The 44,758-nt window shown below is 64.5% G+C and carries 43 protein-coding genes; 25 read left to right on the top strand and 18 right to left on the bottom strand.

What is annotated here, in order from left to right; translation table 11 throughout:
* The 5 genes from J4F42_09790 to J4F42_09770 form a co-directional block, all read right to left on the bottom strand.
* A partial coding sequence (locus tag J4F42_09790; protein MCE2485790.1) for a VWA domain-containing protein occupies nt 1-2,338 on the bottom strand: 2,338 nt, incomplete at its 3' end.
* Complete coding sequence (locus J4F42_09785; GenBank protein MCE2485789.1) at nt 2,335-4,206, bottom strand: BatA and WFA domain-containing protein; 1,872 nt, start codon at nt 4,204-4,206, stop codon at nt 2,335-2,337. The genes J4F42_09785 and J4F42_09790, both read right to left, overlap by 4 nt.
* Before the next feature lie 12 nt (nt 4,207-4,218).
* Nucleotides 4,219-5,127, bottom strand: a complete 909-nt coding sequence (locus tag J4F42_09780; protein MCE2485788.1) for a DUF58 domain-containing protein — start codon at nt 5,125-5,127, stop codon at nt 4,219-4,221.
* A 12-nt stretch (nt 5,128-5,139) separates the two neighbouring features.
* A complete protein-coding gene (locus J4F42_09775; protein MCE2485787.1) occupies nt 5,140-6,222 on the bottom strand; it encodes a MoxR family ATPase in 1,083 nt (360 codons plus the stop codon).
* The gene (locus tag J4F42_09770; protein MCE2485786.1) at nt 6,219-7,643 is read right to left on the bottom strand and encodes a hypothetical protein; all 1,425 of its coding nucleotides are present in this window, start codon (nt 7,641-7,643) and stop codon (nt 6,219-6,221) included. Before J4F42_09770 ends, J4F42_09775 begins: the two co-directional genes overlap by 4 nt.
* 278 nt (nt 7,644-7,921) lie before the next feature.
* Here J4F42_09770 and J4F42_09765 point away from each other — a divergent pair, with 278 nt between their 5' ends.
* The 4 genes from J4F42_09765 to J4F42_09750 are packed head-to-tail and all read left to right on the top strand — an operon-like array spanning nt 7,922 to nt 10,624.
* Nucleotides 7,922-8,890, top strand: coding sequence for an MBL fold metallo-hydrolase (locus J4F42_09765; protein MCE2485785.1), 969 nt, complete (start codon nt 7,922-7,924; stop codon nt 8,888-8,890).
* A 47-nt stretch (nt 8,891-8,937) separates the two neighbouring features.
* On the top strand, nt 8,938-9,819 hold the full coding sequence (locus tag J4F42_09760) for a hypothetical protein (protein ID MCE2485784.1): 882 nt from the start codon (nt 8,938-8,940) through the stop codon (nt 9,817-9,819).
* 17 nt (nt 9,820-9,836) lie between these two features.
* A complete protein-coding gene (locus J4F42_09755; protein ID MCE2485783.1) occupies nt 9,837-10,349 on the top strand; it encodes a 6-carboxytetrahydropterin synthase in 513 nt (170 codons plus the stop codon).
* On the top strand, nt 10,346-10,624 hold the full coding sequence (locus tag J4F42_09750) for a hypothetical protein (protein MCE2485782.1): 279 nt from the start codon (nt 10,346-10,348) through the stop codon (nt 10,622-10,624). Before J4F42_09755 ends, J4F42_09750 begins: the two co-directional genes overlap by 4 nt.
* Before the next feature lie 63 nt (nt 10,625-10,687).
* On the opposite strand, the gene J4F42_09745 is transcribed toward J4F42_09750, so the two are convergent.
* Nucleotides 10,688-11,137: a hypothetical protein gene (locus tag J4F42_09745; protein ID MCE2485781.1), complete on the bottom strand. Its 450-nt coding sequence runs from the start codon at nt 11,135-11,137 to the stop codon at nt 10,688-10,690.
* 75 nt (nt 11,138-11,212) lie between these two features.
* Here J4F42_09745 and J4F42_09740 point away from each other — a divergent pair, with 75 nt between their 5' ends.
* On the top strand, nt 11,213-11,566 hold the full coding sequence (locus J4F42_09740; protein MCE2485780.1) for a hypothetical protein: 354 nt from the start codon (nt 11,213-11,215) through the stop codon (nt 11,564-11,566).
* Nucleotide 11,567: 1 nt separating this feature from the next.
* Here J4F42_09740 and hslU read toward each other — a convergent pair whose 3' ends face one another.
* The 3 genes from hslU to J4F42_09725 all read right to left on the bottom strand — a co-directional run bounded on the left by hslU (nt 11,568) and on the right by J4F42_09725 (nt 14,606).
* Nucleotides 11,568-12,920: an ATP-dependent protease ATPase subunit HslU gene (gene hslU / locus J4F42_09735; GenBank protein MCE2485779.1), complete on the bottom strand. Its 1,353-nt coding sequence runs from the start codon at nt 12,918-12,920 to the stop codon at nt 11,568-11,570.
* 49 nt (nt 12,921-12,969) lie between these two features.
* A complete protein-coding gene (gene hslV / locus J4F42_09730; protein MCE2485778.1) occupies nt 12,970-13,527 on the bottom strand; it encodes an ATP-dependent protease subunit HslV in 558 nt (185 codons plus the stop codon).
* A gap of 137 nt (nt 13,528-13,664) precedes the next feature.
* On the bottom strand, nt 13,665-14,606 hold the full coding sequence (locus J4F42_09725; protein MCE2485777.1) for a tyrosine recombinase XerC: 942 nt from the start codon (nt 14,604-14,606) through the stop codon (nt 13,665-13,667).
* 79 nt (nt 14,607-14,685) lie between these two features.
* Here J4F42_09725 and J4F42_09720 point away from each other — a divergent pair, with 79 nt between their 5' ends.
* Genes J4F42_09720 through J4F42_09710 form a run of 3 tightly spaced genes read left to right on the top strand, consistent with a single transcriptional unit; the run spans nt 14,686 to nt 16,184 of the window.
* Nucleotides 14,686-14,994: a hypothetical protein gene (locus tag J4F42_09720; protein ID MCE2485776.1), complete on the top strand. Its 309-nt coding sequence runs from the start codon at nt 14,686-14,688 to the stop codon at nt 14,992-14,994.
* 15 nt (nt 14,995-15,009) lie between these two features.
* Nucleotides 15,010-15,417 carry a hypothetical protein gene (locus J4F42_09715; protein ID MCE2485775.1) on the top strand — a complete coding sequence of 136 codons (408 nt, stop codon included), beginning with the start codon at nt 15,010-15,012 and terminating at the stop codon, nt 15,415-15,417.
* Nucleotides 15,418-15,428: 11 nt separating this feature from the next.
* Entirely contained in the window at nt 15,429-16,184 is a 756-nt protein-coding gene (locus tag J4F42_09710) for a DUF1990 domain-containing protein (GenBank protein ID MCE2485774.1), read from the top strand.
* 117 nt (nt 16,185-16,301) lie between these two features.
* Here the strand turns inward: J4F42_09710 and J4F42_09705 are convergent, their stop codons facing one another.
* The 6 genes from J4F42_09705 to J4F42_09680 form a co-directional block, all read right to left on the bottom strand.
* Complete coding sequence (locus J4F42_09705) at nt 16,302-16,958, bottom strand: peroxiredoxin (GenBank protein ID MCE2485773.1); 657 nt, start codon at nt 16,956-16,958, stop codon at nt 16,302-16,304.
* 129 nt (nt 16,959-17,087) lie between these two features.
* The gene (locus J4F42_09700; GenBank protein ID MCE2485772.1) at nt 17,088-18,221 is read right to left on the bottom strand and encodes an acyl-CoA/acyl-ACP dehydrogenase; all 1,134 of its coding nucleotides are present in this window, start codon (nt 18,219-18,221) and stop codon (nt 17,088-17,090) included.
* A gap of 20 nt (nt 18,222-18,241) precedes the next feature.
* Nucleotides 18,242-19,432 (bottom strand): acyl-CoA dehydrogenase family protein, encoded by a 1,191-nt coding sequence (locus tag J4F42_09695; protein MCE2485771.1) that lies wholly within the window; start codon nt 19,430-19,432, stop codon nt 18,242-18,244.
* Between the two features lie 17 nt (nt 19,433-19,449).
* Nucleotides 19,450-20,562, bottom strand: coding sequence for an amidohydrolase (locus J4F42_09690; GenBank protein MCE2485770.1), 1,113 nt, complete (start codon nt 20,560-20,562; stop codon nt 19,450-19,452).
* 70 nt (nt 20,563-20,632) lie between these two features.
* Nucleotides 20,633-21,103 carry a hypothetical protein gene (locus J4F42_09685; protein MCE2485769.1) on the bottom strand — a complete coding sequence of 157 codons (471 nt, stop codon included), beginning with the start codon at nt 21,101-21,103 and terminating at the stop codon, nt 20,633-20,635.
* Nucleotides 21,104-21,164: 61 nt separating this feature from the next.
* The gene (locus tag J4F42_09680; protein ID MCE2485768.1) at nt 21,165-22,052 is read right to left on the bottom strand and encodes a TIGR03619 family F420-dependent LLM class oxidoreductase; all 888 of its coding nucleotides are present in this window, start codon (nt 22,050-22,052) and stop codon (nt 21,165-21,167) included.
* A gap of 222 nt (nt 22,053-22,274) precedes the next feature.
* Between J4F42_09680 and J4F42_09675 the strand changes: the two genes are divergently transcribed.
* The 3 genes from J4F42_09675 (at nt 22,275) to J4F42_09665 (ending at nt 24,463) form a co-directional block, all read left to right on the top strand.
* The gene (locus J4F42_09675; GenBank protein MCE2485767.1) at nt 22,275-22,928 is read left to right on the top strand and encodes a histidine phosphatase family protein; all 654 of its coding nucleotides are present in this window, start codon (nt 22,275-22,277) and stop codon (nt 22,926-22,928) included.
* Between the two features lie 58 nt (nt 22,929-22,986).
* Nucleotides 22,987-23,406 (top strand): aspartyl protease family protein, encoded by a 420-nt coding sequence (locus tag J4F42_09670; GenBank protein ID MCE2485766.1) that lies wholly within the window; start codon nt 22,987-22,989, stop codon nt 23,404-23,406.
* A gap of 151 nt (nt 23,407-23,557) precedes the next feature.
* Nucleotides 23,558-24,463, top strand: a complete 906-nt coding sequence (locus J4F42_09665; protein MCE2485765.1) for a flippase-like domain-containing protein — start codon at nt 23,558-23,560, stop codon at nt 24,461-24,463.
* Here J4F42_09665 and J4F42_09660 read toward each other — a convergent pair.
* Genes J4F42_09660 through J4F42_09650 form a run of 3 tightly spaced genes read right to left on the bottom strand, consistent with a single transcriptional unit; the run spans nt 24,460 to nt 28,557 of the window.
* Nucleotides 24,460-25,752 carry an adenylosuccinate synthase gene (locus J4F42_09660; GenBank protein MCE2485764.1) on the bottom strand — a complete coding sequence of 431 codons (1,293 nt, stop codon included), beginning with the start codon at nt 25,750-25,752 and terminating at the stop codon, nt 24,460-24,462. The two genes, J4F42_09665 and J4F42_09660, sit on opposite strands and share 4 nt — an antisense overlap.
* A gap of 10 nt (nt 25,753-25,762) precedes the next feature.
* Nucleotides 25,763-27,352 (bottom strand): phosphoglycerate dehydrogenase, encoded by a 1,590-nt coding sequence (gene serA, locus J4F42_09655; GenBank protein ID MCE2485763.1) that lies wholly within the window; start codon nt 27,350-27,352, stop codon nt 25,763-25,765.
* A 14-nt stretch (nt 27,353-27,366) separates the two neighbouring features.
* Nucleotides 27,367-28,557 carry an alanine--glyoxylate aminotransferase family protein gene (locus J4F42_09650; protein ID MCE2485762.1) on the bottom strand — a complete coding sequence of 397 codons (1,191 nt, stop codon included), beginning with the start codon at nt 28,555-28,557 and terminating at the stop codon, nt 27,367-27,369.
* Nucleotides 28,558-29,048: 491 nt separating this feature from the next.
* On the opposite strand from J4F42_09650, the gene rsmH reads away from it, so the two are divergent.
* The 14 genes from rsmH to J4F42_09580 all read left to right on the top strand — a co-directional run.
* Complete coding sequence (gene rsmH / locus J4F42_09645; GenBank protein MCE2485761.1) at nt 29,049-29,879, top strand: 16S rRNA (cytosine(1402)-N(4))-methyltransferase RsmH; 831 nt, start codon at nt 29,049-29,051, stop codon at nt 29,877-29,879.
* A 30-nt stretch (nt 29,880-29,909) separates the two neighbouring features.
* Nucleotides 29,910-30,218, top strand: a complete 309-nt coding sequence (locus J4F42_09640) for a cell division protein FtsL (protein MCE2485760.1) — start codon at nt 29,910-29,912, stop codon at nt 30,216-30,218.
* A 9-nt stretch (nt 30,219-30,227) separates the two neighbouring features.
* On the top strand, nt 30,228-32,156 hold the full coding sequence (locus J4F42_09635; GenBank protein MCE2485759.1) for a hypothetical protein: 1,929 nt from the start codon (nt 30,228-30,230) through the stop codon (nt 32,154-32,156).
* Entirely contained in the window at nt 32,153-33,703 is a 1,551-nt protein-coding gene (locus tag J4F42_09630; GenBank protein ID MCE2485758.1) for a UDP-N-acetylmuramoyl-L-alanyl-D-glutamate--2,6-diaminopimelate ligase, read from the top strand. The genes J4F42_09635 and J4F42_09630 overlap by 4 nt, the downstream gene beginning before the upstream one ends.
* Nucleotides 33,703-34,779, top strand: a complete 1,077-nt coding sequence (mraY, locus tag J4F42_09625; protein MCE2485757.1) for a phospho-N-acetylmuramoyl-pentapeptide-transferase — start codon at nt 33,703-33,705, stop codon at nt 34,777-34,779. Before J4F42_09630 ends, mraY begins: the two co-directional genes overlap by 1 nt.
* Nucleotides 34,780-34,819: 40 nt before the next feature.
* Nucleotides 34,820-35,974 (top strand): putative lipid II flippase FtsW, encoded by a 1,155-nt coding sequence (ftsW, locus tag J4F42_09620; GenBank protein MCE2485756.1) that lies wholly within the window; start codon nt 34,820-34,822, stop codon nt 35,972-35,974.
* Complete coding sequence (gene murG, locus J4F42_09615; protein MCE2485755.1) at nt 35,967-37,118, top strand: undecaprenyldiphospho-muramoylpentapeptide beta-N-acetylglucosaminyltransferase; 1,152 nt, start codon at nt 35,967-35,969, stop codon at nt 37,116-37,118. The genes ftsW and murG overlap by 8 nt, the downstream gene beginning before the upstream one ends.
* Complete coding sequence (locus tag J4F42_09610; protein ID MCE2485754.1) at nt 37,118-38,605, top strand: UDP-N-acetylmuramate--L-alanine ligase; 1,488 nt, start codon at nt 37,118-37,120, stop codon at nt 38,603-38,605. Before murG ends, J4F42_09610 begins: the two co-directional genes overlap by 1 nt.
* The gene (gene murB, locus J4F42_09605) at nt 38,595-39,584 is read left to right on the top strand and encodes a UDP-N-acetylmuramate dehydrogenase (GenBank protein MCE2485753.1); all 990 of its coding nucleotides are present in this window, start codon (nt 38,595-38,597) and stop codon (nt 39,582-39,584) included. The genes J4F42_09610 and murB overlap by 11 nt, the downstream gene beginning before the upstream one ends.
* Nucleotides 39,581-40,525 (top strand): D-alanine--D-alanine ligase, encoded by a 945-nt coding sequence (locus J4F42_09600; GenBank protein ID MCE2485752.1) that lies wholly within the window; start codon nt 39,581-39,583, stop codon nt 40,523-40,525. Before murB ends, J4F42_09600 begins: the two co-directional genes overlap by 4 nt.
* Nucleotides 40,522-41,343: an FtsQ-type POTRA domain-containing protein gene (locus J4F42_09595; GenBank protein ID MCE2485751.1), complete on the top strand. Its 822-nt coding sequence runs from the start codon at nt 40,522-40,524 to the stop codon at nt 41,341-41,343. The genes J4F42_09600 and J4F42_09595 overlap by 4 nt, the downstream gene beginning before the upstream one ends.
* Nucleotides 41,336-42,565 (top strand): cell division protein FtsA, encoded by a 1,230-nt coding sequence (gene ftsA / locus J4F42_09590; GenBank protein ID MCE2485750.1) that lies wholly within the window; start codon nt 41,336-41,338, stop codon nt 42,563-42,565. Before J4F42_09595 ends, ftsA begins: the two co-directional genes overlap by 8 nt.
* Before the next feature lie 46 nt (nt 42,566-42,611).
* Nucleotides 42,612-43,814, top strand: a complete 1,203-nt coding sequence (gene ftsZ, locus J4F42_09585; protein MCE2485749.1) for a cell division protein FtsZ — start codon at nt 42,612-42,614, stop codon at nt 43,812-43,814.
* 55 nt (nt 43,815-43,869) lie between these two features.
* On the top strand, nt 43,870-44,758 hold an 889-nt coding region (locus tag J4F42_09580), incomplete at its 3' end, for a hypothetical protein (GenBank protein ID MCE2485748.1).

The raw sequence follows: 44,758 nt of genomic DNA, 5'->3' as shown, positions 1-44,758 counted from the left end.
GGGCCATGACCGCCTCGTACACCCGTGGGGCGACCGGCATCAGGGTGATCAGGTCGCTCGTTGCGCCGCGGGGCAGGCGGGCCTGCAAAATGCCGTCCTGGTCGCTGTCGTACGACTCCACCCGCAGCACGGTCCGGTTGCGCCGCTGGGGCATGCTGATCCGGTATTCCCAGGCCGTCTCGTCGCGCATTGACCAGCGCACGGCCTGCGACCAGAACTTGCCGAAACCCGGCCAGCGGATCCAGTTGCCCGACCCGCTACCGCTGGGATCGAAGGTCACGGCCACGACCTTGCCCAGCCCGTACTGCCAGGTGGCCAGAATCGGGTCGCGTTCCTCCTTGGCGTCGGTGTACAGCTGGACTTTGGCGCCCTTCTTGGGGTTGGTCAACATGTATTCGTCGAGGTCGGGGAAGTCGTGCAGGCCGCTCAGGATCTGGCCGCGCACCCCGACCAGGGGCTGGATCTGTTTGGGCTCCTGATCCTCCTCGTCCTCGTCTTCCTCGTCGTCCTCACCCAGGGTCTGCCGGGTGTCTTTGACCAGCAGCTGGGGCAGCCGTGCCGCGTCAGAGACGTGGTAAAACCGGCCCTTGGTTTTTTCGGACATGTAGGACAGCAGCCGCAGGTTGACGGTGTCGGCCCCGATCCGGATCGTGGTAATCGAAATCTGGCGCTGGCTAACCAAATGGACCAGGGGGTAGTGGTCGGCCGGGCTGCGGTTGGTGTCGCCGTCGGTCAGCAGGATGATGTGGCGGATGGCCCGACGGGTCTGTCCCAGCTGGTCGGCCGCGGTTTCCAGGGCCCTGAAAAAATCGGTGCCGCCGCCGTACTGCAGACGTTCTATTTTATCGCGCAACTCGTCCCGGTTCTGGGACAGGGGTCTCAGCGCAGACAGCACATAGGCTTCCGAGTCAAAGGCGACCGCCCCGGCCATGTCGGTGTCCCTGAGCTGGCCTAGCACGGCCAGGGCCGCCTGCTGGGCGTAGTGCATTTTCTGGCCGTCGTGCAGCCCCCGGACCTTGCTGTTGTAGCCCATGCTGTTGGAGCGGTCGATGATCAGAAACAGGGCGATCGGGATACGTTTCTTTTTGAGCGTTTTGGGCGCGGGCGGGGGTTGCTCCTGAAAGGTGATGGGTAAGACCCGCTCGACCGGCGTCTCTCGAAAGGCCAGATCGCCGAAAGACCGGGTGCCCCCGGCCATCAGAAAGCCGCCGCCAAAATCGCGTACATAGCGCTCGATGACCCGCATCTGGCGGTCGGTGATGCCGCCCCGGCCGATATCGTCAAACACTAGACAGTGATAATCGAGCAGATCCGACAGCCTGGTCGGGATCCCCTCGGGACTGCGAAACTCGATATCGACTTCCTTGAGCTGAAGCGCACGGGCCAGGTGGGTGCGCGGGTTGTCGGTAATGACCAGCGAGCGGACCTTGCCCGAGACGGCCAGGGTGGCGTGTTGGCGGTTATTACCGGCCACGGTATCCGGCTCGGCCCTGATTTCGGCCCGCAGCAGATAGTTGCCGGGCTGCATGATCTGGGCCGGCACCTCGAAAACCGACAGACCGGGCCCGAGTTGAACCGACTGGTTGGTCAGCCGATCCCGGTTAGCGTGGATGGTCACCCGGCCCTCGACCGCCTGCTCATTCCCGTTGCGGACCACCAGACGCAGGGTAAAGACGCTGCCCTCCCGCACCAGGGGCGGGATGACGAATTTCTCCAGGGAGATCTCGGGCTGTTGGCCCGAGGGTGGAATGACCGGAAAAATACTGATGCCCATCTGCCGCGCCAGGGCCAGATGCTGGCGCGCCGAGCCGCTCGTCTCGTTGCCGTCAGTCATGAGCAGCAGGCGCTTCTGGGCCTGTTCGGGGTAGAGGGCAAACACCCGCTCCAGGGCTTCGGCGATATTGGTTCCGCCGCCGGTGTGAGCCTCGTCCGGATCAACCGCCACGCTGACCGAAGTCGGCGGGCCGGGCGGGACAAGCAGGCTGGTATCGGTGGCAAACGACAGGGCGGAAAACTCCTCTTCGGCGCTCAGATGGCCGCGCAGCTGGGCCAGATAGTCGTTCATCCACTGGCGGCCCTCACGCGAGATGCTGTCCGAGGTATCCAGCGCCGCAACCAGGGCCAGCTTATGCTCCGACAGGGTGGTTTGCAGGTTGAGGCCGGCCAGGGCGGCGACCAGGGCGACTGCGGCCAGGCTGCGCAGCACGACGGCGCTGAACAACACCCCCCGTCCGCGCTGCCACACCAGCGGCAGCCACAACAGCGGGACCAGGGCCAGCAGCCAGAACCAGTCCGGCTCAAGAAAAACATAGCTGCGTCCGAAAATGTCGTAGCTCATTCCGCCCTCGCTCGGGTATACCGCCACAGCGCGTACAGCCATTCCAGAAACAGCAGGCCTGCGGCGCCGTAGTACAACAGCTGGCCAAACTCGACCGGCACGGTGCGGCTGACCTGGTGGGGAGCCTGGGAGGTGTCCAGAACGACCGGCGTCGTCTCTGGAGCGGGCTCGGCCTGAGGCCGGCGTCCGATGTCCGACTCGAGTTCATCAAACAAATTCGCGTACCACATGGTCCGGTAGTCGCCGTTTTGCAGCCGATAGGCGCCCACGTGTGGAACATCCACCGCTGCGGCTTCGAGTGAGCGCGTTTCGCCGCTGGGCAGGGTCAGCTCGAGCGTCTCAAGCGCAACCGAGGTTGGCACAAAGAAGGTTTCGCCGGGCGTGGTCAGGGCCGGTACGTCGGGGTCTGGCGGCAGCAGCCAGCGCACCGCGTTCAGAAACAGCAGCAGCAGGCTCAGATTGTCGGAGTCGGTCAGGTTGCCCCGGCCCAGGTCAAAGGCCAGGCACACCACCCGGTGGCCGTCCTTTTCGCCGGTCAGTGCCAGCGGTACCTCGCCGCCGGCTGTGCGTGACGAAATCAGGACTTGGGCCCACGAGGGCAGGGCCAGCACCCGGGCCTTCTTGAGCGGCAGGGCGTCAACATACTGCAGGTTATGCAGAATCTCGTGGCTCTCACGCCAGTCCAGAATGCTGAGATCTTTCGCTTCGGCCACGACCGGAAAGAGCGGATTGTCCAGGGGCGGGAAGATGTACAAACTGTTGGCGGCGACCGCCGTGTCGGGGACGAACTGGTGGAACAGGACGATGTCCTGGGGCTCAAGGCTGAGCGTGGAAAAGTCGTCCGGACTGACCGCAGTCAGGCTGAGGTTGGGAATCGAACGGCTGACCCGTTGCAGCTCGCTGTGCAGGCTGGTGCTGGCCGAGACCAGGACGAGGCGGCGCTCATGGCCCTGAGCCACCCAGGCCAGGGCCTGGTTGTCGACCGACAGCCCGTCGTCGGGACTGATCCGGGCGACCAGCTGGCCGGCCTCGCTGAAGTTGCCGATCGAAAAGGAGGCGCTCTCGCGGGCCGGCAGGCTGAACGCCCGGCGGAAGATCTGGCGCTCGTTCAGGCGGACCGTCAGGATGCCCCGCTTGGTACGCGCGGCGTAGTTGCGGACCAGAATATAGGCGCGCGCCTGCGAGTAGTGCTGGAACGGGTTCTGGTGCAGGTTGAGGGCGGCCAGGGCGATATTGTCGTCGTTGCGACCAACCCGGTGATAGACCAGCTGCGCCAGCTGATCATGGGCCAGGCTGAGCTGGGTCTGGGGCACGTCGGTGAAAACGTGGACGCTGGCCCGCTGTCCGGCCCGGTCGCGCTCGAGGTCGAGGTTGGTTGGGCTGTCCTCGGGCCGCAGCGATTCGAGCAGGTGCAGAAAGACGCGGTGGTCGGTGGTAAAGCCGCTGACCACCCGGGGGCGGGCCGCCACGCTGATCAGCATCACCTCGTCGAGCGGTCCGAGGGATCGCACGACCTGGACGGCCTGGTCGCGGGCCAGGCTGAAGCGCTGGGTGGTGCCCTCACGGACCTGCATGCTGGCCGACACGTCAAAGACCAGAATGTGGCGGCTGCCCTGAACCTCGGTGACCGTATGGGGGCGGTAGGGGTGCAGCAGCCCGCTCAGCAGCAGGCTCAGCAGCAGGGCTTGCAGCAGGAACAGCAGACTCGGCATGAACCGCCGGACGCGGACGCTGTCCTCCCTGATTTCGTTCCAGAACATCAGGCTGGACACCTCAACCCGTTTCCGCCAGCGCTCCCGCAGGTAGACCAGGATCAGAATGCCCAGCAGGGCAAAGAGCGGCAGGGCGGCGGGATTCAGAATGCCCATGACACGCGTGTCCTAACGCAGGGCCAGCAGCCCGGTTCGGGTTAGTTCGTGGCTGACCACCTGGCTGACCGTCTGACGGGTCGAGACCCGGCTGTACAGAATCTGGTGTTGGTGACAGAAGTCACGCACGGCGTCGAGGTGGGCCTGCAACAGCTCCTGATAGCGGCCCAGGTTGGCCTCGCTGAGAGTGATCCAGCGCTCGGCGCCGTCCTCAACGTCGTGCAGCTTGCCGCGGCGGAAGAGACGCCTGGGGTCCAGCTCGGCGGCGCCCAGGACGTGGACCGCCTTGACCTCATAGCCGCGCGTTTTGAGAAAGGCCAGCGACTCTGTGTACTGTTCGGCCGGGGTCATGAAGTCCGAGATGATGATCGCCACCCCGGGCTCCAGGGTTTGTCCGATATAGGCCCGGACCGATTCTTGCAGCGTGGTCTTGCCGCTCGCCGACAGGCTGTCAAGAAACGGCCGGAGCCGAAAAAATCGGCTGCGGTGGCGCAGAAACGGAGTCGCCCGAAAGGCCGGCGTTCGGGTGTCGGGGGCGGACAGGGCAATCAGCCGCAGGGTGTTGTTGTTGGCCAGCACGACATAGCTAAGGGCCGACATGACATCCAGGGCAAAGCTGAACTTGTCGTCCACGGTCGGCACGCCCATTGAGGCGCTGGTGTCGAGGAAGAGGTGGAACGGAATCTCGCGTTCGGCGGTGAAGGTCCGAACCATGAGCTGACCGAGCCGACCCACGGCGTTCCAGTCCAGATACCGGAAATCGTCGCCGGGCGAGTACTCCTTGAAGGATTCAAACTCGATGCCCGAGGCCTGGCTGGTGCGCGGAATCGGGGTTTCACCCGGACGGTGGCCGCGCGCCGTGCGGACGCGAATATGAAACCGGTTCAGGGTCTTGAAAAAGGCGGAATCAAGGCTGGCCACGGTCGGATCGCCCTATTGGAGTTGACGCGCGCTGGTGAGGATGCGCTCAATCAGGCTGTTGGGATCGACATTGTCCGCCTCGGCCGCAAAATTGAGCACCAGGCGATGGTTGAGGGTCGGCCCGGCCACCCGGTTCACGTCGTCGTAGCTGACGTTGGCCCGGCCGTCGAGCAGGGCCACGACTTTGGCCCCCAGCATCAGGGTCTGGCCGCCGCGCGGGCTTGAGCCAAAAGACACGTAGCGGTTGATCTCGTCGTCTTTAGCCAGCGTCACACTGGCCTTGTCCTCCGGGCTCATATAGCTTGCCTCGGCCGGAATCGTGGCATGAATCAGGGCCGCGATATACTCCTCTATGTGCGGGGCGACGATGACCTCGCGCACCAGATGACGCAGGGCCATGATTTTTCCCGGGGCCGGGGCCTGTTCAAAGACGGGCTGGATCTTGAGCAGTTCGGTCGTCGTGGTCGTGCTGATGATGCGCCGGACCTCCTGATGGGTCGGATAGCGCAGGCGGACCTTGAAGAAGAAGCGATCCAACTGGGCTTCCGGCAGCGGGTAGGTGCCCTCCATCTCGATCGGGTTGAGAGTGGCCAGGACAAAAAAGGGCGGCGCCAGGCGGTGGGTGGTGCCGGCCACCGTCACCTGCAGTTCGGCCATGGCTTCGAGCAGGGCGGCCTGGGTTTTGGGGGTGGAGCGGTTGATCTCGTCGGCTAGCAGCACGTGCGAGAAGATCGGCCCCGGCACGAAGCTGAAATCGCGCCGGCCGTCCTCGCCGTCCATGATCATACGTGTGCCGGTGACATCGGCCGGCATGAGGTCAACCGTAAACTGAATCCGGCTGAAGCTGAGGTTCAGCGCTTCGGCCAGCGAGCGGACGATCAGCGTCTTGCCCGTTCCCGGCACGCCCTCGATCAGCACGTGGCCGCCGGCAAAAAAGGCGATCAGGATGTTCTCGATCAACTCGTCGTGGCCGATCACGACCCGAGCCACTTCTGACTGGATGCGGCGAAACGTTTCCTGGAACTCGGCGACGAGGCTGGCCGCAGGAACGTCGGTCGTGGTTTGGCTCGGCATTTCGCTCGGCATTTCGCTCATCTCGACCCTCCTCGGGAAAACAGACGTTTGACAATAGCCTCGTATTCGGGCGGGATCTTGGCCTTGCGGATGGCGTCGTCCAAAGACTGCTCCTGACTCAACCGGCGGCGCGATTTGCTGGGCGGCAGCTCGCCCTCGTACTTGACCGGCTCGCCGTCCCCGCCCCGGGTGAGTTCATAGGTGCTGTCCAGCGACAGCTGGAAGGTCTGCGGGCTGTCGCCCAGACTGGCCCGGTTGCCGAACAGGTTCGGGTCGGTGCCGCTGCCGGCTCCCATCCCCGCTCCGCCCGCACTGCCGCCGCTGCCCGGCATCTGCGGGGTCTGGGGTTGAAAGCTGCCGCGGGCGTTTTTGCGGCCCAGGCGAGCTTGGCTGAGCTGTTGCAGGCCGCTGCCCTGGGTCGGCATGCCGGCCGGGCCGGCGGCGTCGGTCGCCTCCCGTGTGCGTCCGCCCTGCGGTCTGTCCGTGCCCTGGATCGAATAATCGGCCTGGTCCTTGGGTGTGATGGCAGCTTGCAGGGCGTCGAGATCCAAATGATCGGGCAGGGGTGGGGCGGTGGGCGCCTCGGGCTGGGCTGACGGGTCTGGGGTGGGCGGAATCGACAAGCCGTGCAGGGTATCACGGATCGACTGCTGGAGTTCGTCGGACAGTGAGGCCAGGGTTTGCAGGGCCGGGTTAGTCGTGTCGCCGTCCATGGCCATGGGCTGGTCCTGGCCCTCGGCCGCCGGCGTCTCGTTCTGGGGGAACATGCTGCTCTCGCCCCAGTTTTCCGAGGCCGGAGGGATGAGCGACATTTGTTCGTCAATCAGCTTTTCCATCCGTTCAGGCAGGTTTTGGGCCAGCTGCTGCATATTGACCAGGCTGAACGGGTCGTCCTGCTGCTGGGAGGAGAGGGATGGAATCAGGCTGGTCAGGCTCAACAGGCCGAGCGCGGCCAAAAAGGGCAGGCTGGTCCACGGAATCCGGCGCGGAGCGACCTTGGGGAGGTCCCAGTCGGCCAGCCGGGCGGTGTTATCGGCCAGCAGGTGCGGCCACAGGCGCGAGGGCGGGGCTGTGCCGACCACGCCATCCTGGAGCTGGGCGGCCAGGGTCGAGACGCGCTCTTGCAGGCCGGCGCGCTGATCGGCCCGGCGGGCGGCCCGGACCACATCCGCCCACTCCCGCACGCCGCGCCGCAGGCTGACAAACAGCAGGACGAGCAGACCGAGGCCGAGCGGCCAGCTGACCCAGGCAAAAAGAGGGGAGGCCAGCTCGAGCTTATAGGCGCACACGATCAGAACGCAGCTGACCAGGGCCAGGGCCGTGCCGAAAATATACACGCGGTGCTGGAAGGTGTAGCGATTCAGCCGTCCCCGCAGCCGTCGCAGCCGGTCTTCTATGTCTGCCAGGGCCAGCCGCTCCTGTGTTCCCGGGACACCTACCATTGCTGACTGCTCCCTTTCTGGTGCGCAAGCATGTCCACGTTCCAGTTCCCGCTTCTGCGAGCTGTATACGGACCGCCGTTCGGCTCGTGTTGGGCCTGACTCAGGGTTCTACTCGCCCTAAGTGCTTGATGTTCCTGGCCGTACTAGCATCTCACGCAAAGCGCTCCCAACAATAGTCGAGAGCATGACACAGGTCAACTCGGGAAAACTGCTGCCGGCCGCCCCTCGGCACGGGCGGCTCTTGGCTGTGCCGCGGCTCATCGTCTATACACACATCCATGACCGCCCATGTCCGCTTATCGGTCCTCAGCCTGGTCGGCCTGCTGGCGGTGCTGGCGGGTGCCTGCCACGAACCCCTGCGGCCGCCATATATCGTGCCCGAGCTGCACAACTGGCCCGAGACGTATCGCGGCACCCCAGGTCTGCGGCTGCACGTTTTTCAGACCGGCTGGCTGACCCTGCCGAGCCGGCTGGTGTATGAGGGCGGCAGCGTCTTTGGCCGGACACAGCTCGACGTGCTGGTGTTTGCCATCCAGCACCCCGACCAGGGGCTGGTCCTGGTTGGCGCCGGGCTCAACCGGGCGCTGGCCGACTCCTCGGCCGATGGTCCCCAGACCTACCTGGAAATACCGCTGTCCGTCATCGGACGAGCCCGGTTGGACAGCGGCCAGGACATTGTCGCCCAGCTCGAAGACGCCCGGCTGTCGGCCGACGGGCCGACGCACGTCATTCTGCCCGACCTGCGACCCGACCATGCTGGAGAGTTGGAGCATTTTTCCGAGGCGGTGGCGGTGGTGAGCCGCGCTGAACACGCCGCCGCGCTGGGGCAGACCGGGCTGGGGGCGTACCTGCCCAAAGAGTATGACCAGGTCACCCGGTGGCGGTTCATAGATTTTGGCCAGGCCGAACCGCTCGGCCTGCTGGCTGCGGCCCAGGACGTGTTCGGCGACGGCAGCCTGGTGGTGCTCGACGCCAGCGGCATGACTGCGGGCGGTCTGGCAGTACTCGTCCGGCTTCCCTCGGGACCGGTACTGTTATGCGGCAACCTGGCCTGGACCAGGCAGCAGTATGTGTATACCCGTCTGCCCGGGCTGGCCTTTGATCGGAGCGCCTGGTGGGATAAGATCTGGCGGGTGAAGAAGTGGAGCCAGCTCGCACCCGAACTGACGGTGTTGCCCGACCATGACTGGCGGACGGTTGAGGAGCGGGCAACGGCCGATATGCAGCTCCACGTGTTTGAGGAATGACGACCGATACGCGGGCGGGACGCCGTCCTGACGGCTGGTGATGGACGATGGAGGTCACGATTCTTGGCCACGGCTCGCTGATGAGCGGGCGAGGTTTAGCCTTCTCGGGGACGTTTGCTGTTCGCCGGGCCGGCATTGTGGCGCTGGCCGACTGTCGGCGGGGGTTTGCCAAGCTGTCGATGTACGGCAACCGGTTTGCCACCGATGTCGAGCTGGCGCGGCTGCCCTTGCAGGGCCGGCGGGTTTCACCCCACACCGACCAGGCCGACGGGACCGAGACCCTGGCCCTGAGCGTGTCCCTTGACGACGGCTACCGGCTGATGAAACGGGAGGGCTATCAGCCCGATGCAGCCCGGCAGCTGGCCCGTCTCGGTCAGCGGCAGGACCTGGGGCTGGCCGATTTCCTGTGGCGGGTGCAGACCGAGGCCGGGCACGATGTGGTCGGCTATCGGCGGCGGCTGTTTGAGCTGACGGGCTATACCTCGCCCCACTATATTCCGCATCCGGTGCGGATTGACGGAGACGAGACCGCCCTGATCTTTGTGGCGCCGGGTTTTGACGCTACGGGCTCCGAGGCGGTCATCTCGGTCCGCCAGCAAACCGGTGTGCGGGGGCTGATGTCCGCCGGACAGACCTGGCAGCGCAAACCCAACGACGAGCAGCTGAGCTATATGGTGTCGTGCCTGCTGGGCGGTGTGCACGGACTCAGGATTGACGACCTGCTGCCCCGGCCCGGAGATGACGCGCGCCTGATCACGGCTCTGTGCGAGCGCTTGCGGCCGGAAATCACGGTCGAGCTGAGCCGTTTCAGGGAGACCGTCGGTCTGTCGGCCGAGCAGTATGGCCGCGCTTTTGGCGAGCCCGAGACGTTGCTCAGACGAAGCGGTTTATACGACTTTGTGGCGGGCAATCTCAGCCCGCCTGCCTGACGTGTGGAGATGGCACGATGTCTTTCTTTTCAGTCGCTATCGGAAAAGACCAGTTGCGTTTCACGGCCGCCCACTTTATCGCCTTTCCGGGCTTCCGGGAGCCGCTGCACGGTCATACCTATCAGGCCCAGGTCACGGTCAGCGGACCGGTCGGGCCGGACGGCTATGTGGTCGATTTTCTGGTCCTCAAGAAAATTGCCGAGGAAGAATGCGCCCGGCTCCATTTTCGGACCCTGCTGCCCGAGCGCAGCGACTGCCTGGACATTGCCGAGCGTGACGGGCAGGTCGAGGTGGGCTGCGAGGACGGCAGTTGTTTTGTGTTGCCGCGCCAGGACGTGTGTCTGTTGCCGATTGTCCACTCGTCTTCAGAAGAACTCGCCCAGCACCTGGTCGGGCGGTTGCGGCAGCGGCTGCGTAGCGAGCGCAACAGCATCGAAACCATTGAGGTCAGCATAGAGGACATCCCCGGCCAGCTGGCGGTGTGCCGCGAAGCCTTCGGCGCTGACCCGGCGGCTGAGAAGACCGGATGAGCCGGGTCCGGTGGGCTGGGCTGGGTCTGGTGCTGTCGGCCGGGCTGGGCTGTGGTCCCGAACTGCCCGAGGCGGGATCCGCGGCCGCCCAGGTCTATGTCCGGCGCTGTTCGGGCTGTCACCGCGTGTATCACCCGGGGTTGCTGACGGCTCACATGTGGGACTCTATGTTGACCCGAATGGATGCTGAGCTGCGCCGGCTGGGCCGACCGCCGCTCCAGGGACACGAGCGGCAGACCGTGCGCGCCTATCTCCACAAGCACAGCGGCGGGTAGGGGTCATGGCGCGGGACTGGGCGGGCACGGACCGTGGAGCCGGGCAGGCACGGGGGCCTGCCCCTACGGGTTGCGCTGCAAATTGTACTGATCGTACACCGCCGGCAGCTCCAGGGTGGCCTTGGCCCGATCTTGCAGTTGGCGTAGATGGGCGCTCAGCGCCTTCTGACACGGGCTGTCGGCCAGGCAGTCCTGGAACGGGGCGGGCGCGGCGGTCATGGCCCGCTGGAGGGTTTGCAAGACCCAGGCGGCCTCGGTTTTTGCGACCGGCGGCATAGGCGGGCTGGGTGGTGGAGCCACCGCGACCGAGGGTGGTGGTGGGGTCGGACTCGGTGGACGGGCCGCGCTTGGCTCTGGACTGTCTGAGGAAGCGGAAGAGGAGAACGACGGCAGGCGCGAGGTCGAGCTGCCCGGGATGACCGTGCCAATCGCTCCGAGTACGTCGCGCTGTTGCTGAACCGTACAGCTGGTGAGGAGGAACAGGCTGCCGAGCCACAGGCATATGTATCGCATAGTGGTGCTCCCTCGGGCTGGACCGGACCCGCTGACCTTGACTTGCGTACGCAAACAGCAGACTGTCTAGCACATATGGAACACAAGCACACCTATCCGGAAGCCCTGGAGACCCTGCTGAACCGCCTGCCCGAACTTGAGCTGGTGCTGGGGCCCCAGGCCAAGGGGGGCCTGGAGTCGGTCCAGCGCTCGCTGCACCAGGCGATTGCCCTGCGGGCCGACGGCGACGTGCCACGCGCCGTGTCCCACATTGCGGCGGCCATGGATCGCTTGTCCCAGTTGGCTGACGGGTTGGGACCGCAGGAGGCGATGATGATGCGGATGCTGACCGAGCAGTTTCGTCAGGCCCTGCTCAGTGGACACGATGGCGAGGCGCAGCGGGTGTCCGACCTGATGCGTAACAAGTCGGGCACCACAGTTCGGAAATAATTCACAAAATATACCGCGACAGATCCTCATCTTTGACAATCTCTTCGAGCTTGTCTCTGACGACCTGGGCGTTGATGGTGACTTCCTGGCCGTCGAGCTCGGGGGCGTCGAAGGACAGATCCTCAACCAGACGTTCGACCACGGTATGCAGGCGCCGGGCGCCGATGTTTTCGGTTCGCTCGTTGACGATGGCGGCGATCCGGGCAATCTCTTCGACCGCATCGGCCACAAAGGCGAGCGTCACGTTCTCGGTCGCCAGCAGGGCGCTGTACTGGGTCAGCAGGGCGTTCTTGGGCTCGGTCAGGATGCGGATGAAGTCGTGTTGGTTGAGGGCGTCCAGCTCGACCCGGATCGGAAAGCGGCCCTGGAACTCGGGAATCAGGTCGGACGGCTTGGTGGTGTGGAAGGCGCCTGAGGCGACAAACAACACGTGGTCAGTGTGGACCATGCCGTATTTGGTGTTGACCGTGCAGCCCTCGACCAGGGGCAGGAGGTCGCGCTGCACGCCTTGGCGCGAGACGTCCGGACCCTGGGCGTGGTCGCGGCCGGCAATTTTGTCAATCTCGTCGATGAAAATAATGCCGGTTTGCTCGACCCGGCGGATCGCCTCGCGGACCACCGCGTCCATATCGACCAGCTTGTCGGCCTCTTCCTGGGTCAGCAGCTCGACCGCTTCGGGTACCTTGAGGCGCCGTTTTTTGGTCTTCTGGGGCATGATATTCGAGAACATTTCTTTGAGCTGGTTTTCCATGTCTTCCATGCCCTGGGGAGCCATGACCTCGATAAAGGGTGCGGCGGGCCGCGTCAGCTCGATTTCGACCTCGCGTTCGTCGAGTTTTCTCCGGCGCAGCATGCGACGCATCTTCTCGCGGGTGGCCTGTCCCGGCTGCTGGGTCGGGTCGTTGGTGTCGTGGCCGTCGGTCTGACTGAAGCCGGCCCGCGAGGGCGGAGGGGGCAGCAGCAGATCGAGAATCCGTTCTTCGGCCTGAGCCTGGGCCTTGACCTGAATCCGTTCCTTGGCCTCCTGCTTAACCATATTCACAGACAGTTCGGTCACGTCGCGGACCATGGACTCGACATCGCGGCCGACATAGCCGACCTCGGTGAATTTGGAGGCCTCGACCTTGACGAACGGCGCCTGCGCCAGCCGGGCCAGGCGGCGGGCGATCTCGGTCTTGCCGACCCCGGTCGGGCCGATCATCAGAATATTTTTGGGCGCGATCTCATCCCGCAGCTCCGGCGGAACCTGCTGGCGACGCCAACGGTTGCGGAGAGCAATGGCCATGGCCCGCTTGGCCTTGGCCTGACCGATGATATAGCGGTCGAGTTCAGACACGATCTCGCGTGGAGTCATAACCGGCAGCACGGCTTCTTGGGGATCGGGATCGACAGGGGGGACAGCATTAGCGGCGTTCGCCATAGGACAGCTCCTCGAGCGTGATGTGGCCGTTGGTGTACACGCAGATCTCTGCGGCCGTACGCATGGCTTCTTCGGCAATCGTCCGGGCGTCCAGCTCCGTGTGCTTGCGTAAGGCCCGGGCTGCGGCCAGAGCGTAGTTGCCGCCCGAGCCGATAGCCAGAATGCCGTCGTCGGGTTCGAGCACGTCGCCCAAACCCGAGATCAGCAGCGACGAATCCTGGTCGACGACCGCCATCAGGGCTTCCAGCCGCCGCAGCACCCGGTCTGAACGCCAGTCACGGGCCAGCTCGACCGCAGCCCGGCGCAGGTTGTTATTGTACTCTTCGAGTTTTTTTTCGAACATGTCGCACAGGGTCAGGGCGTCGGCGGTGCTGCCGGCAAAGCCGGCCAGGATTTTGCCCTGGGACAGTTGGCGAATCTTGCGTGCCGTGTGTTTCATGACCGCGTCACCCAGACTGACCTGACCATCCCCGGCCATGACAACCCGACCCTGATGGCGGACCGACACGATGGTCGTGCCGTGCATGCTGTAGCCCTTCATGAGCCGACCACCTCCTGTTGCGGAATGGAGAACGGAGAATGCAGAATGCAGGACGGAAAACACAGTGCGGTCAAGAAGGTCGGTCTTCCCCCCATAGGCTTCCCTCTGTCCTCGTTCGTCATTGGAGCACCGCCGCGCTAGGCGCGCGGGTGCGCCTTATCGTACACTTCCATGAGGCGGTCGAGGTTCACATGGGTGTATTTTTGGGTCGTGGATAGACTGGCGTGACCGAGGAGTTCCTGGATGGCGCGCAGGTCGGCCCCGGCCTCAAGCAGATGGGTAGCAAAGCTGTGGCGCAGCGCGTGGGGGCTGGTTTTCAGGCTGATGCCACAGGTGCGGGTGTAGTCCGCCACGCTGCGGGCCACGCTGCGGGTGGTCAGACGTCCGCCACGACGGTTGAGAAAGACGGCCGGACAGCTGGGCGGCCGGGGGCTGGCGGCGCGTTTCTTGGGTGTCAGCAGGCTTGGAATCTGAGCCCGGTAGCGGGTCAGGCTGTCGAGTGCACGGCGCCCGATCGGCACCACCCGTTCGGTATTGCCCTTGCCCTGCACCCGGATGACCTCCAGGTTGTCATCGACATCGTCCCAGTCGAGGCTGACGAGTTCGCTGACCCGCAGGCCGCACGAGTACAGGACTTCGAGCATGGCGCGCGCCCGCAGGCCGGCGGCCGAGTCGGGCGGCGGGGCGTCCAAGAGACGAAACATCTCATCGACCGGTAGATAGCTCGGCAGTGGATGGTCTTTTTTGGGAGACGCGAGCTGCAGGCTGGGGTCGCGCTGTAGCTCGCTCTCGCGGACCAGAAAACGGAAAAAGCTCTTCAGGGCCGAGAGTTTGCGGCCGATTGAGCTCTTGGTGTGATCGCGGTACAGGCTCGACAGAAAAGCCTGGATCAGGTGGTGATCAATCTGCTGGATACCGAGCGGGCGCGGGTTGGCCCGTGGGGTGGGCCTTTCCACAAAGGCAAAAAATTGACTCACGTCACTCAGGTAGTTCCGCTGGGTGTGGGTGGAAAGGTTTTGCTCCACCCGCAGGAAAACCTCGTAGCGGGCCAACAGGCTGGCAATAGTCGGTGTCTTCATAGTCTGGACAAGAACAGGACAATGGTATCAATAAGTCTGTGCCGAATAAAGAGCGGTGTCGAGAAATGGAGGATGGGCCATGCCACAGTCGCCGACCTGTCACCAGTGCGGGGTCGAAATTCATGTTGTTGAACGGGTCGGCCGTCGGGACAGCTGTCCGGGCTGTGAGGCAGACCTGCGCTGCTGTCTGAATTGTGTGTTCTACGACCCCCACGTCTCAAATGCCTGCCGCGAACCAAACGTCGAGCCGGTTCGGGACAAAGACGTGGCCAATTTCTGCGACTATTTTTCGCTGGGCAATCCGGCCGCCCGGCCTGCGGCCGAGCCGAGCCAAGCGGCTGACGCCCGGGCGCATCTCGAGGCGCTGTTTGCCAAGAAGAAAAACTAGGCGAAGGACAGTCGAATGAACCGCTTGCTGCTCTGCTTGTCCATGCCCGCGCTCATCGTCGCCCTGAGCGCCTGTCAGCCCGACCCGAACAGCCCGCGCGGCGTGGCCGAACGCTTTCTGGACGCGCACTATGTGCGCATGGACCTGCAGGCGGCTAAGGATTACTGCACAGGTCTGGCGCTCAAACGTGTCGAGGACGAGATCCGCCTAACCGAGGGCCAGGCGATTGACGCCAATACCCGGCTGCCGCGGGTGTATTACAGCCTGGTGAAAGAAACGCCGCGCGGCGACACCAGCGTCTCCTTCCAGTATCAGGCCAGGATTACGGTGGCCGGGGGCGGAGAGTTTCAGAAAGAATTGCTGCTCAGCCTGCGCAAGGGGCAGGACGGCTGGCGGGTGATGAATTACAGCGAGTTTGATTGAGCCGTCAGCCCATGGTGTTGTTTCGCCAGCCGGATGCGGCGTGGACGGCCGCCTTTCTGGCCGCCCAGGCCGGTCGTCCCTGCAGCTATGCCGAGACCGGCGCGTCGCGCACTGGCCCGCCTCCGGGCTGTGCGGTCGATCATCATCGGGTCTTGCTGGGATACGGTCGGGCGACCTTTCGAGCCGCCTGTGCGGCGCTGGACGGCTGGCGGATGTTCCGGCTCGGCTGGGTCAGGCTGCAGCCAGCGGTGAATGCCGGCGGCCAATCGAGCGAGCAGATATCAGCCTTTTCGTCCGCTGAGCGGTCTGTAGCCGAAGGGCAGGTGGTCGCCGTCATCGCTCGGCTGGCCGGGGTGTGGTTTCTGAACGCCTGCCGGGTTGTCTACGTGTGGCAGGACGCCGGAGTGATCGACCGCTGTGGCTTTGCCTATGGCACGCTTGAGGCTCATATGGCGCGCGGCGAGGAGCGCTTCAGCGTCGAGTGGCACCACGCCGACGATTCGGTGTGGTATGACCTGCTGGCGTTTTCCCGGCCACGGCACGTGTTGTTTCGTCTCGGCTATCCGCTGGGACGGTGGCTCCAGCACCGTTTTGCCCGTGACTGTGCCGCAGCCATGACCCGCGCCGTGGCCGGGACAGGGCCGGCCGGGGTTGGCGAGGTCCAGATCGTGCGTCGGCACACCCCCCGGGCCGAGCTGACCCGCTGGCTCGGCTATTGGGTGGGGATTGCCGGGCTGCTGGGCGGAGCGCTCGTCTGGCCGGGGTAAAGCTGAATGAGAATACCCTCCTTTTCCAGAAGAGATGCTCATGCATCTCCAAGGCGAATGCGGATGACCTTCTTCAGAAGGACTCCGTGTTCACCTGTGTGGTCGTGGCGGTCGGGCTTATTGCGGCTGGGAGACGAGGCGCAGGTAGGGTTTGAGGGTTTTCCAGCCCTCGGGGTATTTTTCCTTGGCCTCGGCGTCAGACACCGCCGGCACGATGATCACGTCTTCGCCCTGGCGCCAGTTGACCGGGGTCGCGACCTTGTGCTGGGCGGTCAGCTGCATGGAGTCCAGCACCCGCAAGACCTCGTCGAAGTTGCGACCGGTGGTCATCGGGTAGGTCAGCATCAGCTTGATCTTCTTGTCCGGCCCGATCACAAAGACCGAACGAATGGTGGCGTTGTCGGCTGCGGTGCGCGGGGCGCTGCCGCTGGCCTCGGGGTGGATCATGTCGTACAGTTTGGAGACGGCCAGGTCGGCATCGCCGATCAGCGGATAGTTGACCGCATGCCCCTGGGTTTCTGCGATGTCTTTGACCCAGCTGGTATGATCGCTGACCGGGTCGGTGCTGAGGCCGATGACCTTGCAGTTGCGCTTGTCAAACTCGGGTTTGAGGCCGGCCATATAGCCCAGTTCGGTCGTGCACACCGGGGTGAAATCCTTGGGGTGGGAGAACAGGATCGCCCAGCTGTCCCCAATCCAGTCATGAAAGTTGATTGTGCCCTCCGTTGTGTCGGCGGTAAAATTCGGAGCTTCTTCACCAATATGGAGCGCCATGCTTGTCCTCCCCTGAGAATGATGTGAGCTGAGGGTGAGCGAGGCTCGCTTCCCGATGTGGCGGCCGGCCTCGTTCGCCTTTCCTCTTTACTAGCGATTTCCCACCCGAGAGTCTAGCCTGATCTACGCCTAAAACCCTTCGAGTTGGGCCAGCCGCTCGCGGTGGTAGGTGGCATCCCCAAAGGCGAACTCGTTCCACTTGGCGCGCTTGAACCAGAAGTGCATGTCGTGCTCCCAGGTGAAGCCGATGCCGCCGTGCATCTGGACCGCCCGGTTGGTCGTGCGGGCATACACATCCGACAGCCGGGCCTTGGCCAGGGCTGCGGCCCGGGATGCCTCGGCCGGCAGGGCGTCAAAGGCGTAGGCGGCGTACCATACCAGCGACCGGGCGGGCTCGATGTCGCTGGCCATCTCGGCCGCCATATGCTTGAGCGCCTGGAATGAGGCGATGGGGCGGTTGAACTGGGTGCGGGTTTTGGTGTACTCGACGGCCAGATCCAGGGCTTTCTGCGCCCCGCCCAGGCTGTCGGCAGCCAGGGCTACACACGCCGCGTCAAGCAGCCTGGCCACGATTTTCCAGCCCTTGTCCTTTTTGCCGACCAGGGCGGTTTTGGGTACGGCAACCTGCTGGAACTCGGCCCGATACACCCGTCGGGTCTGGTCAACGATATCGAGCGGCGTGAGGCTGAGGCCCGGAGCCTGACGCTCGACCAGGAACAGGCTGACCCCCTGTTCGGCCTTGCCCGAGGTCCGCGCTACTACCAGCAGCACGTCGGCGACCTCCGCAAACGGGACAAACATCTTGGTCCCGGACAGCACATAGCCGTGTTTGGTTTTTTTGGCCTTCAGCCGTACGCCCCGGGCGTCGAGCCGGTCGTCCGCCTCAAGAAAGGCCAGCGTGCCAATCGCCTGGCCCGCAGCCAGACGCGGCAGCCAGGTCTCCCGCTGGGCCGGACTCCCGGCCTGGACCAAGCCCAGCGTGGTCAGCACCGACGAGAACACAAACGGGCCGGGCACGACCGCCCGTCCGATCTCTTCGAGCAGAACCGCCATATCCAGCATGCCGAGTCCCAGGCCGCCGTGGGCTTCGGGGATCAGCAGACCAGTCCAGCCCAGTTCGGCCGTCTTGCGGTGGAGTTCGGGCGAAAACCCCTTGGGATCGTCGTACAGCTCTCGGACCAGGCCGGGCGGGCACTCCTGGCTCAGAAATTCCCGGGCCGTGTTTTGCAGCAGCTCCTGTTCAGCTGACAGGCTAAAATCCATAGCGCTCTCTCGACTGCGGTTCAGCCCGACTTGGGCATGCCCAAGCCTCGCTCGCTGATGATGTTCTTCTGGATCTGTGAGGTGCCGCCGCCGATAATCAGACCCAGGGTAAACATGAACTCATACTGCCACACGCCGTTATCGATGACCCGGTCTGCCCCGCGCTTGAGCGGGGCGTAGGAGTTCATGATCTCGAGCGCCAGGGCGCAGATGTCGTGGTTCAGCTCGGTGCCGACCAGCTTGTTGACCATGGCTCCGAGCCCGGCCCGGCGGCCTTTGATGACATCGGTCAGCTGGCGCAGCGAGTGGTACTTCATAGCCTCGACCCGACCGAGCAGCTCGGCCAGCTTCTGGCGGATGACCGGGTCCTCGGCCGCAGGCTTACCGTAGCGCCGATGGCTGCGGGCCAGCCGCAGCAGGTTGTGCATCATCATCTGGGTGCGGGTGGTCGAGCCCAGCATGTTGCGCTCGTGAAACAGGGTTGCATTGGCCACCATCCAACCCTGGTGCAGGTCGCCGACCAGGTTGTCCCGGGGGACGCGCACGTCCTCGAAAAACACCTCGTTGAAGCCGGCGTCGCCCGTCATCTGGACCAGGGGGCGGACCGTAATCCCGGGCGTTTTCATGTCGATCAGGACGTAGGAGATGCCGCGGTGCTTGGGCGCGTCCGGATCGGTCCGGACCAGACAGAACATCCAGTCCGAAAACTGGGCGCCCGAGGTCCAGACCTTCTGGCCGTTGATGATGAACTCGTCGCCGACCAGTTCAGCCCGCGTCCGCAGGGAGGCCAGATCCGAGCCCGAGCCGGGTTCGGAATAGCCCTGACACCAGATCTCTTCGGCGGTCAGCACCGTGGGCAGATAGCGCTGTTTCTGCTGCTCGGTACCGCACTGCAGCAGGGTCGGGCCGAGCATGGTCAGGCCAGAGGCGCCGATCAGGCCCGGCGCCCGGGCCAGGATGAGTTCTTCGTTGACGATGGTCTGACGCATGACATCGCTGTCGCCCTGGCCGCCGTACTCCTTGGGCCAGCCCCTGGCCACATAGCCGGTCCGATGCAGGCTGCGCTGCCAGGCTTTTGCGCGCTCGATGCGGCGTGGATCGTCAGGCGCCAGCGTGCTGAGCGATTTGTCCTTTTTGGGGACGTTTTTTTTCATCCACGCCCGGACCTGTTTGCGAAAGGCCTTGTCCTGTTTGGAATAGCTGAGATCCATACCACTCTCCGGCGTGCTTACAGGTCGTACAGCCGTCTGGCGTTCTCGCCGATGATCTTGGTCCGGGCTGCTTCCGACAACGGCGCACAGGCTTCCCGGACCTCCTCGACCACGCCCGGAAAGGTGCAGTCGAAGTGCGGATAGTCCGAGCCCCAGATCACGCAGTCTTCCAGGCCCATGGCGACCATGCCCTGCAGGGTGCGTTCGTCGGGGTCGAGGGCGATAAAGCACTGCTGCTTGAAGTGCTCGCTCGGTTTTTGTTTCAGCCACGGTACGTAGTGGCCCATTTTCTCAAAATGACCGTCCATGCGGTCGAGCCAGTAGCCGATCCAGCCCATGCCCGATTCCAGAAAGGCGACCCTTAGCCCGGGAAACTTGCTCAGCACCCCGCCGCAGATGATATCCATGCACGCGCCCTGCTGCTCCCAGGGATGGCAGACCATGTGGAAGAAAAACGGGTCTTTGTAGCGCTCCTGTCCCAGGGTCGGCATTTTGGTGCCAAAGCTGCCGTGAATGGCGACCGGGATGTTCAGTGCTTCGGCCTCGCGCCACAGCACGTCATAGGCCGGATCGTTCAGCCGGCGACCATTAAACGGGTTGGGGCGGATGAACACGGCCCGCATGCCCAGCTCTTTCACGACTCGGCGCATCTCGGTGACCGCTTCGTTGACATCCTGCAGGGGCAGCGGGGCAACGGCAAAGAAGCGCTCGGGGTAGGGCTTGCAGAAGTCGGCAATCCAGTTGTTATAGGCCCGGCACGCCGCGGCGGCCAGCTGCGGGTCTTCCAGGTCGCCGTAGATCAGCCACAGGCTGGGATAGAAAAAGGCTTGCTCAATCCCTTCGAGGTCCATGTCCTTGACCCGGGCGTGGGGGTCATAGCCGCCCACAACGATCTCGTCCCAGCCCATGGTCCGGGCTTTATGCGGGTCGGACAGCCCGCCCGGCGTACACGCTGCGGCAATCGCCATGTTGCGGTCATGGCGGACTTGGCCGTTAATCCTGAGCTTGTCAATGCCGTCGCGGTCACGAAAAATCTGAATCACCCCGTCGCGATAGGCCGGCTCGGTATACTCCTGCCAGACGCTCGGCGGCTCAAGAATATGTCCATCCGCGTCAATAATCTGGGCCATGGCTGCTCTCCTTTGCGGCGCTCCTGGGCGCCCATCTTCACTGTTCACTACGCGCAGGCGGCGCGCCCTGTCAACCTGACACCCCGGGCAGGCCGACGACGACCTGATTGCTGATCCGCTCCACCTCACCGTCGGCCCGCAGGCCCTTGAGGGAAACCGTACAACACGTCTCGGGGTCGCTGAGATCGTCCCAGTCAATGTCGGCCTCGGCCGGGATGGGAAAGCTGACCGAGAGCGCGCCGGCGTAGCGCTTGAAGGGCTTGAGCGTCCCGGCCAGCCTGACCTCGGGTTCGAGCGGAAAGACCAGCACTTCGAGGTAGGGCAGGGGCAGCTCGATGTCCTCGGCCAGGTCATATTCGAGCCGGACGGTCAGCGACTCGGCGTTGAAGCGGTGCAGCTCAACCTGTGAAATGTCGACCAGAGCCTTGCTGGGCTCTGGACCCGAGCAGCCCGAGAGCAGCAATCCGGCCACAAGAAGAACGCCAGGCAGATACCTGAATCCGCTTTTTTGCTGAGAGGTGGGTGCCTGTTGTCCGCTCATGTTCCATCCCTCGCCGTGCGAAGACCGCCTGGCGCCGAAGCGATTTCAGACCTGGACCGGGCTAAATCAGCTTGACGTCCCGCGCGAAGCGCTCCATCATGCCGGCCATTTCTTCATAGCTACGGGCAAAGTTGAAAAAAGCCAGGTACAGATAGCTCGCTCCCAGCTCCTGGTAGCGAGGAATGTCATCGACGATGGCCTCGGGCCGTTTGCCGCGGGGCGACACACACAGGGTAATCGTTGACATGTCCCGCCCGGCCTTGGCCGCCCTGTCCCTGAGTTTGTCCACCCGTTCGGCAAATTCTTCAGGACTGAACACCACGGCCGCCCAGCCGTCGCCGTATTCGACGATCCGGCGCAGGGCCGGTCCGGTATGCCCGCCCAGCCAGATCGGCGGGTGGGGACGTTGGACCGGTCGGGGCTCGCAGCACAGCTCGGGGAACTGGTGAAAGCGGCCTGAGAAGCTGGCGCTGTCCGCGGTCCACAGGGCTTTCATGACCGCCACGCTCTCATCGCTCAGCGGGCCGCGGTCGGCAAACGGAGCGTTGAGGGCACTAAACTCCTCCTCCATCCAGCCCACGCCGACCCCCAGGATGACCCGGCCGGCGGACAAGACATCAAGGGTGGCGACCGTCTTGGCGGTCACCACCGCATTTCGATGGGGCAGGACCAGGACGGCTGTGCCGAGACGGATGGTGGTGGTGCAGGCTGCGGCAAAGCTCAAGACCGTCAGCGGTTCGAGGATAGGCGCGTGCGGGTCGAGCGGAAACGCCCCGGTGGCGGTATACGGGTATGGTGAGGCGATCTCCAGCGGGGTGACGATGTGATCGCCCACCCACACCGAATCGTAGCCCAGGGCTTCGGCCGTTTGGGCGGTGGTCCGAATATTGTTCAGCACGTCGCCTCTGGCCAGCGGACCGATATGGGGTAAAAAGGCACCGTATTGCATGCTGCGTCTCTCCTCTGGGGCTCTCGACTCGCCCGGCTGAACGATGAGGACTGCCTCAGCGAGAAGAGATCATCGTTCCCCTTTGCGGTCAAGACAAGGCCGCCGGACAGGTCGGGCGCGGTTCGCAATCTGGCAATCCGGGGCCGGACGTGCTAACACCACCTGAACCGCAGCGCGCCCGAAACACACGGATTTGACGAATCGAGATTCATGAGGAAAGCCATGCAGGGGGTCCATATACTCTTGGTCCGACACGGAGAGACGGTGTGGAATCAGGAAAACCGCTGGCAGGGCCAGGCCGATGTGCCGCTGAGCGACAATGGGCGGGACCAGTCGTGGCGGCTGGCGCGGCGGCTGGACGCGGAAAAGCAGTCGGTCCAGGCGATCTATACCAGCGACCTGATGCGCGCGGTGGATACGGCGATGATTCTGGGCCAGACCCTGGGGGTCGAGCCGACCATTGAGACCGGCTGGCGGGAGATGAACATCGGCACCTGGAGCGGGCTGCGGACCGGTGAGGTGATTGCCCGTCACCCCGAGGAGTGGGAACGCCTGCGGGCGGGTGAGGATCTGCCCCGGGGCGGCGGCGAGACCTTCGCCCATTTTCAGGGCCGCCTGATTGATGCCGCCCGGTCACTGATCAACCGGCACCCCGGTCAGCAGGTGGCGGTGGTGACTCACGGCGGTGCGGTTCGGGCATTCTTGCTGCACTGTCGCGGTTTGGCCATGAGCGAGTTCCGCAAGATCGACAAAATCGGCAACACCGGCCTGAGCAAGGTGACCCTGAGCGCGGACGGCGGCGCGCTGATCCATTATGTGAACGATACCAGCCATCTGGATGGGGTGGCGCTGTCGGGCGAGACGGTTGACGCCTGAGGACATCTGGCGTCAAGAAAGATAGGCTGTCTTATACGGGCCTCAGCAGGAGGACGACATGGGAGAGATTAGCGTCAATGTCACGCTTGAAAATCCCAACGACCGTGCTGTCTTTGAACGGGGCTATGGCGAGGAGTCTGCTATTCGTCGTTCCAGTCTTGAGGCGATTGTCGATACCGGCGCCGTCATGCTGGTCCTGCCGCAGAACGTGGTTGAGCGGCTGGGCCTGGAGATACGCCGAACTGTGATCGTCTCCTATGCGGATGAGCGGAAGGAAGAGCGCCCGGTGGCGGGTCCGTTGACCATCCGCATTGGCAACCGTTTCATGAGCACCGACTGTGTTGTCGGCCCTCCCTTGAGCGAGCCGCTGATCGGCCAGATCGTTCTCGAAGCCTTGGATCTCATCGCCGATTGCACCAATCGGACCCTGACGCCGCGCCCGGAGTCTCCGGACTATCCGCTGTTGAAACTCAAATGAGCGGTCCTTACTCATCAGCCACGCGGCCGTGGCTCCTTGCCAGCCTGCACGAGGCCCCGTGGAGCTGGCCGGATAGCGAAAATCCAAGCCTCGTTTCTACGAAGGCCCCCCTCTCTTGTCTGTCTTCTCTTCCCGTTGGTTTCAGCTCGGCGTGAGCCTCCTGCTCCTCGGCGTGCTGTTTGTGTCGGCCGATTGGCGGACGTTTGTCAGCCAGCTGCGAACCGCTCAGCCCGGCTATGTGCTGGTGGCCTTTGTCGGCTATGTGCTGGGACAGGTGCTGTGCGCGTATAAGTGGCGCTGGCTGGCCCGGGCTGTGGGCTTTGATCAGCCGCTCCGGGCGTGTATCAGCTATTACTTTGGCGGCATGTACCTCAACCTGTTCGCGCCGAGTACGATCGCCGGGGACGTGGGACGCAGCGTCTTGCTGGCCGGTGGACGTCAGGGGGTCGGTCGCGCCCTGCAGTCGGTGCTGGCCGACCGGGCGAGCGGTGTGGTCATGCTGATATGGGTCAGCGCCCTCAGCTTTCTCGTGCTGGGACCGACCGTCCTGCCGGCCGCGGTGTGTTACGGAACGATTGCGGTGGCGGTCGGCTGCGTGCCGGTGTGGTGGCTGCTGCCGCGTCTGGCGCGGCTGCTGTTCGAGCCCGGTCACCTCATCCGGCGGAGCAGCGAAAAGCTGTTTGCGCCCTACCATAGCCGGCCGAGGCTTGTCCTCGGGGTGTGTGGCTTGGCCTTTGGCTTCCATCTCTTACAGATTGGTCTGCTGCTACTCCTGGCCCATGCGCTCAGTATCAGCGTCCCCTTGTGGTACCTCCTGATGTGCGTGCCGCTGATCACGCTGCTGAGTGGCCTGCCGCTGAGTTTTGGCGGACTGGGGGTCCGCGAGGGCAGCTTTGTCTTCTTTCTGTCGCTCGTCGGGGTCGTCCACAACGAGGCCCTGGCCCTGAGCCTGACCTGGACGGGGCTCATTTTCGGCGCCGGTCTGGTCGGCGGGCTGGTGCTGGCCGTCTCGCCGGACACGCGGGCGCGCTTGCAGGGGCTGAGCCGACCGACCTAGAAAAACGAGGGCCGGATCAGGATCGTCTCTTCCCGGCCGGCGCCGACCGAAATCATTTTGATCGGGATCTCCAGCAGGCTCTCGATGCGCTCAACATAGCGCCGGGCGTTCGTCGGCAGGGCGTCCAGGCTGCGAATATCGGTCAGCGGTTCGGTCCAGCCGGGCAGCTCTTCATAGACTGGGGTGAGGTGTTCGAGCATGTGGGCGCTGGCCGGAACCTCGTCATAGTCCTGGCCCTTGTAGCGGTAGCCGGTGCATACCCGCAGGGTGTCGAGGCCGCTCAAGACATCAATCTTGGTCAGAGCCAGGCTCTCGACCCCGTTCAGCCGGGCTGCGGTGCGGACTACTACGGTATCCAGCCAGCCGCACCGTCGCGGCCGTCCGGTGACTGTCCCGAACTCGCCCCCGGCCTGACGCAGCTGATCCCCCTCGGCGTCAAACAGTTCGGTGGGGAAGGGGCCTCCGCCGACCCGGGTAGCGTAGGCTTTGGAGATGCCGATGACGCTGTGGATGTGCTGCGGCGCAATACCGGCCCCGGTGCACACGGCTCCGGAAACGGTATTCGAAGAGGTGACGTACGGGTAGGTGCCGTGGTCCACGTCGAGTTGGGTGCCCTGGGCGCCCTCAAACAAGACTTTCTTGCCGCTCCTGATCGCGTCGTGCAAATAGCGGGAGGTGTTGCCGATACACGCCCGCAGCCGCTCGCGGAGTTGGCAGTAGGTGTCAAACATGGCCCTGAAATCAAGCTCCGGCTCGTCCAGCATGGTGCGCAGATAGGTGTTTTTTTCCTCCACATTGCGGGCCAGCTTGGCCTCAAACAGGGTCTCGTCGAGCAGGTCGACAAACCGAATACCGACCCGGGCCATCTTGTCCTCATAGCTGGGCCCGATGCCCCGGCCGGTCGTACCGATTTTGGCCTCACCGCGTCGCTTTTCGCGGGCCAGGTCAATCGCCTTGTGGTAGGGCATGATGAGATGGGCGGTTTCACTGATCCTGAGCAGCTCCAGATCGGTCAGACAACCCTGCTGCTGTAAGGCGTCGATTTCTTGCACCAGGGTAGCGGGGTCAATGACCATGCCGTTGCCGATCACACACACTTTGCCGGCGTGCAGGACGCCCGACGGAATGAGCCGCACAATCGTTTTTTTGCCGCCAACAACCAGGGTATGGCCGGCATTGCTGCCGCCCTGGAAACGGACGATGACATCGGCCTGGCGTGCCAGCAGGTCAACCACCTTGCCCTTGCCCTCGTCTCCCCACTGCACGCCGACGACCACCAGAGTACTCATGCCTTTCTCCTTACAGGTGAATCTGCTGCGCCGAAATGACCGACTCCAGACCGCGCAGTTCGTCCAAGACCTCGGCCGACACATGGGCGTCGACATGGACCAGGGCCAGGGCTTGCCCGCCGGCCCGTTCGCGCCCGAGTTCGAGCCCCGCGATATTGATCCCGCGCTGTCCCAGCACCGTCCCGACACTGCCGACCACGCCTGGCACGTCGTGGTTGTGCAGGACAATGATATGGCCTTCGGGCACGGCTTCAAGATACGACGTGTTGACCCGCACGAGCCGGACCACATTGTTGGTGAAGACCGCTCCCTCGACCGTGTTGGTGCCACTCGTGCTGACAATGCTGACGGTGACCGAGTTGAGAAAATCGCTGGGCCGATTGCTGCGCGACTCGACCACCCGCACACCCCGTTCGCGGGCGATGTGGGGGGCGTTCACGTAGTTGATGTCCGATTCCAGAATAGAGCTCAACAGCCCGCGCAGAACCGCAGCGGTGGCCGGGGCAAGGTCGTAGTCGGTAATATCGCCGGTGTATTCGACGTGGACTTCGCGCGGCGCTTCGCCGATCAGCTGGGCTAAGAAGCTGCCCAGTTTTTCACCCAGCAGCAGGTAGGGCTGGAGGAAGGCGATCAGTTTTGGGGTCAGCGACGGAAAATTGACCGCGTGCTGAATCACGCCCCGGGTCAGATAGTTGGCGACCTGGTCGGCGATTGCCACCGCGACATTGATCTGGGCTTCGTCGGTGGCCGCGCCCAGGTGCGGGGTGCAGATGACGTTGTCGAGCTGCAGCAGGGGGTGCGAGGCCGGGGGCGGCTCTTCAACAAAGACATCGAGGGCGGCGCCGGCAACGCAACCGGTCTGGAGGGCGTGCAGCAGCGCCTGTTCGTCAATGATCCCGCCCCGCGCACAGTTGATCAGCCGCACCCCGGTTTTCATCCGGCCAAAAGCGGCCCGATCAATCAGCCCCCGGGTGTCTTCGGTCAGCGGAGTATGGACGGTGATAAAGTCGGCCTGAGCGTACAACTCGTCCAGGCTCACCGGCTCGATCCGCAGCTTGGCTGCGGCTTCCGGGGTGATGAACGGATCAAAGGCGATGACCCGCATGCGCAGTCCCAGCGCCCGTTCGGCCACAATCGCTCCGATGTTGCCCAGGCCGATAATGCCCAGGACCTTATTGCACACCTCGCTGCCGGTAAATTTGCCCCGCTCCCAGCGCCCGGCTCGAATCGAGGCGTTGGCCTGGGGGATATTCCGGGCCAGGGCCAGCATCATCGAGAGGGCGTGCTCGGCGGTGGTGACATTATTCCCGCCCGGCGTATTCATGACCACAATGCCGCGCTTGGTCGCCGCTTCGACCGCGATATTATCGACCCCGATCCCGGCCCGCCCGATAACCTGGAGCTGGGTTGCGGCGGCAATCACCGGAGGGGTGACTTTTGTGCCGCTGCGGATGATCAGGGCCTGGTAGGCCGGGATGTGCTGGATCAGCTCAGCCGTGGACAGCCCGGGCCGCACTTCGACTTCGATGCCGGGGTAGGACTGGAGGCGCTCCAGTCCTTGCGGAGCCAGGGAATCGGTGATGAGGACCTTGGGGCTCATGGTCGTGCTCTGTGTCAACGGCCTTTGCCTGCCGAACCCGTCTCCGAGACAGGGTTCAACTCGGACCAGCCCGTCAGCAGGACTTCCTGGGCCGCCCGAACGCCACGGCCGAGTTCGATATCACAGCCAAACGAGACTAGAGCCATCTCCAGGGCGCCGATGGCGATCATCACGTCAAAGGGGCCAGCATAGCCGATATGGGAGATGCGCACGATCTTTCCGTTTAGCTGGTCCTGGCCGCCGGCAATGTCTACCCCCATGTGAGTGCGCATGGCGTTCAGCAGCTGTCCGCCGTCTATCTCGGGTGGCAGCCACACCCCGGTGGCCGCCGGGCTGGGGTGCTCGGGAGCCAGCAAGCGCAGGCCCAGGGCCTGGGCTGCGGTCCGGGTCGCCCGGGCCAGATGCGCGTGGCGGGCGTATACCTGGGGCAGGCCTTCGTCCTCCAGCAGACGCAGGACCTCGTGCAGGCCAGTAACCAGCGAGACGGCCGGGGTGTAGGCGGTCGTATGCTTGTGCTGGGCCTGACGCTCCCGGCGCAGATCAAAATAGAAGCGCGGCAGGCTGGCCGCTGCGGTCCGCTGCCAGGCCTTAGCGCTGAGGGCCACAAAGGCCAGACCCGGTGGCAGCATCAGGGCTTTTTGTGAACCGGTGACCAGAATGTCAATCCCCCAGCTGTCCATTGGGACTGCGGTTGCGCCCAGGGCGGTAATGGCGTCGACGATCAGCAGGCGATCAGTGTGGCGGGTCAGGCGCGCCAAGTCCTGGACGGGATGCAGAACCGTGGTTGAGGTCTCGCTGGCCTGGACCAGAACGGCCCGTACTTCAGGGTGCTGCTCAAGCGCCCGGGCGACCGTCTCAACGGCCACCGCCTGGCCCCACTCGACCCGGATTTCGACTGCGGTCAGGCCCGCCGCCCGACAGATCTCGAGCCAGCGCTGGCCGAATTTGCCGCCGTTGACGACCAGCACACTCTCCCCGGCCGAGCAGGTGTTGAAGACCGCCGCCTCCATCGCGCCGGTGCCTGAGGCGGCCAGGATGAGCACGTCCTGGTCGGTTTGAAACAGCCGCTGTAAACCGGCTTGGACCTCGGCGAACAGCCGGCTGAATTCCGGGCTGCGGTGGTGGACCATCGGCTGCGACATGCGCAGCAGAACCTCGGGCGGAACCTGGGTCGGTCCGGGGGTTAACAAATACCGTTTCTGCATATGGTGCTCCAGCGCACAACCACACCAAAAAAACGCCCGGACCGTGTGATCGGCACGGTCCAGGCAAAAGCTTTCTTTCGACACATCCTTGCTGTTCGCAAAAAGGTGTATCGGAGCCGCAGGGCTGAGTCAATGCAGGTCATGTGACGGCAAACTGCTTGAGTTTCCTAGGATTTTTGCTTGACAGGCAAAATGCTGACGATTATAGTCGAGGGGATGTGTCGCAGAGGACTGGGAGGTGGAGGATGAGGAGCGGCAGTGTCTGGCGGGCGCCACGAGTTCTCTACGAAATCGTGTTCCGGTTCACCCCTTTTCCCTTCGTGCCTGTCACAGACTGATATGTATCCGTGCCAGCATACAGGCCTAATGGAGACGGCCTTGGCCAGTCCGTCCCGTGCCCCTGTTTCAGGCCACCTGCCGGTGATGCTTGAGGAGACGCTCGCCCAGCTGCGGCTGCGGCCCACGTGGGCGGCGGGGACACCGCCGCCGCGGTGCTGGCTGGCACAGGGCCGAAGGGCAGGCTGCTGGGACTTGACCGCGATGCTGACGCGCTGGCCGTGACCCGACAGCGTCTGGCCGATTGGGGCGCCCGCATCACCCTGGTCCAGGAAAATTTCAGCCGCTCGCTGGCGACCCTGGCCCGGCTGGGCTGGTCGGGCGTTGACGCTGCGGTGCTCGACCTGGGCTTTTCCTCGCTGCAAATTGAGGATGCCGAACGGGGCTTCAGCTTTCTGCGTGCCGGTCCGCTCGATATGCGGATGGATCGGACCGAGCCCGGCTGCGCGGCTGATGTGGTGAATCACGCCAGCCAGGCCGAGTTGCGTCAGATCTTCCGCGAGTGGGGCGAGGAGCCGGCCGCTGGTGCGCTGGCCCGAGCCGTGGTTGAGGCGCGTAAAAAGTCTCCCTTGACCACCACCGTCGCCCTGGTCCGGACTATCGAGCAGGTCATCAAGCGGCCGTCCCGCTCGACCCGTTCGCCCGTCCATCCGGCTACCCGGGCGTTTCAGGCCCTCCGCATTGCGGTCAATCGGGAACTCCACCATTTGTCCACCTTCCTGGCTGACGGCTATCGTCTGCTCAAGCCGGGTGGCCGGCTGGTCATCCTGGCCTATCATTCTTTGGAAGACCGCCTGGTCAAGACCGCCTTCCGGCGCTGGGCAGCCTCGTGTGTGTGTCCGCCCCGGCTCCAGCTGTGTGCCTGTGGATGGTCTCCAAAGGTGAAGATCCTGACCCCAAAACCGTTGACCCCGACCCGATCAGAGGTGGCCACTAACCCGCGTGCCCGCAGCGCGCGGCTGCGGGCGGTAGAGCGCTATGGCTAGAGGAAGATTGGTGGAGAGAGGAAGAACAGCATGCCGCACTCGAGTCCTGCGCGTCGGTGGCTGGGTCATGGCTTGGTTGCCCTGCTCGGCCTAGGTCTGGTCTGTGCCCAGATTTGGACCCGGCTCCAGGTCGTGGCAACGGGCTATGCGCTGTCGGACACGCGCCACCTGCTGCAAACGCTTGAGGCCGAGCAGCGCCGCCTCGAAGCCGAGTGGAGCCGGCTGACGGCATCGGGTCGTCTTGCCCAGCTGGCACACCAGCGTTTGGGACTCGGCCTGCCCCGGGCCGGTCAGGTCAAGCAGGTCAAACAGGTCAAGACGGTCCGGCAAGGACGATGAGGAGGGGGGATGAAAAAACGGTTGTGGGTCGCCGCGTTGTGTATGGGCTTGGGCCTCGTGCTGGTCGCCGCTCGGCTGGTCCAGCTGACGGTTCTCCAACACCGGGAGCTGGCCGACCAGGCGGCCAATCAACACCACAAGCGGATTCGCTGGACTTCGCAGCGGGGGACGATTGTTGATCGGAACGGGACGCCGCTGGTCCTGAGCGTGGCGGCCGAGTCCCTTTTTGCCCACCCTGCTCAGCTGTCGGACGGGATTGATGAGCGGCTGCCGGCTCTGGCCGCCGCCCTGGGCCTGCCGGCTCCACAGGTCGCCCAGCGGCTGAAAAAATCGGCCTCGTTTGTCTGGTTACAACGCCGGGTCTCGCCCCGGCTGGCGGCCCAGGTTCGCAGCCTGGGTATTGACGGGGTTGGCAGTCGGCCGAGTGAACGGCGGGTCTATCCTCAGGGCAGTCTGGCTGCACCACTGCTCGGCTTCACCGATATTGATGCCAAGGGGCTGGCCGGCGTCGAGCAGTCCTATGACCACTATTTGCGCGGACGACCGGCCGAACTGACCGGACTGCGCGACGCCTTTGGCCGGGTGATTTTTGCCCAGGGTGTGGACACGGCACTCAGCCGGACCTTCGAGGTTCGCCTCAGCCTCGATGCCAGACTGCAATACATCGCCGAGCACGAATTGGCCCGGGCGGTTGAAGCGCATGCGGCCAAGGCCGGTACGGTCGTCATTCTCGATCCCCGCAGCTTTGCCGTCCTGGCCATGGCCCAGGTGCCGAGTTTCGATCCCCACAACCCGGCGGCCACACCGGCCGCAGACCGTCGTAATCGGCTGGTCAGCGAGGTCTACGAGCCCGGCTCGACCCTCAAGTCTCTGCTGGCCGCAGCCGCGCTGGACAGTCGGCTGGTACACGCCGAGGAGCAAATCTTTTGTGAACAGGGTCGCTATCGGATCGGTCGGCGGACGGTCCACGACCATCGACCGCACGGCTGGCTGAGCTTTGCCGAGATCATCAAGCACTCGAGTAATATCGGGGCGGCCAAAGTCGTCGAGCGGCTGGGTCAGCAAACCTACTTCCGGTATCTGCGCGCGTTTGGTCTGGGCCAGACCAGTGGGATTGATCTGCCGGCCGAGAGTTCGGGCCTGCTGTCCGCGGATCGGCACTGGTCGGATATCAAGCTGGCCACGATGAGTTTTGGCTATGGGGTGGCGGTCACTCCCCTGCAGTTGGCCGCCGCGTTTGCTACTCTGGCCAACGAGGGAGTGTTGATGCGGCCGTATGTCGTCCAGGACATCCGGGATAGCGAGGGGACGGTGCTCAAGGCCAACCGTCCGCAGTACGTCTGGCAGACGGTCCGGCCTGAGACAGCAAAACAGGTGGTCGGACTGCTCGAACAGGTGGTTGAACCCGGCGGAACCGGTTGGCGAGCCCGGCTCAAGGGCTTTCGGGTTGCCGGCAAGACTGGAACGAGCCAGAAGCTCGACGACGAGGGCGCCTACTCGGCTCGGACACATATTGCCTCTTTTGTCGGGATCGTACCGGCCGATGCGCCACAGCTGGTGATCGCGATTACTGTCGATGAACCGCGTCGGGGTGGATACTATGGCGGTCAGGTTGCCGCACCGGTTTTCCGGGCTATTGCCAGCCAGGCTCTGGCTTGGCTGGGCGTCGAGGCCGTACCCGTTCCGGTCCAGGTTGCCGGCCCGACCCGGTCCGACCCGTCTCCCAGCCCGGATGAGCTCGGGCGGCCGAATTTTCTGGGTCTCAGCCTGCGTGAAGCCCTGCGTATGGCCGACCGACACGGCTGGCGGGTCAGCACGACCGGGAGCGGCTATGTCGTCGCTCAGGCCGTGCAGCACGACCCACACACCGCCCAGCCGTTCTACCGTCTGAGCCTGGCTCCGACCCGGCCGGCCGGTGTTGAGGAGGGTGTGCTGTGAGGCTGGCCGAGCTATTGCCCCCGGGCCTGGAGGTGCGGACCGCGGGCTGCCTGGACATCCCCATTGAGCAGCTGGCCTACGATTCACGGCAGGTGCGGCCCGGAGCCGTGTTTTTTGCCCTGCCGGGGACGAAGACCGACGGCGCGGCGTTCATAGACCACGCCCTGCGGGGGGGAGCTGCCGCCCTCGTCGTGGCCCACGACAACTACCCCGCCGTCCAACGGCGGCTGTCGGGCTATGCGCGGCCGCTCGGCCTGATTGGCTGCGCGGCGCCACGGCGTCTGCTGGGGCTGATGGCCGACCGGTTTTACGGACAGCCGAGCGCTCGGCTGTCGCTGGTCGGCGTGACCGGCACGAGTGGGAAAACCACCACGACCTACCTGCTGGAGGCCATCTGGCTGGCCATGGGCTGGTCGCCCGGCGTGATCGGTACGGTCAATTATCGCTACCAGGGACGCCAACAGCCGGCACCCTTTACCACACCCGAAGCGGTCGAACTCCAGTCCCTGCTGGCCACCATGGCCGACGCGAGCGTGGATCACGCGGTCATGGAAGTCTCGTCCCACGCCCTGGTCCAGGAACGGGTCCGCGGCTGCCAGTGGAATGGCGCGGTGTTTACCAATCTGGGCCGAGATCACCTCGATTTTCACGCCGACCTGGACGACTATTTTGCCGCCAAGGTCAGACTGTTTCGCTCCGGTCTGGCCGACTCGCCCAAGGCCGGACGCTTTGCCGCAGTCAATGTGGATGACCCGTGGGGTCGGAAGTTGGCCGGCTATCAGCTGCCCGGCCGGCTGATCACCTACGGCTGCCGTGCCGACGCGATGGTCTCGATTGCGGCGCGTGAACAGAGCTTGGGCGGCCTGCGCGGGGTGTTGCGGCTGGAAGGCCGGCCGGTCGCGTTTTCGTCGGCCTTGATTGGGGAGCCACACCTGTACAATATTGTCGCTGCGGCGGCCACGGCCCACGCCCTGGGCGTACCGGCAGAGACGATTGCGACCGGCATCGCCGCCTGTCCCAGGGTACCCGGGCGTTTGGAACGGCTCAATGTCGGCCAGGCGTTTGAGGTGATTGTCGACTATGCCCATAAACCCGACGCGCTCGACAAGACCCTGCGCTCGGTGCGTTCGCTGACCCCAGAACGTCTGGTAACGGTCTTTGGCTGTGGTGGCGACCGGGACCGGGGCAAGCGGCCGCTCATGGGTCAGGCTGCCGGCCGGCTGAGTGACCTGGTTGTGTTAACCTCGGACAATCCGCGCAGCGAGGAGCCGCAGCGTATTTTGGCCGACGCCGAACGCGGTCTGGTCGAGGCCGGGATGCGACGGCTGGCCGAACCGTCGGCCCTGGCCGCCGCCCGGCACGGCTATGTGCTCCTGACCGACCGTCGGGCCGCGATTCAGGCCGCTCTGGCCGGGGCTCGGCCTGGAGACGTGGTGGTGATTGCCGGCAAGGGTCACGAGGACTACCAGATTATCGGAACCCGCAAGCATCACTTTGATGATCGGGAGGAGGTCCGCCACTATTTCTCCGCACAGGAGGCCGGCTGATGCTCTACCTGCTGCTGTATCCGCTCCATACCAGCTACTCGGTGCTCAACGTTTTCCGCTATATCACCTTTCGGACGCTGCTGGCCGCCATCATGGCACTGACGGTGTCCTTTTTCCTCGGTCCGCGGCTGATCGCGTGGCTGACCGCCCTGCAGGTCGGACAGCCGATCCGGCCCGACGGTCCGCAGGCGCACCTGAGCAAAGCCGGAACGCCGACCATGGGCGGGACGCTGATTCTGTTCTCCCTGGCGATCGCCACCCTGCTCCTGGCCGATCTGAGCAATCTCTATGTGTGGCTGGCACTGGGAGTGACAGTCGGCTTTGGGGCGATCGGTTTTGCCGATGACTACCGCAAGGTGTCGCACAAAAATTCTATTGGCCTCAGAGGCAAATATAAGCTGCTGTGCCAGCTGGTTCTGGCCCTGGGGGCGGCCGTATGTCTGATCTGCCTGCCGGGCTTCGACACCAGCCTGACGATTCCGTTTTTCAAAGACCTGCGACCCGATCTGGGTTGGTGGTATGTTCCGTTCGCCGCCCTGGTGATTGTCTGCGCCTCCAATGCGGTCAACCTGACCGACGGGCTGGACGGCTTGGCGATTGGGCCGGTGATGATTACCGGGATGACCTACGCCCTGTTTTCCTATGTCAGCGGCCATGCCAAGATAGCCGAGTATTTACAGGTGCCGAATGTCCCCGGTGCGGGTGAGGCGGCCATCTTCTGCGGGGCGCTGGCCGCCGCCGGACTCGGATTTCTGTGGTTCAACGCCTATCCGGCCCAAATGATTATGGGCGACACCGGAGCGCTGTCGCTGGGGGCTGCGCTGGGTATTGTGGCTCTGATCTGCAAGCAGGAGATCGTCCTGATCCTGGCCGGGGGAGTGTTTGTGGCCGAGGCTGCTTCGGTCATTGTCCAGGTTGCCTCGTACAAGCTGCGCCACAAGCGGATTTTTCGTATGGCGCCGCTCCACCACCATTTCGAGTTGCTGGGCTGGCCGGAACCCCTGATTATTGTCCGGTTCTGGATTGTGTCGATTATTTGCGCGCTGCTGGCGCTGTGTACGCTGAAGTTGAGGTGAGGTGCGGGCGGATGGTCGAACCGCGACAAACGGGATAAAGATGGAGAGCAGGACGCAGGCAGACACGGCCCGGCTCGAAGGCCAGCCACCGGCCCCTATCAGCCCCGGAGCGATGGATGGCTGGCTGCTGGCCAGCGTGCTGCTGCTGCTGCTGATCGGTCAGCTCATGGTCTTGAACACCACCTATTTTTATGCCGCCGAGCATGGCGATCAGCCCTATCGCTTTGTCTGGAAACAGGCCCTGGCGCTGGCCTTGGGCCTGATGGCGATGGGGCTGACCGCTCGGCTGTCATCGGCCAGCTATTGGCGCTGTGCCTATCCGGCCCTGTTGCTGGCAGTTGTGGGGCTGCTGGTCGTCCTGCTGTCCGAGGGAAAAGTCCAGCGCTGGATCCATCTCGGTCCGATCAATGTCCAGCCGTCCGAGTTCGCCAAAGGCGCGGTCGTGCTGTACCTGGCCTTCTCCCTGGTCAAAAAGGTCCGGCGTCTGCACGATTTTGTGTCTGGCGTGTTGCCCCATGTCCTGGTCGTTGGGCTGGTCGCCTTCCTGATTGTGATAGAACCCGACCTGGGCGGGGCGGTCTTTGTGGGCATGACGCTACTCGTCCTGCTGTTTGTCGCCGGAGCGCGCAAACGGCACATGGCTCTGCTGGTCGGAGCCGGGCTGGTCGTGGTGACGTATGGGATCATGGCGGCCGAATACCGCAGCGCCCGACTGCTGTCTTTTCTCGACCCGGCCGCCCACCGCCAGGCCGGCGGCTACCAGCTGCACCAGTCCTTGCTGGCCTTTGGGGCGGGCGGGGCCCACGGTGTCGGCCTGGGCCAGAGCAGCCAGAAGATGTTCTACCTGCCCGAGGCGCACACCGACTTTGTCTTCGCGGTGGTGGGTGAAGAAACCGGGCTGTGGGGGACGGGACTGATCCTCGGCCTGTTTGTCGTCGTCGGTGCCCGCGGCATACGGATCGCGCTGCGCCATCCCCATCGCTTTGGTCAGCTGCTGGCTTTTGGCTGTAGCTTTCTGCTGGTCGGTCAGGCCGGCCTGAATATGGCGGTGGTGCTGGGCCTGCTCCCGACAAAAGGTCTGCCCCTGCCGTTTATCAGTTATGGTGGGTCGTCGCTGTGCATGGCGCTGGTCTATGTGGGTATCCTGTTGGGCCTGTCGCGCGAGATTCGACCGGAGAACCGGATTCATGCCTAGGACGCCCACACCCGGACGGCTGCGGCTGCTGTTGGCCGCCGGGGGAACGGGGGGCCACCTGTTTCCGGGAGTCGCGCTCGCCCAAGACGCCCAGCGAGAAGTGGCGGCCGAGGTGTTGTTCGTCGGCACCCCGTACGGCCTGGAGGGGCGGCTGGTTCCGCGCCTGGGGTTTCCGCTGCGACTCATTTCCGCCCAACAGCTGCGGGGCAGAGGCTGGTGGGGCGGGCTCCAGGCCGGCTGGGCAGCCCTGCGCGGGGTTGGCTCGGCGTGGCGCATCCTGGGCGAGTTCAGACCCGATCTGATTTTCAGCCTGGGCGGCTATGCGTCCGGGCCGACGGTCGTGGCAGCCTGGCTGCGACGTATTCCGTGCGTGCTGCTTGAGCCGAACGCGATTCCGGGCCTCACCAATCGGTTGTTGGGGCGTTTTGCGAGCCGCGTGTGTGTTGGCTTTCCCGCTACCGTGGCCCGCTTTCCGGCCGGAAAAGCGGTCTATACCGGGACTCCGGTGCGCTGGCGAAGCGCCGAGCTGTCGCCCAGACCTGCGGAGCCGAACGGCGCCGGGCGGACCAGACCGTTCGGCGTCTTAGTCCTCGGCGGGAGTGCCGGCGCCCGGCGGCTTAACCAAACCCTGCCGTCGGCCTTTGCCGCCCTCGGCGTGCCGTCCGGCCAACTCCGCATCGTGCATCAGACCGGCCAGGCCGAGCACGCCGAGGTCCGCGATGCTTATACTCGGCTTGGCGTTGAGGCCGAGGTTGTGCCTTTCATCGAGGCCATGGACGCGGCCTATGCGGCGGCCGATCTGGTCATCTGCCGGGCCGGCGCCATGACCCTGGCCGAGCTGACAGCCCTGGGTAAACCGGCGATCTTTGTGCCCTACCCGTATGCGGCGGACGATCACCAGCGCGTCAACGCCGAGCAGCTGGTCCGAGCCGGAGCGGCGCTGATGATTCTGGACGCCGAGCTGAGTGCGGAGCGGGTTGCGCAGGCTCTCGGCGGCCTGATGCGTGAGCCTGCCCGCCTGCACGCCATGGCCCGGGCTGCGGCGGCTTGCGGCCAAGCCGATGCGACGACACGTGTCTTGCGCGAGTGTCTGGCCTGTGTCCCGGCCGCAGCCCAGCTCGCGGCCGGAGAAGCGGGACGGTAATGGCCGAAAGAACACCGACCACGGGTCTCGGACGGTCCGGAAATGGGCCGGCTGGGACGCTCGGTCCCCAGGGGCAGGTGTTGTTTGACACCAACCGCCATATTCATTTTGTCGGCATCGGGGGGATCGGCATGAGCGGCATTGCCGAGCTGCTGCTGAATCTGGGCTATCAGGTCAGCGGTTCGGACCAGGTCGAGTCGGACGCGACCCGTCGCCTGACCCGCCTCGGGGCTCAGATCGCCTATGGACATCGGGCTGAGCACATTGACCTGCGGACCGACGTGGTGGTCATCTCGTCGGCCGTGAAATACGCCAATCCAGAGGTCAGCCGGGCTCGGGAGCTGCGCATTCCGGTCATCCCGCGGGCAGAGATGCTGGCCGAGCTCATGCGTCTCAAATACGGGATTGCGATTGCCGGCACCCACGGCAAAACCACCACCACCTCGCTCGTGGCCAGCGTTCTGGCCCAGGCCGACCTGGATCCGACGTGTGTGATCGGCGGCCGGCTGAACGTTGTCGGCTCGAACGCGCGCTTGGGGCAGGGCCGCTTTCTGGTGGCCGAGGCTGACGAGAGCGACGGGACCTTTCTGCTGCTGAGCCCGACGATTGTCGTGGTCACCAATATCGATCCCGAGCATCTCGATTTTTACGGCGATATGGACCGGGTCAGAGACGCCTATCTGCGCTTTGTCAACCGGGTCCCGTTTTATGGCCGGGCCGTCTTGTGCCTGGACAGTGTCAATGTCCGGGCGCTGCTGCCCCACGTCCACAAGCGCTTTGTCACCTATGGCCTGAGTCCGGAGGCCGACCTGATGGCCCGCGATGTTCGCGTGTCGGGCATGACCACCCGTTGTGAGGTCTGGGCCGGCGACGAGCGATTGGGACCTCTACACCTCAAGCTGCCGGGCCGCCACTCTGCGCTCAACGCCCTGGCCGCGGTAGCGGTGGCGCGGGAGTTGGGGATCCCGTTTGCCTGCGTGCAGCACGCCCTGACCGGCTTTGACGGCATTCAGCGCCGTTTTGAGGTCAAGGGCGAGGCCGCTGGGGTGCTGGTTGTTGACGACTATGCGCACCACCCCGAGGAGCTGCGGGCGACTCTGCGGGCGGCCCGTGAGGGCAGCTGCCAGGCCGACCCGGCGCGGCGCCTGGTGGCAGTGTTTCAGCCCCACCGCTATTCGCGCACCCAGGCTCTGTTTGACGAGTTTCTGTCCGCTTTTGATGATGCCGACACGGTCTTGCTGACCGAGATCTACCCGGCCGGTGAGGAGCCGCGGGCCGACGTGTCGGGCCATCGGCTGTATCGGGCGCTGCACCAGCGCGGTCATACCGAGGTCCGTTTTGTTGCCGACCGGGAGGGGCTGGCCCGGGCGGCTCTCGACTGCGTCCGGCCGGGTGACATGGTCATGACCCTGGGCGCCGGGGATATCCACCGGACCGGGGACGAGCTGCTGGCGCTGCTGCAAAAGAGGGGGACGGGTGCAGGCTGAACGGAAAAACCGGCTGCTGCGGCTGCTGAGCGACCAGGTCTGCCAGGTCCGTCGCGATGTCATACTGGCCCGCTATACGTCTTTTCGGATTGGCGGTCCGGCCGACATCTTTGTCGAACCCCACAGCCTGGCCGAACTCCAAGCCGTAGTCGGGCTGGTCAGAACCGAAGGGCTGCCGCTGTTCATCCTGGGCGGAGGCAGCAATCTCCTGGTCAGCGATGCGGGTATCCGCGGTGTTGTAGTCAAGCTCGGCAAGGGGTTTAATTATAGCCGGTGGAGCGAGTCCGGGGCCGACCGGACCGAGCGGCGGGTGCGGGTTGGCGCTGGACGTTCGCTGGGTCGCTTTGTCCGCGAAGCCGTGGCCAAGGGCTATGCCGGGGTGACGTTCGCCGAGGGCATTCCCGGCAGTGTGGGCGGCGGGCTGCTGATGAATGCCGGCGCTTTTGGTGGGGAGTTGAGTCAGGTTGTGGAAATGATTCGGGGTGTTGATCGTGCCGCTCGGGTGGTGTGTCTGTCGGCAGAGCAACTCGGCTTTGGCTATCGTCGCACCGCGCTGCCATCCGACTTCATTGTGGCCGAGATCGGTTTTCGCCTGTACCCTCAGGAGCCGGCCCGGCTCGGCTCGGCAATGCGCCGGGCGCAGACACGACGCCATACCAGCCAGCCGCACGGCTCTCCCAACGCGGGCTCGGTGTTCAAAAATCCGCCCGGCGCCTATGCCGGTCGTCTGATCGAGCTGGCCGGACTGAAAGGCGCCCGCTGCGGGAAGGCGCGGGTGTCCGAGCAGCACGCCAATTTCATCCTGAATACCGGTGGCGCGCGGGCGGCCGAGGTGAAGCGGCTGATGGAACACGTACAGCGCACAGTGTGGGCTGCCCACCAGGTGTGGCTTGAGCCGGAGCTGCGTCTGGTCGGAGACTGGGAGCAGGGCCGGGGAGGACCGGGTCTGGCTGCCCACGCATCTGAGGAGGGACCATGAGTACCGAGGGCCCGCGCTGGCGCGGAAAAACGGTCGGCGTGCTGCTGGGCGGTGTGTCGGCCGAGCGCGAGATTTCGCTGCGAACCGGTAGTGCGGTGTGTGAGGCGCTGCGCGGCCTGGGCTACGATGTGACCGCCATTGAGGTGCAGGCTGACGGCGGGTGGCTGAGCCAGGCGCGCCGGGTCGATGTGGTGTTCATCGCCCTGCACGGAAAGTTTGGCGAGGACGGCACGGTCCAGGCTGTCCTGGAGGTATTGGGGATCCCATATACCGGCTCGGGCGTCCTGGCCAGCGCGCTGGCCATGAACAAACCCATGGCTAAACGGATATGGCACACCCACGGGATTCCAACTCCGGCCTGGGAGGTGATCGATACCCGGGCGGCGAAGTGGAAGCTCGCCACGCTGTCGTTTCCGGTTGTGGTTAAGCCGAGCGCCGAGGGCTCGAGTGTGGGGGTGAGTATCGTGCGCTCCAGCCCCGATCTGCCGGCGGCCCTGGCCGAGGCGTCCCGGTTTGACGCGGCCAGCCTGGTCGAGGCGTATATCGGCGGCCACGAAGTTACGGTCGGGATTCTGGGCGAGCACACGCTGGGAGCGATGGAGGTCATTGCCAAGGGAGAATTCCACTCCTACGAGGTCAAGTACACGGCCGGCCGAGAGGAGTTCCTGATGCCCGCCCCGCTTGCGCCTGCGGTGTATGACCAAGTGCTTGGGATTGCCCTTGAGGCCCACCGGGCGCTGGGCTGCGGTGGCTATAGCCGGGTCGATACGCGGGTGACCGAAGACGGACAGATTTTTGTGCTGGAGGTCAATTCCTTGCCCGGGCTGCACGAACTCAGCTATCTGCCGCGCATTGCCGCCCACGCTGGGCTGGACTACGCAGCGCTGGTCGAGGCGATTTTGCAGCGCGCCGGTCTCCACGGCCAGGGGAGGGCGGGGTGAAACGCGCGACGCCGCCCACGCCATCAACAAGAACGCGTTCGGCTCGACCGTGGGGCAGGAGGCTGCTCGTCTTCACCCTCCTGCTGGGCTGCCTGTGGATCGTGGGGGGAAAGCTGATCCGTTTCGTCGCCGCCCAGCCCTATTTCGCCCTCCAGCACATCGTCGTCCACACCGATGGACGGCTGTCACAGGCCGATATTCGGCGCTGGAGCGGTCTCCACGCCGGTATGTCGGTCTTCGAGGTCGACCGCCGCCAGGTCGAAACCCGGCTTCTCGACCAGGCCCGGATCCGTCAGGCCCGGGTCGAACGCCGACTGCCCGACGCCGTTCACATCCGGGTCGAGGCGCGTCGTCCCGTCGCCGTTGTCCAAGGGGCGCAACTCGTCTATCTTGATCGGCACGGCGGCTACTTTTTTGACCCCGAGCTTTCGACCGTCCGACTCGATCTGCCCTATGTCAGTGGTGTGGCCGACCTGTGGCTGGACGCGCCCACCGCCCGCCGTGCACTGGGAGGCGTCCTGCGGCTGTTGGCGGCGAGTCGGCTGTGGCGGGAACAGTTGTCTGAAATTCGCTGGGAGCGGGACGCGGGCTATACCCTGTTCCTGGCCCGGCGACAGATAACGATTCGGGTCGGCCGGGAAACGCGGCCCGAAAACTTGGCCCGCGTTGGGCGGGTGCTTGAAACCTGGCCGGTCGATGGGCCAGCGGCCGTGTTTGACGCCCGCTTTCGTAATCAGGTGGTGGTCCGTCCGGTTCCGGCTGCCACCCAAGCGCTGGCCCGCGGGGGAGCTGCCGAGGGAGAAGAAGACGATGCATAAGGATGCCGCTCTCCTGGTGAGTCTCGATATTGGGAGCTACAAAACCGCGGTGATTGTGGCCCGCCAGAGCCTCGAAGGGTTGGAAATCCTGGGGGTCGGCAGCGCCCTGTCCCAGGGCTTGCGCAAGGGCCTGATTCTCAATGTCGAAACGACCGCCCAAACCATCCGCAAAGCCGTCGAGGAAGCCCAGACCGGTGCCAACTGCGACATCTATGAAGTGAGTAGCGGCATTGTCGGCGGCTATGTCGAGGGGATCACCAGCCAGGGCTTGGTCATTATTGAGAACCAGGAGGTGCAGGACGAAGACCTGCGTCGGGTTATTGAGGTGGGTCGTACCCGGGCCCTGTCCGCCGACTGTGAGATCCTGCACGTCATGCCGCAGGAATTCCTGGTCGACGGCCAGGATAGGGGCACGAATCCGGTTGGCAGCTCCGGCGTGCGTCTCGAGGCAGCGGTCCATCTGGTGGCGGTGTCCAGCAGCGCCGTTCAGACCATCACCAAGTGCTGTGAGCGGGCCGGTCTGTCTGTGCGCCGGCTGTATTTTACCGCCCTGGCCGCAGCCGAGGCCGTGCTGACCCCGGAGGAGAAAGAAATGGGGGTAGCGCTGCTCGATATCGGCGGCGGGGCAACGAGCGTGATTGTCTTTGCCCGTGGCGTGCCCCAGCATACGGCGGTGCTCCGGGTCGGCGGACATAATATCACCAACGATTTGGTGGTCGGCTTGCGTACGCCGCTGGCCGAGGCGGAAAAGATCAAACAACAGTACGGCTGTGCGCTGATGGACCTGATCCTGCCCGGCGAAACGATTGAGATGGCGCGCCTCGGCGGGCGCGAGCCGGTCCAGTTGCTGCGGCGCCGGCTGGGGGAAATCATCGAACCGCGGGCCGAAGAAATCTTCAGTCTGACCAAAGCCCAGCTCGAGCTGACGGGACTGCTTGACAAACTCGGTTCGGGCTTGGTGCTGACCGGCGGCGGAGCCATTTTGGCGGGCATGCCCGAGCTGGCCGAGCGGGTTTTTCAACTGCCGACCCGACGCGGGACGCCGCACCATCTGGACGGCCTCATTGACGCGCAGACCAGTCCCATGTACGCGACTGGTCTGGGGATTCTCTTAGCCAGCGTACAGGAAAGACATCAGAACGGTATTGGGCCCCTCCGTCAGGATCGCGGATGGCAAAGCGTCCGGGAACGTGTGGTGGAGTGGATTCGCGATTTTTTTTAGCGTATGGACTTCCCGCCGAGGGAGGAACTGAGCAAGGAGGTGTGAGATGCTTGAGTTTGTGGAGAATGATAGAGATGGGGCGCAGATCCGTATCGTCGGCATTGGGGGCGCGGGAGGCAATGCCATCAATACCATGATTAGTGCCGGGCTGGTCGGCGTCGACTTCATTGTTGCCAACACCGATGCCCAGGCCCTGCAGATGAATCTGGCGCCGACCAAGATTCAGCTCGGCACCGATTTGACCAAAGGACTGGGAGCCGGCTCCAATCCCGAGATCGGACGCCGCTCCACGATTGAGAGCGAGGAGGAGATCGGCGGATACCTGCAGGGGGCCGATATGGTCTTCATCACCGCCGGTATGGGCGGGGGCACGGGCACCGGAGGGGCTCCGGTTGCGGCCCGTATTGCCAAGGAGACCGGTGCGCTGACTGTTGGTGTGGTGACCAAACCCTTCCTGTTTGAGGGGCGTCGGCGCATGCGCCAGGCCGAAGAGGGGATTCGCGAGCTCAAGGACAACGTCGATACCCTGATCTCGATTCCGAATCAGCGGCTGCTGGCCGTGGCCAGCCGCAGCCAGCCGCTGCTCGAAGCCTTCCACAAGGCCGACGAGGTGTTGCTTCAGGCGGTGCGCGGCATTTCCGACCTGATTACGGTCGGCGGCCTGATCAACCTCGACTTTGCCGATGTGCGGACGATCATGGCCGAGATGGGCATGGCGATCATGGGCGCGGCAACGGCCAACGGCGAGGGGCGGGCCGAGGAAGCCTCGCGCCGGGCGATTGCCAGCCCGCTGCTGGAAGATATTTCCATCAGTGGGGCGAGAGGCATTCTCATCAATGTGACCGGCGGACCGAGCATGACCCTGCACGAGGTCAATGAGGCGGCCACGCTCATCCAGGACGAGGCGGACGAAGAGGCCAACATCATCTTCGGCGCGGTGATTGATGAGTCAATGGGAGAGGATCTGTCGATTACCGTCATCGCCACCGGCTTCGACGAGGCCGAGTCTGCGGTTCAGGACACTCGCCCGCCGGCGCTCAGCTCGGTGAAGGGCGGGCTGCGGACGCCGGCCGGTCAGCGCAAGGTCGTCCACCTCGGCACGCTCGTTGATGACGATCTCGATACGCCGACCTGGCAGCGGAAGCGGCAGACCGGTAAGACAGCCGAGGAAACCGCCGAGACTCCGCCTGCCGCCGAGGCCAACGATAGCTACGATATCCCGGCATTTTTACGCAAGCAGGCGAAGTGAGACGCTGCGCCGGGCGCGGCTTGCGCCGACACCAGCGGGCGGATAGTGTCGTGCCATGTGGTTGACGACACAGCGCGCCCGTCTCCGCCTGGCGGCCGAAACACGGCTGTTTTCGGCCGGCCCGGACGGTGAGTCGCCCGTGTGTCTGATTTATCCCAACCGCTACGCGGTTGGGATGGCCAACCTCGGTTTTCAGGCTGCCTACCGAATTTTCTCTCAGGATTCCCATTGCCGCTGCGAGCGGGCTTTTCTGCCCGACCCGGACGAAGCCGTTGCGCTGAACCGCACCCGCACCCCGCTCGCCTCCCTGGAGAACCAGCGGCCCCTGGCCGACTTCGAGTTGCTGGCCTTCTCCGTGTCTTTTGAAACCGATTATCTCCATATTCTCGATATCCTGGCCGCCGCCCATCTGCCGCTCTTGGCCGCCGAGCGCCAGGACCGGCATCCGCTGGTCATTGCCGGTGGGCCGGCCACCTTTCTCAACCCCGAACCGGTCGCCGATTTTATCGACCTGTTTTTGATCGGCGAGGGCGAGGAAATGATTCCGGAGTTCCTGGAGCGCTACGACCAACTCCGGACGGCAGGTCTGAGCCGGGCCGAGCGGCTCGAGCGCCTGAGCGCCCTGGACGGCGCCTACCTGCCGACCCAGTTCAGGCCCTCCTATGACGACGCCGGACGTTTGACCCGGCTCGACTACAGCGGCCCCGGAAAGCCTGTCGTGCAACGGCGCCTGGTCCGGGACTTAGACGCCTATCCGACCCGCTCGCAGCTCCTGAATACGGAAGCGGTCTTTGGCGACATGTATCTGGTCGAAACCAGCCGGGGCTGCGAGTGGGGCTGCCGTTTTTGTGCGGCCGGCTATATGTATCGACCCGTCCGTTACCGCAGCGCCGAGAATATCAAACGGCAGGTGACCGAGGGGCTTACGCAGCGTTCGACCATCG

The organism is Desulfurellaceae bacterium (assembly GCA_021296095.1).
GTDB lineage: Bacteria > Desulfobacterota > Binatia > Bin18 > Bin18 > JAAXHF01.
This window is presented reverse-complemented; position numbering and strand designations above follow the sequence as displayed.

What these genes read in the sequence shown, in the direction of transcription:
- J4F42_09785 (MCE2485789.1), bottom strand. Translation starts at nt 4,206, where the DNA reads ATGGGCATTCTGAATCCCGCCGCCCTGCCGCTCTTTGCCCTGCTGGGC.
- J4F42_09775 (MCE2485787.1), bottom strand. Translation starts at nt 6,222, where the DNA reads ATGAGCGAAATGCCGAGCGAAATGCCGAGCCAAACCACGACCGACGTT.
- J4F42_09770 (MCE2485786.1), bottom strand. Translation starts at nt 7,643, where the DNA reads ATGGTAGGTGTCCCGGGAACACAGGAGCGGCTGGCCCTGGCAGACATA.
- J4F42_09765 (MCE2485785.1), top strand. Translation starts at nt 7,922, where the DNA reads ATGACCGCCCATGTCCGCTTATCGGTCCTCAGCCTGGTCGGCCTGCTG.
- J4F42_09760 (MCE2485784.1), top strand. Translation starts at nt 8,938, where the DNA reads ATGGAGGTCACGATTCTTGGCCACGGCTCGCTGATGAGCGGGCGAGGT.
- J4F42_09755 (MCE2485783.1), top strand. Translation starts at nt 9,837, where the DNA reads ATGTCTTTCTTTTCAGTCGCTATCGGAAAAGACCAGTTGCGTTTCACG.
- J4F42_09750 (MCE2485782.1), top strand. Translation starts at nt 10,346, where the DNA reads ATGAGCCGGGTCCGGTGGGCTGGGCTGGGTCTGGTGCTGTCGGCCGGG.
- J4F42_09745 (MCE2485781.1), bottom strand. Translation starts at nt 11,137, where the DNA reads ATGCGATACATATGCCTGTGGCTCGGCAGCCTGTTCCTCCTCACCAGC.
- J4F42_09740 (MCE2485780.1), top strand. Translation starts at nt 11,213, where the DNA reads ATGGAACACAAGCACACCTATCCGGAAGCCCTGGAGACCCTGCTGAAC.
- hslU (MCE2485779.1), bottom strand. Translation starts at nt 12,920, where the DNA reads ATGACTCCACGCGAGATCGTGTCTGAACTCGACCGCTATATCATCGGT.
- hslV (MCE2485778.1), bottom strand. Translation starts at nt 13,527, where the DNA reads ATGAAGGGCTACAGCATGCACGGCACGACCATCGTGTCGGTCCGCCAT.
- J4F42_09725 (MCE2485777.1), bottom strand. Translation starts at nt 14,606, where the DNA reads ATGAAGACACCGACTATTGCCAGCCTGTTGGCCCGCTACGAGGTTTTC.
- J4F42_09720 (MCE2485776.1), top strand. Translation starts at nt 14,686, where the DNA reads ATGCCACAGTCGCCGACCTGTCACCAGTGCGGGGTCGAAATTCATGTT.
- J4F42_09715 (MCE2485775.1), top strand. Translation starts at nt 15,010, where the DNA reads ATGAACCGCTTGCTGCTCTGCTTGTCCATGCCCGCGCTCATCGTCGCC.
- J4F42_09710 (MCE2485774.1), top strand. Translation starts at nt 15,429, where the DNA reads ATGGTGTTGTTTCGCCAGCCGGATGCGGCGTGGACGGCCGCCTTTCTG.
- J4F42_09705 (MCE2485773.1), bottom strand. Translation starts at nt 16,958, where the DNA reads ATGGCGCTCCATATTGGTGAAGAAGCTCCGAATTTTACCGCCGACACA.
- J4F42_09700 (MCE2485772.1), bottom strand. Translation starts at nt 18,221, where the DNA reads ATGGATTTTAGCCTGTCAGCTGAACAGGAGCTGCTGCAAAACACGGCC.
- J4F42_09695 (MCE2485771.1), bottom strand. Translation starts at nt 19,432, where the DNA reads ATGGATCTCAGCTATTCCAAACAGGACAAGGCCTTTCGCAAACAGGTC.
- J4F42_09690 (MCE2485770.1), bottom strand. Translation starts at nt 20,562, where the DNA reads ATGGCCCAGATTATTGACGCGGATGGACATATTCTTGAGCCGCCGAGC.
- J4F42_09685 (MCE2485769.1), bottom strand. Translation starts at nt 21,103, where the DNA reads ATGAGCGGACAACAGGCACCCACCTCTCAGCAAAAAAGCGGATTCAGG.
- J4F42_09680 (MCE2485768.1), bottom strand. Translation starts at nt 22,052, where the DNA reads ATGCAATACGGTGCCTTTTTACCCCATATCGGTCCGCTGGCCAGAGGC.
- J4F42_09675 (MCE2485767.1), top strand. Translation starts at nt 22,275, where the DNA reads ATGCAGGGGGTCCATATACTCTTGGTCCGACACGGAGAGACGGTGTGG.
- J4F42_09670 (MCE2485766.1), top strand. Translation starts at nt 22,987, where the DNA reads ATGGGAGAGATTAGCGTCAATGTCACGCTTGAAAATCCCAACGACCGT.
- J4F42_09660 (MCE2485764.1), bottom strand. Translation starts at nt 25,752, where the DNA reads ATGAGTACTCTGGTGGTCGTCGGCGTGCAGTGGGGAGACGAGGGCAAG.
- serA (MCE2485763.1), bottom strand. Translation starts at nt 27,352, where the DNA reads ATGAGCCCCAAGGTCCTCATCACCGATTCCCTGGCTCCGCAAGGACTG.
- J4F42_09650 (MCE2485762.1), bottom strand. Translation starts at nt 28,557, where the DNA reads ATGCAGAAACGGTATTTGTTAACCCCCGGACCGACCCAGGTTCCGCCC.
- J4F42_09640 (MCE2485760.1), top strand. Translation starts at nt 29,910, where the DNA reads ATGCCGCACTCGAGTCCTGCGCGTCGGTGGCTGGGTCATGGCTTGGTT.
- J4F42_09635 (MCE2485759.1), top strand. Translation starts at nt 30,228, where the DNA reads ATGAAAAAACGGTTGTGGGTCGCCGCGTTGTGTATGGGCTTGGGCCTC.
- mraY (MCE2485757.1), top strand. Translation starts at nt 33,703, where the DNA reads ATGCTCTACCTGCTGCTGTATCCGCTCCATACCAGCTACTCGGTGCTC.
- ftsW (MCE2485756.1), top strand. Translation starts at nt 34,820, where the DNA reads ATGGAGAGCAGGACGCAGGCAGACACGGCCCGGCTCGAAGGCCAGCCA.
- murG (MCE2485755.1), top strand. Translation starts at nt 35,967, where the DNA reads ATGCCTAGGACGCCCACACCCGGACGGCTGCGGCTGCTGTTGGCCGCC.
- J4F42_09610 (MCE2485754.1), top strand. Translation starts at nt 37,118, where the DNA reads ATGGCCGAAAGAACACCGACCACGGGTCTCGGACGGTCCGGAAATGGG.
- J4F42_09600 (MCE2485752.1), top strand. Translation starts at nt 39,581, where the DNA reads ATGAGTACCGAGGGCCCGCGCTGGCGCGGAAAAACGGTCGGCGTGCTG.
- ftsA (MCE2485750.1), top strand. Translation starts at nt 41,336, where the DNA reads ATGCATAAGGATGCCGCTCTCCTGGTGAGTCTCGATATTGGGAGCTAC.
- ftsZ (MCE2485749.1), top strand. Translation starts at nt 42,612, where the DNA reads ATGCTTGAGTTTGTGGAGAATGATAGAGATGGGGCGCAGATCCGTATC.